The 57671-nt window shown below is 37.6% G+C and carries 52 protein-coding genes and 1 pseudogene (2 of these 53 running past the window's edge); 8 read left to right on the top strand and 45 right to left on the bottom strand.

What is annotated here, in order from left to right; genetic code table 11:
• The 10 genes from EJN90_RS09600 to EJN90_RS09560 form a co-directional block, all read right to left on the bottom strand.
• Positions 1–571 carry the 5' end (the start) of a spr1629 family repressor/antitoxin gene (locus tag EJN90_RS09600; RefSeq protein ID WP_126110699.1) on the bottom strand. 596 nt of this gene lie to the left of the window's left edge, so the window shows 571 of its 1167 coding nt (coding positions 1–571); the start codon lies at positions 569–571; its stop codon lies beyond the left edge, outside the window.
• 25 nt (positions 572–596) lie between these two features.
• On the bottom strand, positions 597–983 hold the full coding sequence (locus EJN90_RS09595; protein ID WP_126110697.1) for a DUF302 domain-containing protein: 387 nt from the start codon (positions 981–983) through the stop codon (positions 597–599).
• 23 nt (positions 984–1006) lie between these two features.
• A complete protein-coding gene (locus tag EJN90_RS09590) occupies positions 1007–1279 on the bottom strand; it encodes an SHOCT domain-containing protein (RefSeq protein WP_227872495.1) in 273 nt (90 codons plus the stop codon).
• Positions 1280–1501 (bottom strand): SHOCT domain-containing protein, encoded by a 222-nt coding sequence (locus EJN90_RS14180; protein ID WP_227872494.1) that lies wholly within the window; start codon positions 1499–1501, stop codon positions 1280–1282. It abuts the gene before it with no gap.
• A gap of 139 nt (positions 1502–1640) precedes the next feature.
• Positions 1641–2099 (bottom strand): DUF305 domain-containing protein, encoded by a 459-nt coding sequence (locus EJN90_RS09580; protein WP_126110693.1) that lies wholly within the window; start codon positions 2097–2099, stop codon positions 1641–1643.
• Positions 2100–2266: 167 nt separating this feature from the next.
• Positions 2267–2728 carry a Dps family protein gene (locus EJN90_RS09575; protein ID WP_076767045.1) on the bottom strand — a complete coding sequence of 154 codons (462 nt, stop codon included), beginning with the start codon at positions 2726–2728 and terminating at the stop codon, positions 2267–2269.
• 220 nt (positions 2729–2948) lie between these two features.
• Entirely contained in the window at positions 2949–3908 is a 960-nt protein-coding gene (locus EJN90_RS14050; RefSeq protein WP_227872493.1) for a hypothetical protein, read from the bottom strand.
• Between the two features lie 39 nt (positions 3909–3947).
• Entirely contained in the window at positions 3948–4457 is a 510-nt protein-coding gene (locus EJN90_RS14045) for an ABC transporter permease subunit (protein WP_227872492.1), read from the bottom strand.
• Positions 4458–5351 (bottom strand): ABC transporter ATP-binding protein, encoded by an 894-nt coding sequence (locus EJN90_RS09565; RefSeq protein ID WP_126110691.1) that lies wholly within the window; start codon positions 5349–5351, stop codon positions 4458–4460.
• Positions 5338–6276, bottom strand: coding sequence for an ABC transporter ATP-binding protein (locus EJN90_RS09560; protein ID WP_126110689.1), 939 nt, complete (start codon positions 6274–6276; stop codon positions 5338–5340). The genes EJN90_RS09565 and EJN90_RS09560 overlap by 14 nt, the downstream gene beginning before the upstream one ends.
• Positions 6277–6463: 187 nt before the next feature.
• Between EJN90_RS09560 and EJN90_RS09555 the strand changes: the two genes are divergently transcribed.
• The 4 genes from EJN90_RS09555 to EJN90_RS09535 all read left to right on the top strand — a co-directional run bounded on the left by EJN90_RS09555 (position 6464) and on the right by EJN90_RS09535 (position 12328).
• Entirely contained in the window at positions 6464–7024 is a 561-nt protein-coding gene (locus EJN90_RS09555; protein WP_126110687.1) for a TetR/AcrR family transcriptional regulator, read from the top strand.
• 547 nt (positions 7025–7571) lie between these two features.
• Positions 7572–8753: an IS110 family RNA-guided transposase gene (locus tag EJN90_RS09550; protein ID WP_126112410.1), complete on the top strand. Its 1182-nt coding sequence runs from the start codon at positions 7572–7574 to the stop codon at positions 8751–8753.
• Between the two features lie 926 nt (positions 8754–9679).
• Positions 9680–10576 carry a fructose bisphosphate aldolase gene (locus tag EJN90_RS09540; RefSeq protein ID WP_126110683.1) on the top strand — a complete coding sequence of 299 codons (897 nt, stop codon included), beginning with the start codon at positions 9680–9682 and terminating at the stop codon, positions 10574–10576.
• A 411-nt stretch (positions 10577–10987) separates the two neighbouring features.
• Positions 10988–12328, top strand: a complete 1341-nt coding sequence (locus EJN90_RS09535) for an APC family permease (RefSeq protein ID WP_126110681.1) — start codon at positions 10988–10990, stop codon at positions 12326–12328.
• Between the two features lie 94 nt (positions 12329–12422).
• Here EJN90_RS09535 and EJN90_RS09530 read toward each other — a convergent pair whose 3' ends face one another.
• The 7 genes from EJN90_RS09530 to EJN90_RS09500 all read right to left on the bottom strand — a co-directional run bounded on the left by EJN90_RS09530 (position 12423) and on the right by EJN90_RS09500 (position 21546).
• Positions 12423–13028 carry an NAD(P)H-dependent oxidoreductase gene (locus tag EJN90_RS09530; RefSeq protein ID WP_126110679.1) on the bottom strand — a complete coding sequence of 202 codons (606 nt, stop codon included), beginning with the start codon at positions 13026–13028 and terminating at the stop codon, positions 12423–12425.
• Positions 13029–13232: 204 nt separating this feature from the next.
• Positions 13233–13829 (bottom strand): hypothetical protein, encoded by a 597-nt coding sequence (locus tag EJN90_RS09525; RefSeq protein WP_126110677.1) that lies wholly within the window; start codon positions 13827–13829, stop codon positions 13233–13235.
• Between the two features lie 72 nt (positions 13830–13901).
• A complete protein-coding gene (locus EJN90_RS09520; protein ID WP_164544053.1) occupies positions 13902–15164 on the bottom strand; it encodes a zinc ribbon domain-containing protein in 1263 nt (420 codons plus the stop codon).
• 280 nt (positions 15165–15444) lie between these two features.
• A complete protein-coding gene (locus EJN90_RS09515; RefSeq protein WP_126110673.1) occupies positions 15445–16923 on the bottom strand; it encodes a sucrose-6-phosphate hydrolase in 1479 nt (492 codons plus the stop codon).
• A gap of 15 nt (positions 16924–16938) precedes the next feature.
• Positions 16939–18342, bottom strand: a complete 1404-nt coding sequence (locus EJN90_RS09510) for a sucrose-specific PTS transporter subunit IIBC (protein ID WP_126110671.1) — start codon at positions 18340–18342, stop codon at positions 16939–16941.
• An 89-nt stretch (positions 18343–18431) separates the two neighbouring features.
• Entirely contained in the window at positions 18432–20651 is a 2220-nt protein-coding gene (locus EJN90_RS09505) for a glycoside hydrolase family 3 N-terminal domain-containing protein (RefSeq protein ID WP_126110669.1), read from the bottom strand.
• Between the two features lie 46 nt (positions 20652–20697).
• Positions 20698–21546 (bottom strand): AraC family transcriptional regulator, encoded by an 849-nt coding sequence (locus EJN90_RS09500; RefSeq protein ID WP_164544052.1) that lies wholly within the window; start codon positions 21544–21546, stop codon positions 20698–20700.
• Positions 21547–21871: 325 nt separating this feature from the next.
• Between EJN90_RS09500 and EJN90_RS09495 the strand changes: the two genes are divergently transcribed.
• From EJN90_RS09495 to EJN90_RS09485, 3 genes and pseudogenes are all read left to right on the top strand, one after another.
• Positions 21872–22897, top strand: coding sequence for a serine hydrolase domain-containing protein (locus tag EJN90_RS09495; RefSeq protein WP_126110665.1), 1026 nt, complete (start codon positions 21872–21874; stop codon positions 22895–22897).
• A 208-nt stretch (positions 22898–23105) separates the two neighbouring features.
• Positions 23106–23518 (top strand): annotated as a pseudogene (gene spx, locus EJN90_RS09490) (transcriptional regulator Spx).
• Between the two features lie 111 nt (positions 23519–23629).
• Entirely contained in the window at positions 23630–24679 is a 1050-nt protein-coding gene (locus EJN90_RS09485) for an MATE family efflux transporter (protein ID WP_126110661.1), read from the top strand.
• A 341-nt stretch (positions 24680–25020) separates the two neighbouring features.
• Here the strand turns inward: EJN90_RS09485 and EJN90_RS09480 are convergent, their stop codons facing one another.
• The 20 genes from EJN90_RS09480 to EJN90_RS09380 all read right to left on the bottom strand — a co-directional run bounded on the left by EJN90_RS09480 (position 25021) and on the right by EJN90_RS09380 (position 48709).
• Positions 25021–26151 (bottom strand): glycerate kinase family protein, encoded by a 1131-nt coding sequence (locus EJN90_RS09480; protein WP_126110659.1) that lies wholly within the window; start codon positions 26149–26151, stop codon positions 25021–25023.
• Between the two features lie 783 nt (positions 26152–26934).
• The gene (locus tag EJN90_RS09475) at positions 26935–27630 is read right to left on the bottom strand and encodes an N-acetylmannosamine-6-phosphate 2-epimerase (RefSeq protein ID WP_126110657.1); all 696 of its coding nucleotides are present in this window, start codon (positions 27628–27630) and stop codon (positions 26935–26937) included.
• A 71-nt stretch (positions 27631–27701) separates the two neighbouring features.
• A complete protein-coding gene (locus EJN90_RS09470) occupies positions 27702–28367 on the bottom strand; it encodes an HAD family hydrolase (protein WP_126110655.1) in 666 nt (221 codons plus the stop codon).
• A gap of 15 nt (positions 28368–28382) precedes the next feature.
• Entirely contained in the window at positions 28383–28931 is a 549-nt protein-coding gene (locus tag EJN90_RS09465) for a MurR/RpiR family transcriptional regulator (RefSeq protein WP_126110653.1), read from the bottom strand.
• Positions 28932–29076: 145 nt separating this feature from the next.
• The gene (locus EJN90_RS09460; RefSeq protein WP_126110651.1) at positions 29077–30258 is read right to left on the bottom strand and encodes an amidohydrolase; all 1182 of its coding nucleotides are present in this window, start codon (positions 30256–30258) and stop codon (positions 29077–29079) included.
• A 441-nt stretch (positions 30259–30699) separates the two neighbouring features.
• Complete coding sequence (locus EJN90_RS09455) at positions 30700–31194, bottom strand: hypothetical protein (protein WP_126110649.1); 495 nt, start codon at positions 31192–31194, stop codon at positions 30700–30702.
• Between the two features lie 21 nt (positions 31195–31215).
• The gene (locus EJN90_RS09450) at positions 31216–32004 is read right to left on the bottom strand and encodes a DeoR/GlpR family DNA-binding transcription regulator (protein ID WP_126110647.1); all 789 of its coding nucleotides are present in this window, start codon (positions 32002–32004) and stop codon (positions 31216–31218) included.
• 69 nt (positions 32005–32073) lie between these two features.
• Entirely contained in the window at positions 32074–33768 is a 1695-nt protein-coding gene (locus EJN90_RS09445; RefSeq protein WP_126110645.1) for a glycoside hydrolase family 3 protein, read from the bottom strand.
• A 4-nt stretch (positions 33769–33772) separates the two neighbouring features.
• A complete protein-coding gene (locus EJN90_RS09440; protein WP_227872491.1) occupies positions 33773–34612 on the bottom strand; it encodes an L-ribulose-5-phosphate 3-epimerase in 840 nt (279 codons plus the stop codon).
• 16 nt (positions 34613–34628) lie between these two features.
• On the bottom strand, positions 34629–35330 hold the full coding sequence (locus tag EJN90_RS09435) for an L-ribulose-5-phosphate 4-epimerase (protein ID WP_126110641.1): 702 nt from the start codon (positions 35328–35330) through the stop codon (positions 34629–34631).
• A gap of 220 nt (positions 35331–35550) precedes the next feature.
• Complete coding sequence (gene ulaG / locus EJN90_RS09430; RefSeq protein WP_126110639.1) at positions 35551–36621, bottom strand: L-ascorbate 6-phosphate lactonase; 1071 nt, start codon at positions 36619–36621, stop codon at positions 35551–35553.
• A gap of 11 nt (positions 36622–36632) precedes the next feature.
• On the bottom strand, positions 36633–37271 hold the full coding sequence (locus EJN90_RS09425) for a 3-keto-L-gulonate-6-phosphate decarboxylase UlaD (RefSeq protein WP_126110637.1): 639 nt from the start codon (positions 37269–37271) through the stop codon (positions 36633–36635).
• A gap of 112 nt (positions 37272–37383) precedes the next feature.
• A complete protein-coding gene (locus tag EJN90_RS09420) occupies positions 37384–38853 on the bottom strand; it encodes an FGGY-family carbohydrate kinase (RefSeq protein ID WP_126110635.1) in 1470 nt (489 codons plus the stop codon).
• A 75-nt stretch (positions 38854–38928) separates the two neighbouring features.
• Entirely contained in the window at positions 38929–40278 is a 1350-nt protein-coding gene (locus tag EJN90_RS09415; RefSeq protein WP_126110633.1) for an ABC transporter substrate-binding protein, read from the bottom strand.
• A 29-nt stretch (positions 40279–40307) separates the two neighbouring features.
• Positions 40308–41168, bottom strand: a complete 861-nt coding sequence (locus EJN90_RS09410; RefSeq protein ID WP_126110631.1) for a carbohydrate ABC transporter permease — start codon at positions 41166–41168, stop codon at positions 40308–40310.
• 21 nt (positions 41169–41189) lie between these two features.
• Entirely contained in the window at positions 41190–42122 is a 933-nt protein-coding gene (locus tag EJN90_RS09405) for a carbohydrate ABC transporter permease (protein WP_126110629.1), read from the bottom strand.
• Positions 42123–42886: 764 nt separating this feature from the next.
• Positions 42887–44908, bottom strand: a complete 2022-nt coding sequence (gene tkt, locus EJN90_RS09395) for a transketolase (RefSeq protein WP_126110625.1) — start codon at positions 44906–44908, stop codon at positions 42887–42889.
• Positions 44909–44920: 12 nt separating this feature from the next.
• Positions 44921–45574 carry a fructose-6-phosphate aldolase gene (gene fsa / locus EJN90_RS09390; protein WP_126110623.1) on the bottom strand — a complete coding sequence of 218 codons (654 nt, stop codon included), beginning with the start codon at positions 45572–45574 and terminating at the stop codon, positions 44921–44923.
• 11 nt (positions 45575–45585) lie between these two features.
• Positions 45586–47187 (bottom strand): PTS transporter subunit EIIC, encoded by a 1602-nt coding sequence (locus tag EJN90_RS09385; RefSeq protein ID WP_126110621.1) that lies wholly within the window; start codon positions 47185–47187, stop codon positions 45586–45588.
• Positions 47188–47323: 136 nt separating this feature from the next.
• Positions 47324–48709 (bottom strand): Sapep family Mn(2+)-dependent dipeptidase, encoded by a 1386-nt coding sequence (locus EJN90_RS09380; RefSeq protein ID WP_126110619.1) that lies wholly within the window; start codon positions 48707–48709, stop codon positions 47324–47326.
• A 70-nt stretch (positions 48710–48779) separates the two neighbouring features.
• Between EJN90_RS09380 and EJN90_RS09375 the strand changes: the two genes are divergently transcribed.
• A complete protein-coding gene (locus EJN90_RS09375) occupies positions 48780–50315 on the top strand; it encodes a BglG family transcription antiterminator (protein ID WP_126110617.1) in 1536 nt (511 codons plus the stop codon).
• A 217-nt stretch (positions 50316–50532) separates the two neighbouring features.
• On the opposite strand, the gene EJN90_RS09370 is transcribed toward EJN90_RS09375, so the two are convergent.
• The 8 genes from EJN90_RS09370 to EJN90_RS09335 form a co-directional block, all read right to left on the bottom strand.
• The gene (locus EJN90_RS09370) at positions 50533–51105 is read right to left on the bottom strand and encodes a YitT family protein (protein ID WP_265415850.1); all 573 of its coding nucleotides are present in this window, start codon (positions 51103–51105) and stop codon (positions 50533–50535) included.
• A gap of 75 nt (positions 51106–51180) precedes the next feature.
• Entirely contained in the window at positions 51181–51897 is a 717-nt protein-coding gene (locus EJN90_RS09365; protein WP_126110613.1) for a ribulose-phosphate 3-epimerase, read from the bottom strand.
• Between the two features lie 33 nt (positions 51898–51930).
• Complete coding sequence (locus EJN90_RS09360) at positions 51931–53058, bottom strand: iron-containing alcohol dehydrogenase (protein ID WP_126110611.1); 1128 nt, start codon at positions 53056–53058, stop codon at positions 51931–51933.
• 54 nt (positions 53059–53112) lie between these two features.
• Positions 53113–53757: a transaldolase family protein gene (locus tag EJN90_RS09355; RefSeq protein WP_126110609.1), complete on the bottom strand. Its 645-nt coding sequence runs from the start codon at positions 53755–53757 to the stop codon at positions 53113–53115.
• A 460-nt stretch (positions 53758–54217) separates the two neighbouring features.
• Positions 54218–54940, bottom strand: a complete 723-nt coding sequence (locus EJN90_RS09350) for a sugar isomerase domain-containing protein (protein WP_126110607.1) — start codon at positions 54938–54940, stop codon at positions 54218–54220.
• Positions 54941–54953: 13 nt separating this feature from the next.
• On the bottom strand, positions 54954–56186 hold the full coding sequence (locus EJN90_RS09345; protein WP_227872490.1) for a neutral/alkaline non-lysosomal ceramidase N-terminal domain-containing protein: 1233 nt from the start codon (positions 56184–56186) through the stop codon (positions 54954–54956).
• 28 nt (positions 56187–56214) lie between these two features.
• Positions 56215–57174: a Gfo/Idh/MocA family protein gene (locus EJN90_RS09340; RefSeq protein WP_126110603.1), complete on the bottom strand. Its 960-nt coding sequence runs from the start codon at positions 57172–57174 to the stop codon at positions 56215–56217.
• A 422-nt stretch (positions 57175–57596) separates the two neighbouring features.
• Positions 57597–57671, bottom strand: the 3' end of a protein-coding gene (locus tag EJN90_RS09335) for an SWIM zinc finger family protein (RefSeq protein ID WP_126110601.1). 1518 nt of this gene lie beyond the right edge of the window; only the last 75 of its 1593 coding nucleotides appear in the window; the start codon falls outside the window, past its right edge; the stop codon is at positions 57597–57599.

The following is a 57671-nucleotide window of genomic DNA, read 5'->3' as shown; positions in this document are numbered from 1 at the left end:
TCACTGGAACCTCTTTGGTGGACCATGCACTATATGCATCTGCTTTCCCACCAACATTTTTTTCTAGAACATGGATACCTGATTTTTCTAATGCTAATAAAAGATTAGTATTGTGTGGCTGAATATCTAAAAAATCTCGAGCAACTGAAGAAATCAACTCTATTTTTTCATTCGTTAATTCCCCAAACAAATACTCTCCAACTCTCTCTCTCAAAGTTATCAAAGTATTTGGCGGAACATTTAAAAAACTTTCTAAATAATCAATTACTTCTGAAACCACATTTAAATAAACTACTTCACTATTAGTCTTTTTTCTAGAAGAAACATCTGCTTTTCGGTATGCTACATTATTTTCAGAGAAAGTCTTTGAGATACGAAACTTTTCAAAGAAAAAAGCTGTTTTTACTTGTAAAATTTCTCCTAATTGTAAAATGTTTTCGAATGATGGTTCCGTCATTTGCTTTTCAAACTGCCATATAGATTGTTCGGATACATTCAATCTTTCTCCGAGTTCCTTACGAGAAAGGCCGTGTAGCATTCGGACTACTTGCAGATTTTTCCCATAAAACATTGCCCTCTTCCTTTCTTTAAGTGATCTAAACCGAAGCTTCAATAGCCTTTTTAAGAGTTACTTCTACTTTTTGAGCCACTTCTTTCAATTCCGGCTCGTCAAATAAGCCGATTAACACATTCGGGCTAGCCATACCGATATAAGTCTGTTCTCCTTCAGTTCGGACAACCATTTTACAAGGGAGAGCATAACCAATATGAATATTTTTATTTAAAACTTCCTGAGCTTGTTCAGGATTGCAAACTTCTAGTACGACAAAATCATCTTGAAATTCTAAATTTTTTTCATTTAGTTTGTCTTTAAAGTTCAACTGCCAGAGAATACCAAAATTGTTTTCTTTCAAATTTTCTTCTAGTGCTTTTAACGCTTCCTCTAAAGTTTTATTGGTACTTTTTTCATAAACGAGATTCATTATTATTGCCTCCTGTAAAATTTTTATTTATTTAATTTTTCCATTTTCTCTCGATATTCTTCTTCATCAATTTCTCCACGAGCGTAACGTTCCTTGAGAATGTCAATAGCTTTATTATGCTTTCCTTGGTCTGTTTTATGAAAACTATTTGTCAATAAACGCACGATTATAATGATAGCAGCAATGATAATCAGGAGTTTTACCAAATCATAAACGATAAACCATCCACCCCACCCGCCCATTGGTGAGTTTGGATCCATAAAATCATAAAAGTCATTCATCCAATAGCGATGCATTTAATCACCCCTCAGTATCTTTTTCCTTTGAGTGTATTCTTCTTCGTCGATTTCGCCTCTGGCATAACGTTCATCGAGTATATCTATTGCGTCATGTATTTTTCTTTGAGAGTTAATATTTGTTTGGTTTCTTTGAAAATAAAGGAATAATACAAGACCGATCACAATGAGTAAGAGTAAAATAAAAAATCCCTCCTTTATCGCTTTTACAGTTAGTAACATCCTTTTGCTTACCATTATAACTTGTTATTAATTTATTGAGTTATGAATTTATATTTTTTAAAAAAAATAGAAAGTAAGTTGATTACGTTAATAGTAGAGACCTCTTTATATCTTCTAAACGGTTACTATATGAAAAAAATTATTCTTCATTGTTTTCTTCTAGTTCTTTAATCAAACGCTCCATTTCAGCAATTTCTTCTTCTTGTGCTTGAATAATTTCTTCGCTTAATTGTTGTACACGAGGATCTGATAGATTAGCATTTTCACTCGTCAAAATAGCAGTTGAATGGTGGGGAATCATTGCTTTCATCCATGCTGTATCATCTACTCCAGCTTGTGTTTGAATAAAACCAAAAGACCCGATTGCAAGAACTACTGAAAGAACTAATATCACTGTATTTAATTTTTTGTTGTCATACATTTTCCACATAAAGCCCATCATAATAATCGCCATAATCGCACCCATCATTACTGCCATGTAAATACGCGTTTGACTTATTTGAACATGGTCATACTCATTAACATTCACAAACATCATAAAATACATAATAACCGTAGAAGTCAAAATCATAAGTCCGAAACGTGCATATTTATTCATCAATATTCCTTCTTTCTTATTCTTTTCGTCTACATGTGTAGTTTCAAATGTGTTCTACATCTCTGCTTCTAAAGTGTCAATTTATAAGCTTCACTTCAAAAAAGCACTAAAAATATTTAAAGACTCTTAGTGCTTTCTTGTTCAACTATTTTATTTTTATATGGTGATTATGCGTCCACTGGTTTGCCTAAGTAACCTTTCAGCATCCAAATATGTTTGTCCACGCCTTCTTTCATGGCAATTAACATGTCATTTGAAGGGGAGTCTCCGTGCTCTTCAGTTAATTCAACACCCTCTTGTAGAGAATTGGTAATGATTTCTAAATCTACTACAACTGCTTCAACCATTTCATCTTGTGAAAGGTTTTTGTCTTCGACTTTTTCCTCAATGACTGAGTGGTCAATGAATTCTTGAAGTGTTGCATATGGTTCGCCACCAATTGCTAGTAATCGTTCTGCAACCTTATCTAGGTTTTCTGTTGTCTCATCATATAACTCTTCAAATTTTTCATGAAGTGTAAAAAAATGAGATCCTTTTACATACCAATGAAACTGATGCAGGCGAATATAGAATTGTCCTTGAGTAGCCACCACTGTATTCAAATAATCCTTGACTTCTTGACTTGCCATATATATCTTCCTCCTTATATTTTGTTCCATTATTATGGTATCGCTTGTTTAGAATATATACAAATAAAACGCCTTAAAATGTGAAAAAATTATTTTATTTGTAATATTCTTCTTGTACTATCTTCTATAATTCTATTCGAATGTCTATTTTATAGCATTCACCTCCTCATTATACGCTTGAGTTCTTATACACAAACTGTCTTGTTAGAATAAATAATGATTAAAGAGGCAAATCCTTTTTCGTAAAGATAATATGAGATAGAGTATATAAAACTAAAGCAATGATCCCTAAAGCAACAAGTCCCCAGCCAAATTCTCCACCGGCAAGAATTGCATCTGTGTCAAAAAGTGTGGTTATTGTTATATATTCAAGACCATCGGCACTATCCATTAATTGTTGAATCATGGTAATTAGGAAGAATGCAAAAGGTATACCGCCTCCGATTGCTAACGCCATTCCTGTACGGTTAAACAATGTTGATGCGAAGAACGCTATTGAACTCATTGCAAGAATTAATAATAGTAGCCCCAGACTTAACCATAGATACGTTTCAACATCAAATTCTAAAGCTTTATCAACCGATCTAGCGGAAGACACCATCGCATGATTGGCCATTGATGTAATTTGTTCTTCATTTAATCCGGTTGTTTGTGTAGATAAGACTAAGGCTTCCGCATCTTTAAGTAATGTTAAGTTTTCACTTACTTGATCACTACTTAAGTTTAAAGCTGTTGCGGATGAGTCGATGACTGTTTGAAGCAGAAGCTCCGCATTGTCTTCAGTTAGCTGTCTTTGAGGTGTTGTCGCTTCTTGTGAAGCAGTTGGTTGTGGTTCTTGCTCTTCTTCTGCTGCTTCTTCTTCGACTTCTTCTGAACTCTCAAGGTCATTCATTTCATCTAGAACAATTTTACGATAATCATTTGTTGAAAGACCGTAAACACGCGCACCAGCAGCTAGGGCATCGTTACTATCTAGAATCATTCCTGGATCTTCCATTAATTCTTCCATCGTAATTTCGATATCTTCATCTTCCATATCATCGTCATCATCATAAATGTCGTAACGCTCGTCTGTAATAATTTCTGCCGCTTCTTCAAAAGAACGCTCACGAATGACATCTTCTAAATAAATCGCATAAGCTTCAGTATCCATATCTCGTGCAATAGCGGCTTCACGCATAACATCTTCATCTTCTTGAATTAGATAAAGTCGCTCGGATCAATAATCTTCATCGTGGTTCAACATTTTAGCTGCTGCTTCAACATCCTCATTTATCGCATAACCCGTCACATTGTTATAATTCAATTGCGAAGCGGTCAACCCTGCTAGTGAAATGACGGTATACATTAATACAACAGAAAGGATTAAGTAAAGTGATTTTGTAAAAATAACACTTGAACGTTTAATAGGTGTTGACAAAGTGTAAGCCATAGATCCTGAATCTACCTCATTAACCACAAGATTATTTGCGGTAAATACTACATAAACAATCCCAAGAATGACAGCAATCAATTTATAAAAGTTTTCTAAACTCCCTAATAGACTCGTTAGAGTGGATAAGATATTAGAAAAAGCTGTCCCTTCAGCAGCTTCCGCAATTGAAGCGTAACCTGCCGCATCATAGCTTATTATGAAACCAGAGATGATCATTGACGCAACAATTGTTATGATCAACCATAGCTTCCAGTTCGATTGTAGACTTTGTTTAAATATTGGTTTTGATATCATTTATTTTTCCTCCTTGAATACTTCAGTAATATAATCTTCAAAATGAACTTTAATTTCTTTGAAATAAACTAAATCAAAATCTTTTAAAGTTTGAATTAATTCATTAATATGTTCATCATGAATTTGAACAAAGATTTGTAAATCCTCTGCTTTTACTTTACTGATTTGATACCCCAAACCAATAAATCGTTTAAAGTCTTCTTCGGTTTTAAATTCCATTCGATATTCTTTATTTTTGTTGTAGCGAATATTTTTCATGTTAACGACTTCTATTATCTTGCCCTCTTGAATGACCGCGACACGATCACAAACTTCTTCAACCTCTTGGAAAATATGGCTCGACATAAAAATAGTCTTTCCTTTTTCTTTTTCTTCTTTTAAAAGGTCAATAAAAACATCACGCATCAAAGGATCTAAACCTGTTGTGGGTTCATCCATAATTAAAATATCCGCATCCGAAGCTAAAGCTGAAACAATTGCCGTTTTTTGTTTCATCCCTTTACTCATTGAGTGCACGTTTGCCGTGACATCTAACTGGAGTTGTTCACTCAATTCTTTGGCACGTCCCCAGCTACCTCTTCCAGATAAATAAATTTGTTCCTTCAAGAACTCTTCACCACTCGTGTTTCCTGGAAAATTAATCTCTCCAGGAATATAAGAGACATAACGCTTCACTTCCGCACTACTTTTTGTCGCATCAAGTCCTTGAATTGTAACACTGCCTTCATCTGGTTTAATAAAGCCCATCATATGGCGTATAGTTGTGGTCTTTCCTGCTCCATTAACCCCAACAAAACCATAGACTTCTCCTTTTTCAATTTCTAAAGAGATATCAAAAACGCCGCGACCTTTTTTATAGTCCTTTGTTAAATGTTTTATATCAATATATACCATATTGTAAGTTCTCCTCCCCGTCAGAAACTGACTTCTTACGATCATAGAAATCCATGAAATAATCTTCGAGTGTAAATTTAATTTCAGAAATAAAGTTTACATTCACTTCACTCAATTCTGTAAATAATTGTTGCATTTTTTCATCCGTCAAATTCATTTTTACTTGGTTTTGGTTTGGTCGTTTAACTGGAATTGCAAATGCTGTCTTTCCTAAAAACTTTTCATAATCTTCAAAGCTTGAAAATTCTATTTTGAAGGCCTTATGCGTATTTCTTTTCAGTTGATCAGCTTCAATCATTGAAACAACCATACCATCTTTAATAATCGCAATCCGATCACACGTGGCATCAACTTCACTAAAAATATGACTGGATAACAGAATAGTCTTTCCATCTGCCTTTTCATTCAATATAAACTCAATAAAACGTTCTTGCATAACTGGATCTAATCCTGAAGTTGGTTCATCCAAAATTAATACGTTTGGATTATGCATAAAAGCCGTAACGACAGCTAGTTTTCTTTTATCTCCTAAACTCATTTCTTTTATCTCTTCTGATGTATCTAATTCAAAAAGCTTTTTTAATTCCTCTGTTCGTGACATATCAGAAATATGGCGTTCTTCTGCCATAAACTCAATGAATTGATCACCAGTCATATAATCTGGGAAGGCAAGTTCCCCTGGTAAATAGCCGACATCATGTTTGATCAGTGCAGTTGATTTCCAAGTATCTTTTCCGTTAATATACAATTCGCCTTCATCTGGTTGAATGAAACCCATTAAATGACGAATAGTTGTTGTCTTTCCTGCCCCATTTGGTCCTAAGAATCCAAAGACTTCACCTTTCTTAATTTCAAAAGAAACATCAAAGATACCTCGACCCTGGCCATAATCTTTTGTAACATGTTTTACTTCGATTACTGACATTCGTTTACCTACTTTCATTTATTATTCATTTGATAGTTATTTAACATTTGTTTCTTTATTTACATTTGCCACATTAACGATTATACTTGAATAGAAATCTAGAACAAGAGACATAATTTTGCATCTGTTAATTAATTAACAGATAGGGTTGAAATGTTAATTAATTATGAAGGAGTAGGTTTTTAAAGTGGAAAATTTAGATTTAAGAATTCAAAAAACATATATATCACTTATCGAAGCTTTTGAGAAATTGTTACATGAAAAGGAATTTGAGAAAATTTCAGTGCAGGAATTATGCGATGAAGCGATGATCCGACGCCCAACTTTTTACAAACATTTTTTAGACAAATATGATTTTCTAACTTTTTTCATTAAGCATAAAATGAATATAATTTTTGATCGTGCGTTTCAAAATTTAGAGAATGAAGAAGATAACTTTTTTATTTTGGTTTTCGAACAACTACTAAACCAATTTGATAATTTGCTATATCTCATTTTCAGTCTTCAAATGAATGCGGACATTATTGTAGAGTTAGAAAGTGTTCAAGAGTATGGGCAGCGTATGTTAAGAAACCATGTAAACACAGGCGAGGATAATAGTGATATAACAATGATGAATGAATACAAAGGACAAATTATTATGGGGATCACGATTCAATCCGTCCATTGGTATAAAAATAATCAAGATAAAATTAGTCGTGAAGAAATTATTGAGCTATATAAACAAACTTTAGAAAAATTGGGGTGAACGTAACGAAGACTAAGTTTACTTTGATTTTCCTTCTATAAATGGACATCCTAACTATTACTTTGAAGACGGATAATTGCTGCTAAACCAGTCGATTCAGTTCATATATATTTTTTTAGATCAATTGTGAGGATAGAAGGGTTACCCTAAGAAGTCGACGCTATTCTTACAAATTTCCATCAAAAAAATCCTAGAAAGCAGCAATCTCACTACTTTCTAGGATTTCAATTTTGTTTATTTAATTTTACTTGTATATTATATTTAGGGTTTTTACCTTCCGGTTTTTCTGTGGGTGACCCTAGAAACCAATAGTTTCTTTTATCTCTTTCATGGGATAATTTGTTTAATGGATTGAGAGGTTGGATCGTATCTTCCTTGGGTCCCATGAACTCGTAATCGAAAGACTGATCTCTCTCTGTTAAGCAATCTACGTATAAGTTAGATGTTGAATATCTTTATGATATTACTCCGTATTTACCACAAGGCAGTGGTGCTTTTCAGATGAGTGGTCCTACCAATCCAAAATTTATATAAGTAGGTGTTTATGATGTTTTATCTTGGTATTGATATTGGAAAACGTACACACGCTGCTTCTATTATGTCTGACACTGGAAAAATCTTGCTGAAAGGCTTTTCCTTTAAAAACACAACAGAAGGCGGTGAACAACTCCTCCAACAGCTTAATCGCTTTTCAATAGATCCTGGTAACTTTTCTATTGTTATGGAAGCCACAGGCCATTATTGGTTAGCCTTGTTTTCATTCCTTGATACGAATCAATATACAGTTCATGTCATTAATCCCATCCAAACCGATGGTTGGCGAAAAGGAACTGAAATTCGAAAACGAAAAAATGATCGAATTGATTCTGTTTTAATTGCTGATTTAATTCGTTATGGTTCCTTTGGTGAATCTGCTTTGAGTGATGAGCCCTTACTTGAATTAAAACAACTGGCACGTTATCGGTCTTATTTAAAAGGAACAGCTAGCGATTTTAAACGTAAAATTATTGCCGTCATTGATCAAATATTTCCTGAATACGAGACAGTATTTTCTAAACAAGGAATTTTTGGAAAAGCTTCCAAACAGGTCCTTTATGAACTATCCTCGCCTGAAGCGATTAATGCTCTTCCAACAGAAAAACTAGCCCAGTTTTTATCTGAAAAGAGCCGGGGCCGCTTACGATTAGAGAAAGCAGAAAAATTGAAACAAGCTGCCGCTAATTCCTTCGGAATAACTCTCGCTCAGGATGCTTATCTTTTTCAGCTTCGTTCTATGCTTGAACAATTAATGTTTTTAGAAACGCAAGTGGAAGAAGTGGACCAACAAATTGAACAACGAATGAAACAGTTAGATTCCGTTATTCTCACCATTCCTGGGATTAGCTATACAAATGGTGCCACAATTCTAGGCGAAATTGGCGATATCAGCCGCTTCAGTACACCTAAAAAACTTGTAGCTTATGCAGAAATTGATGCCTCTGTCACACAGTCTGGAGAGTTCGAAGCCTCCCGTAATGTCATGAGTAAACGAGGTTCGCCTTACTTGCGAAAAGCCTTATTCTCAGCTGCGCTAGTTGCGTCAAACCATGATCCGACTCTAAAAGCTTTTTATCAGAAAAAAATATCGGAAGGAAAACATCACTTTACTGCCGTTGGCGCAGTCGCTCGAAAGCTTTGTTATATCGTCCATGCGATTCTAAAGAACAATGAAGCTTACAAAATTCAATAATCAATTTTAAAAAACAACAACTGTTGGGTTTATTTAGTATGCCCTCTAGTGCATTATTTATCTCTCATACAACAAAAAATTATTTTTAGAGAATATGAATCTTTTCTATTGACTTCTTATAGTTAGTCTTTCTTAATTAAAGTGGCTTTAATCGTAATATTAAATTTAGTTATCATAGAAAAAATAATATGATGCGCAAATAAAACTAAAAATCGGAAAACTTTAAATCTTTATTTGAACAGTCACTACAAATAATTGGAGCATTTTCAAATTCAAACACTTTAACAGGCATCGTCTGCGTTCTTAGATGGCTGGGAGGAAATCCCCACTTTACCCAACATTTTTCTCCTGTTTCGATGACTTTTTCACAGTTATCACAATGGAACTGTTTATCTTTTCCGCTGTACATAGTTTTTCCCTCTTCTTTTAATTAGATATTTTTTGTTACTCAGTCTCAAAATTTATTGTAACATGGTGCTTTCAAAATCATTAAATAAAAAACTTGTGATATGTGTCAAATATTTCTCGATGACCCTTTTGAATCCTATTTACTAGATGTTACCATCTGACATCCTTTTATTGTTTTAACATACTGAAGGATTCTATCCGGTGGAATCTTTTTTTGTATAGGTTTCCTTCTGTGTGGAGTTATTCCTCAGTTGAAAACAGATTTTTGCTTGCAACTGTTGTTTTTGGGGTAAATTCGTCAGTTGAAAATGAAATAAGGCTTGCAACTGTTGAAAGTTGCAATAAATCGGAAGCTGATTCACTGCTAAGTTGTTAGGAGAGGAAATCTCTTTTATAAAATCAAACTGGGTTCATCCGAAAAGTTTTTTCAAGGCTTCTTGCTGTTCATTTTCCTCGATTAACGTTACACTTTAAATATAGTTATAGCTTGTACAAATGAAAGAGGAGGAAAAATCACTATGAATCAAGAACAGTTAAAAGTCATTCAGAATAGAGAAGGGTTTATTGCAGCTTTGGATCAAAGTGGCGGCAGTACGCCCAAAGCTTTGAAACTTTATGGTGTTGAAGAAGACGCGTATTCAACAGAAGAAGAAATGTTTGACCTGGTCCATCAGATGCGTACTAGAATCATCACATCGCCTTCGTTTGACTCCAAGCAAATTCTAGGTGCCATTCTGTTTGAGCAAACGATGGAAAGCAAGATTCAAGACTTGTACAGCTCGGAGTTCTTGTGGGAAAAGAAGGAAATTGTTCCATTTCTTAAAGTCGACAAGGGACTGGCTGAACTTTCTAACGGTGTTCAATTGATGAAGCCTATCCCCGGTTTGGCGGAGCTTCTCGCTAAAGCGAAGGAACGACAAGTTTTCGGTACCAAGATGCGTTCGGTCATCAAGGAGCTGAACCCAGAAGGAATCCGGGCAGTTGTCGAGCAACAATTTGAAGTTGCCAGACAGATTCTGGATGCGGGGCTTGTGCCAATCATCGAACCTGAAGTCGACATCTATAGTGAGAAAAAAGATGAAGTGGAGACTATTCTGAAAGAAGAATTGCTGCGGAATCTGGATACCTTACACGAAGACGATCATGTTATGTTGAAGTTGACAATTCCTACTGTGGCTAATACTTATAAAGAAACCATTGACCATCCAAATGTTCTTCGGGTCGTGGCCCTTTCCGGCGGTTATTCAAGGGATGAGGCAAACGAAAAACTGAAAGAAAATGATGGTTTGATCGCCAGCTTCTCCCGTGCTCTCTCCCAAGACCTGAACGTCAACCAGACCGATGAGGAATTTAACGCCGCATTAAAGGATGCAATTGATAGCATTTTTGATGCTTCCGTAAATAAAAAAGCTTAGAAAGACAGAAGTAGAATGCTGTGACGATCATTTTTAAGAGGATTTACAGATGTAAAATGAATATAAAGAAAAATACCTCCTTCACGAAAGGCTTAGCAGTTGATTACGTGAAGGAGGTATTTTTGACAGCAGGAATCGCTCGGCCTTCCCACTTTTCCATTCCATTTGATCTAAAAGAAACATAAAATACTTTTCTGAAGGTTATCTTTCATATCGGTGTTTCCTTTTTTAATCAGAGACGGCAAATCAAAACCCTTCTCTTGCCTATTCATGGCAGGTAGCACAGGCAATAAAAATGCCTGCGCCATATTTGTTGATTCTGCTATGAAATAGTTCTTGACGAATCGTTTTTTCGTCCCTAGAATGTAGGGATGTATCGCTGACAAAGGAAATTTAGGAGAATTAGAAAACATGGAGAAAACAGAATTGAAAAAAAGTATCAGCGGCTTGACTGCGCTGACAGTATTAGTGGGTACTGTAATTGGAGCGGGGGTCTTCTTTAAGCCTACAGCGGTGTATTCTGCTAGCGGGGCCCCGGGTGTCGGGCTGTTGGCTTGGTTTGTTGCCGGTATCATTACCATCACTGGTGGTCTGACTGTTGCTGAAATTGGCACGATTTACTCGGAATCGGGCGGATTAATGCTGTATATGGAAAAAGTATATGGAAAGATTTGGGGGTTTCTGGCTGGATGGGCACAGATGATTGTTTATTTCCCAGCAAACTTTGCGGCTTTGGCCATTATCTTTGCGACGCAAGTTATCAATCTTTTCGGGTTAAGTGATCAATTGATCATTCCCATTGCGATTGGGACCGCCCTCTTTATAGCCCTCATGAATTTTATGGGAACGAAGCATGGCAGCAGGATTCAAAATGTCGCTACTTTCCTGAAACTTATTCCTCTTTTTATTATCATTATTGCTGGGTTACTTTATCCTGGAGGAGGTCAACAGAGCCTTATGCCTTTTGTTTCAGAAGACCATTCTTTCCTGACTGCTCTTAGCTCGGCACTGGTTGCCACCCTTTTTGCTTATGATGGTTGGATGAACGTTGGTACGTTGGCGGGAGAAATGAAAAATCCCGGGAAGACATTGCCGCGTGTAATTGTCGGTGGACTCTCCATCGTTATGGCCGTCTATCTAGCGATTAATGTTGCCTATCTTTTTGTAGTCGATAGTGCGACTCTGGCAGGAACTGCTACACCTGCAGCTGCCGTTGCTTCAAAGTTATTTCCAGGTATTGGCGGCAAATTAATCACGGTTGGAATTTTAATCTCTGTTTTTGGTGCAATGAATGGCTACTTCATTTCTGCTATACGCATTCCCTATGTACTGGCAAAAAGAGGATTGCTTCCCTTTGCTGACTGGTTCGGTGTTTTGCATCCCAAAACTTATGTCCCAATGAATGGCGGCATAATGATTGTTTCTATCTCTGTCGTGATGATGCTGTCCGGTTCGTTCAATCAGCTGACTGATTTGATTGTATTCGTTATATGGATTTTCTCTACCATGACTTTCCTGGCAGTCATTATCCTGCGGAAAAGAAAACCAGCAATTGAGCGCTCTTACAAAGTGCCGCTCTATCCCTTTATTCCGCTGGTAGCAATTGCAGGAGGCTTGTTTATTTTAATGAGTACTCTGCTGACGCAGCCGTTCAACGCTTTATTGGGAATCGTCTTGACTCTGTTGGGTGTTCCTGTTTTCTTATATACTCAAAAAAATCAAAAAGCTCCCGTTTTAATTGAAGAAGAATAATATTGGCATAGATTATCGAACAAGCAGCCCCATATGGAGGCTGCTTGTTTTGGAATGTTTTTCTTTTTCCACTTATTATGAAGTAAAATTCATCCTAAACGCGTGCGTCAATAATTTCTTCTGTTTCCTCTATATAATCTTCAAGCTCTTCCCTTGAGAGATAAGGCACTCTGCCATAGAAGATATGGTCAATAATTTCTACGTCAATACTATTGAACAACCATTCAGAGGTTAATGTTTTAATGGCTTGGGTAATCTTTGTATCCTCACCTGTCAGACTTTGCGGCTGACCAGTAGGTGTCAAAAATAAAGCCCGTTTTCCTGTGAATCGTCTTTTAGGTTCATCAGAGGTAAAACTATAGGCAAAACCATGTTGGAATACCCGGTCAATGTATCCTTTCATGATGGCTGGCATACCGTTCCACCAGATTGGGAATAGATAAATCAGTAACTCGCTTTCCATAATCAACTGCTGTTCGATTTTGACATCTGCTGGGTATTCATTATTTTCACGAACGAAATCACCTTCATTGGTATAGATCATGTCCGGTCCATCCAGAATAGGATTAAAATTCATTGCGTATAAGTCTCTCACTTCTACTTCATAGTTCTTTTTCTCGAGTACCTTTTTTACTCGATTTAATAGTGCGTATGAAAAACTTTCTTTTCTTGGGTGTGCGTAAACAATGAGTGCCTTCATGTTTATTTTTCTCCTTTTGAGTTGATGAATATCTTCCATTATATATTAAATAATGGGAGATTCGACAAGAAAGATGTAAACACTCCAACTTATTGAAGAGGTGGATTTTGTAGCACTCTTCTTTATAGCATATAAATATAAGCAGGAAGCAACATTCTTTTCAGAATAAAATACTCCCTGCTTTTTAGACATTCTCTCAATTATTTATCGTTTCTGGAATAATTTCCCTTCAAACATGATACCTTCTTCTATTGTTTCTAGTATCGGCTGATTTCCTTCTTGTTGCCCACTCATTGTTTCTTCTGTTGCAGTCAATGTGATATGAATGTAATCTTCGGCAATTTCATACTCTCTGTCATAATAAGGAATATATTCTTCTGAGTAATTTTCGATAGCAGTCATCATTTCATCTTCACTTTGGAAAACTTTTTTTGTTATCAACGTTTCAATCTTGAAATCTGCTGATGAATCAATGAGATAGGAATTAAGATCTCCTTCGTCTTTCATGACATATCCTAGTGATGACTCTGCGAATTCGATACCTTCCTTATCAGCGTCTTCATAATAAGTTCGGCTGTGCACGAACTTCCCGTCACTCGATAGTTCCAATAAAACCTCTTCTTCTGGTGTATCTTCTTGGATCGGACTTATGTACTCATATACGCCCACGAGCGAATCATCAATTATAGCTTCTACAACAACTTCTTCACTAGTGACTTTGGTTTCTTCTAATTCTTCCCCGTTGCAAGCAGTTAGCAATAATAATAAGCTAACACTTAGTAAAACTCGTATTTTCTTCATGTCTTTGCTCCTAGTCATATGGTTTTATAGCCCAAATATTTTCTATACCCATTAAGTATGAATGTAGTCATTTTAATCCACTGCCTCAATCGCCGCCAACTGTAATTTTGTCGGGATCCCCTCTTCATCGGTCTCGATTACTTTTATAGTCGCGACACACGGATGGACAGTGCGTATGCTTTCTTTGCTAGACCGTCTTGGATATTGACGACGTTCAACAATATTCATACTTATCTCGTAGGTATCCATGTCGGTTCGTAACATTTCAGAAGTCGAGTGGTCAAAACGAATATCATATGCCTCTGTGTCAGCTTTATTTTGGCTGACAAGGTTCGCTATTTGATCATAGATTGGATTTTCAGTTCCTCCTACTAACAGCTCAGAAAGTTCGGTGTAGGCTCTATCCTCAATTTCTTCGGAATTGTGGAAGTGATTGATAATATTGAAATACAAATCGAACAGTAGCCTTGAAGTCATCGGAAGATTTAATGGCTCAGCATACTTCGCGATAAAAACTTCATCTATTTCTCTAAGAATTTGTGGTTCGGTAGCGATTGTTCCAGAGGGATACTCTTTCTCTGCGTGTATCTCTACTCTCTTTTCCAACAAAATCGGCCCAAACTCTCCGTCTCCATCTTCATTAAGCGTGCCAGCAGGGTTTCCGTTAACAAATACAGTCCAACCAGATAAATCACCACCTACTTTAAAACGTTCACCCTCTAAAGGCAAATCGATGTAGACAGGAGCATCTTCATAATCCCAAACTAAATTGACAGAGTCTGAATTGACAAATTCAAATCCATTTAATGTTGCCATTGCAGTAATATCAAATTCGCCTGGAGCATACGGTCCCACTGTTGTTGAATAATCTTCACTATCAGAGACTTGAACTTCTTCTCCATCTATCAGAAAGGCAGTCCCCTTATAGTTGGTATGGAGCTCCATATAGACTGGCTCCAAGACAAAGTCGTAGTTGTCAAAAAAGAACATGGTTTTTCCATTTTGTACCATAGTCAGATTGTCTTGCTCTTCATCTCCAGAAAGGTACCTTTCCAAATCAAATAAATAAGTTGAATTCCCTTCAACAAACCGTATATAAGGTTGGATGGAATCTGCAGTAATTTCGAAGTTTGGATCATCGGTTGTGAGAATTTTTGCAGCCTGCACCGAGTCCCCTTTTTCTAAAATTTCCAGTAAATGTGCAATTTGCCCTTCTTTGCTATAAATTGTTTTTCCAATATTAAAAACAATCGTACAGATGAATGCAATAACTGCAATCGCATTCACAGTTATTTTTTGATTGCGTGTAATCTTCTTTATTTTATTTTCTTTCAATTCCATACCCCTTCCGAATTCCTCTTAAATTACAAGTAGTCTTAATATAACAAACTTCGGGTTCTTACGGTGACACCTTCTTGCCTTATTATCGTTCTATCGTTATTTTTTTGTTCAAGAATACGACTACTTTAAATCAGTTGTATAGTACAGATTTTTTTCTCGGACTGTACTATACAAATCGCCGGAAGAAAAGAATACTAACGACCAAGAGTGTTACGTTCGATATAAAAACAGAGATAAGTCTCAAATTATGGGACTCATCTCTGTTTGCAAACTTCTATTCAATTTTAAAAAGGCGCGTACTGACATGACTTTCTTTCATTTCCAAAAAGATAAATGTATCTTCTTTTTCTGGGAAAGCAAGACTCGATAATACTTTCAAGCCATCATTGAAAAAGATTTCTACGGATGAAGTATCAACGAAGATATTCATCTTCAACTCTTTGTTTGGAAGGAGTTTACTTTGACGTGTTGATTTTGTTTCATTCATCTTTCCAATCCCTACATTCGTGCGGTCTACTTCAACAAGACCTCGTTCTGAGTCAAAATCAACTTTTAAGTAGCGAGTCTGCTCTTTATTTGCCAAAAGATAGAGGGTCCCTTGTTGATTTTCAGGAAGAAGAATTTCTAATTCATAAGCATTTTCATCTGGCTGGTGTAAAGTTACCATGCTATTTATTTTCTCTGCTTTTTCTTCAAGCAATCGTTTAGTTTTGTTCATTTCTTCTACAGGATATTGATATAATTGGTTTCCTTTTACTTTCAATTCCTTCACTAAACTTAAACAATTTGTCCAACCATCTTGGTAAACAGGATACTCATTTTCTGGAAGTCCTAACCAGCTGACGCAAAGCGTTCTTCCGTCTGGCGCATCAATTGCTTGCGAAGCATATACATCGAAACCATCATCTAAATTTCGAAGTTCTGTTGTTCCTTCAAAAGTCAGCGACTGAAAATCAACGAAATCTCCTATTATATAGGCATTTGGATTCAAATTATCATAGTCTAGGATGGTCTTATCCAATCCTTGAGGACAGAATATTAAAATGGGTGTCTTTGACAATCCAACCAAATGTGGACATTCAATCATGTATCCCATTGATTCGTTGGTAAATGACAAGGGTCCTAAAAGCGACCAGCACTTCAAATCATCACTTTGATAGACTAGAATTTTTCCTTGTTCTTGATTTGTTTGAGCGCCAATCACGAGATAATAGCTATTTTCATGTTCAAATACCTGCGGATCACGAAAATGTCCTGTATATCCTTCTGGTATGTGATCAATCAATGGCTTTTCAAGTTTTAAAATCTTATCTTTTTTCATGACCGCACCTAACTGATAAGATGAGCGGTTCCATTCTTCATCGCGTACGTTTCCCGTATAGAAAATGCGCAAATCATCTCCAACTGGAAGAGCTGAACCGGAATAGGCACCGTGGCTGTCATAAACTGTATCTGGTAAAATTGCTGAACCCTGGCTTTCCCAATGGATTAAATCTTTAGATTCTACTTTATACCACGACTTTAACCCATGAACGGGTCCATATGGGAAAGCTTGATAAAATAAATGCCATTTCCCATCATGATATGAAAATCCATTTGGGTCGTTCAACAAGCCTGTTTCAGGCTGCACGTGAAACGTTTGTCGCCATTTCGAAGCTTGCACGGACGCTCTCAATTGATTCACATATTCTTCAGACCATTGATCATACGGTAGGTATTTTTCTTCCATCGTCCATTCTTTCTGTGGCAACATTGTCTGACTCCTAACTTATTTTTCTAACATGCCATCATTGTATCCAAACATCCATGTCAACCCGAAAGCGACAAAAAAACTAATGACACTGATCAAAATATACATAAAGAATTGATTATTTAAATACAATAAAAGTCCCGGAATTGCTGTAATAGACATCCCAGTTGCTTGCATGTTAAAGATACTTGCTAAGAATCCACCAACTGCTCCACCGAGTAACCCCATGATAAATGGTTTACCATAACGCAAGTTCACACCAAACATGGCTGGTTCAGTGATTCCTAATAAGGCTGAGAAAGTTGAAGGAAACGCAACTGCCTTGACTTTTGTTTTTTTACTTTTTAGCCCTACTGCAAAGGCTGCACCTGCTTGCGCAACAATTGAGGCAGTGCTTATCATATTTACTGGATTCCAGCCTGTTTCTGCTAATAATTGAATCTCAATTAAATTCAACGCATGGTGCAAGCCGGTTACAACGATAATCTGGTTCAGTCCCCCGTAAATCAACCCGCCCAAGCCAAACGGTAAATTCAAAATCCATTCTACAGCGTGCAGCAATAACATTTCAGCTTCGTGGAACACTGGGCCAACGAGGAATAATGCTAATAACAACATCGCTAATAAGCTAATAAATGGTGTTAAAATTAAATCTAATGCTGGAGGGACAACTTTCCGAACTTTTTTTTCAATATTGGCACCTAAGAATCCCATAATAAATGCTGGTAAGACTGACCCTTGATAGCCAGCAACTTTAATAAATCCGAAAAATAACAATGGATCTCCTGTTCCTTGAGCGACATCCCAAGAGGTTGGAAGTGAAGGACTAACAAGCATTAATCCGAGTAAAATCCCTAATAGCGGGCTTCCGCCAAAGACCCGGAATGCAGACCAACAAACCAAAACTGGTAAGAAAGCAAAGGCTGTATCTGTTAGAATCTGAGTCACCATAATGAAATTAGACGAAATGCTATCTGGCGTCATCCCAAATAAACCTAACATTTGTGGCTGTGTTAATAATCCCCGTAATCCCATGAACAAACCAGTCGCAACTAAAGCAGGAATGATAGGTACAAACACATCACCAAAGACACGTATCAATCGTTTCAAAGAACTGCCTTCTTTATCAGCAGCTTGTTCTTTTAAGCCTTCTTTTGTGGTTGCAGAAACACCGACTTCTTCCATCGCTTCATATACACGGTTAACAATTCCTGTTCCAAAAATAATTTGGTATTGTCCTGAGGTGAAGAAAAAGCCCTTCGCCTTGTCTATATTCTCCACTTTTTCGTCTTGAATTTTGTCACGGTCTTTCACCACTAAGCGCAAACGAGTTGCGCAGTGTGCCATTGAACTAATATTGTCTTGCCCACCTACTGCGTCAATAACATCTCTTGCTATATTTAAATATTCTTTTTCAGCCATGTTCTGTCTCCTTATCTTTTTTAGCTTCTTTTTAAGAACTATTTCTTATCACAAAACTTCTTCAATCGTTTTACTGATTGTTACATCCTTTACCGCTGTACAGTTAATTGGAAACGATCATCGAGCGCATGTTGTCCAATAAACAAGATATATTCTCCTGCTTCTACGATTTCATTGCCTTCGTTATCAATAAAAGAAAATAAGTCATCTGTTAATTCAAAAGCAACCTCACTCGTCTCTCCAGGTTTTAAAGATATTTTTTCAAATGCTCTCAATTCTTTTACTGGCCGTACAACCGAAGCTGCTTTATCTTGTACGTATAATTGCACAACCTCTTTGGTTGGATAGACACCTGTATTCCTTACTTGAATCGTCACATAATGCTTGCCGGCCTCTTCCTTAGCCTTCATTTCCGTATACTCCACTTGACTATAGGATAGACCAAAACCAAATGGAAACAGCGGACTGTTACTTTCATCCAAATAACGAGATGCGAAGCGATGATAGGGCTCAATGCGCTCATGAGGCCGGCCCGTACTAAGCTCACTATAGTAGATCGGAATTTGACCGACCGCTCTTGGGAAAGTCATCGATAGACGAGCTGATGGGTTCACTTTTCCCGATAGGATTTCCGCCAAGACTTTTCCAGACATCGTCCCAGGGAACCAAGCATAGATAATCGCTTCTACTTCATCTACTACTTTGTCTAAAAGTAAGGGACGCCCAGAGAAAACAATTAGAATAATCGGTTTCCCTGTTTTCTTTAATTCCTTCAGTAAAGCGATTTGATGTTCAGGCAGTGATGGGTTTACGCGAGAACCGCCTTCACCGCTTTGATAGGCAGACTCACCTAATGCTAATAACACTATGTCTGAAGCATTTGCTATTTCCAGAGCTTCTGCCAACAATTGTTCTTGGCTTTGAGTCTCTTCCACAAAACGATCCGCATATTTCCCAAACTGATAAAAATCTTTTTCTTGAATCAAAGGGGCACCTGATGCTACTTCAATATCCCAACCCAGATTTTCTTCGTCTGAGAATTCTGTCAGTCCATCATATAATGAATAGGCATCTTCTTCGTCACCGGTGATTGCCCAGAAGCCAAGAACCGACTTCTCTTTGCTATAAGGACCAATCAAAGCAATTTTCTTTTTCTTCAATGGTAGTTGATCGGCATTTTTCAATAAGACAATCGACTCTCTTGCCAATTCCTCCATCGCTTCTATATGTTCTCTTGGGAAAGAAGAAGTTTCTGCTTCTGCTTCTCGTTTCATACCACGATAAGGATCTTCAAATAATCCTAAATCATTTTTCAATGTCAACACACGGTAAGCTGATTCATCGACCAATTGTAGAAGCAGAGGATTCTCTTCTGTTAGCGTCTTCAGCTCATTCGCATAAATAGCCGTTTTCATATCAATGTCTACGGTACTCTGAATTGCTTTTTCAGCTGATTCCTGATTATTTGCTGTGTATCCGTGGTATTTCAATTCTTCTATCGCCGCATAATCTGAAATCAAGACACCTTCAAAATCGTATTCGTCTCTTAAAAGTTCTTTGTTTAACCATTCATTTCCGGTACAAGGAATCCCATTCAAGGTATTAAAGGCTGTCATAACAAGCTTTACACCAGCATCCATTGCTGCTTTATAGCTAGGCAGGTAAGTATTTCTCAAAGATGTCATAGATAAGTCGACACTGTTGTATTCTCTTCCTGCTGTCGGGGCACCGTATGCTGCAAAATGCTTCACGCAAGCCGCAATATGATTTTCCCCAATCATTTCCCTGTTTCCTTGTATACCGCGAACCATATGCTCTGCATATTTCTTTGCCAATAAAACATCTTCTCCAGGAGACTCCATCACTCGTCCCCAACGTGCGTCTCTTGCGACATCCACCATTGGAGAAAAAGTAACATGAATGCCCGCATCATAACATTCCTTTGCTATCACTTGCGCACTTTTTTCAATTAAATCAAAGTTCCAACTACATGTTTGTGCTAGCGGAATGGGGAAAATACTTTTATAGCCATAAATAACATCTGCCATAAATAATAATGGAATGCGATGGGTAGCTCGTTTTAAGTACTCGGTTTGAAGTTCCACCACATTTTTAGAATCCGTTACATTCAGAACTGAACCTACATTAAACGGTTCAAAATTATCGTGTAATCCTAGTTTCTTCATTGGTCCCGTTTCCATTATTCTTTCGTCAATATTAAAGAAATCTCCTGTTAGCTGAATCATTTGACCTACTTTTTCTTCAAAAGAAAGTGTTGAGAATAATCGGTCTAGTTTTTCTTTGTTCATTTTCGCACCCCTTCTTTCTATAAACACTATAAAGTGTTTTCTTTTTCTAAAACAGTTGCTTTTTTATGGTATTTCGGTCATTTTTTATCTTTTTTATATATTCTCTTGGCGTCATAAGCATGGCTTCTTTAAATGCGGTGCGCAAAGATTTTTCATTAGCAAATCCTGATTTTTGTGCAATAATTTCCAGTGTTAATTCAGTATTTTCAATCATATTAATCGCATGTTCCAAACAGAGACTTTTTTTATACTCTGAGAATGTTTGACCGGTACTCTCTTTGATCATTCGAGAAAGATAAGTCGCTGTATATCCCGATAAACGGGCCAATTCTTCTAAAGTGAGTTGGCTTGCATAGTTTTCTTGCATCAAATGAATGATATCTTTGATTTTTTTATTACGATTTTTAGTTCGTTGATCAAGAACTTCATTTGTCGAGAATTCCTTTAGCAGAATATAGATAAATTCATTCAACAGACTTCGTTGATGAAACACGATATATGAATCTTCTTTTTGTGTAGAGGCAAAAATTTGTTGGATTAATTTGATTTCTTGCTGATAAATGTCTTGCTTCTCTTTTTGTTCCCATACATTTATTCGAGCTTCCTTATCTAAAAAAAGTTTCGAATGGAAGTAGAATACGACAAATTCGCCCTGCTCATAACTTTGTGTGGAATGAGGAACCAAGCTGTTAATGACAAAAAACTGTCCGGCTTGTAAGATGATAATCTTCCCTTCCACCCAAATCTTCATTTTTCCGGAAATACAATACAGTACTTCTATCTCTTTGTGAAAGTGCATCGGTATAATTCGATTAATATCCTTGGCTTGAAAACTAAATAAGAAAAACCCCTGATTTTCATCAATGTATATCTTTTCATAATTTTGTGTATCCACAATCTCCATCCTCCGTTTTTTATTGTTATTCTATTCTTATTTATATTTTGACTTAATTTTTAGATTTACTTAGACCATAATATCCTACTCTACCAAAAAATAGTTCATTCAGAAAATCCCCGTAAAAACTCAGCGATGACTTATAGAATTAAATATACACTGATACAACTGTTTCTAAAGAGATATTTTGCGCAGTCTTGTAACGAATGTTATAATTTCAGTACAAGGGGGAGATGAAGATGATTCGTTTTCAAATATGAAAAGGATAACCTAATGTTATTTACAATTCATTTTATTTGTAACTTACATTAGGAGGAATTTTAAAATGCGCAAACAACTTATTATTGAAAAGTTAAATGAAAAACAAAAAGAATTACAATTCTCTGGCAATGTCAGAGTCATCCAAAATAGTGACAGTTTCACTTGCAACTTTGGTTATGCTAATTTGCCAGAAAAACTCGAAAATAAAGCACATACTCGTTTTGGGATTGCTTCTGGAAGCAAAATCTTTACTGCAATCTCCATTTGCCAATTAGTGGAACAAGGAAAACTTGCCTTTGATACCAAGCTCAATGACTGTTTAGCTATTGATTTTCTATATTTTGATAAGAATATTACAATCCATCATTTATTAACCCATACTTCAGGGGTTCCGGACTATTTTGATGAAGATGTTATGGAAGACTTTGAGGAACTTTGGATTGATCGGCCAATGTATCATATAAGAAATGTAAAAGATTTCCTGCCAATGTTTCAATACGAAAAAATGATTGATAAAGTTGACAGCGCTTTTAAATATAACAATACCGGTTATATTCTATTAGGTTTAGTGATTGAAGCAGTTAGTGGAATGATTTTTTCTGAATATATTCAAAAGAACATATTTGAATCTGCAAAAATGGCCGATTCAGGTTATTTTTCACTGGATTTGTTGCCATCTAACGTAGCAACTGGATATGTAGATGAGCCAGAAGGAATTCTGAAATCAAATGTTTTCTCAATACCCGCTAAAGGTAGTCCAGATGGCGGTGCGTATGTGTCTGTAGAAGATATGGAATGTTTTTGGGAAGCGTTACTGAATTATCAATTACTGACAAAGCCTATGACCGAATTGTTGTTAACACCACAAGTTCATGAAGAAGATGATTATTTTTATGGATACGGTGGATTCATGAAAGTTCGTGAGCAGAAAGTAGTCAAATTTGTTCAAATGGGGTATGACCCTGGTGTGAATTATCATTCCGTTCACTATCCTCACGATGATTTAACAATTATCGTATGTTCAAACAAATCATCAGGTGCCTTTGAAATGCAAAATGTTGTCGAACAAGCCTTACTGGAACAAGACTGATAAAAGCTATTTCACAATGAAGGCGCTCTAACACATTAAATAATCCTCCTGACGTCGAAAAAATGACTTCAGGAGGATTATTTTTCTTTCAAGGATTAAGAAAGAACCACTTTTTTCCTGTCAGAGTCAAATAATTGATAAATAACATTTATTGTGAGAAAACCAAGAGATGAAAGGGTTATCATTTTTTTATAAAGGGGAGATTAACATGATTCAATTATATGTAGTGCCGGATGTCTCTCGTGTCGCAAGGCGCGAACTTGGCTAGAAGAGAATGGAATTGAGTATGAGGAATATAATCTTTTTTCTGATCCTCCCAGTGTACTGGCACTTAAAACGATGCTTCAGCTGACAGAAGAAGGAACGACAGAACTTATCTCCATTCGTTCCAAAACTTTTCAAGAGCTGGATATTGATTTAGATGACCTCTCCATTTCACGTTTCTTCGAACTGGTCCAGGTTAATCCCGGTCTGCTTCGTCGACCTATCATTATGGATACAAAGAGATTAGTTGTTGGCTATAATGATGATAATATTCGTGCTTTCCTGCCAAGAGAAGTACGAAAAATTGAATTGCAAAGGATGCAAACGGTCATTAACCATGACGAACAAACGGCTTAATATAATTTTTTTTACTATCATTTGAAAAGTTATTATTTGCTTGTTGTCACAATAAAAGCTATAGTGAGGGTGCAATAGAAATTATCATAATTAATGAAGGAGGACGTAATAATGGAACGTGTGAAGACTTCAAAAGGCTGGAAAAAACACTTGGTGGCGGAAGCAGGATTCAATATCTCTTGGGGTGCCGTTATTGCAGGTGTGGTCACTTTCTTTGCTAGTTTAGCTACTCTGTCTTTAATCGGAAGCGCAATTGGTTTTGGGGTGGTTGAACCTACATCCAATGATCCCTTTTCTGGAGTGGGAACAGGTCTCTTGATTTGGACCGTCGTTATGGTCGTGCTTTCCTTCATGGCAGCTGGTTTCGTAGCCGGTATGGCAGCTCGACGAGTTGGTATGTTACATGGTTTCCTAACATGGGCGACCAGCGTTATCCTGCTAATTGTTATGCTCTCATATGTAGCCACTAGTGCCTTATCCGCGGTAGGCTCTTTGTTTGGAAGTGCCTTTTCACTTGTAGGAGAAGGTGCGTCAGCAGCTGCTTCAGGAGTGGAAACTGTCATTTCCGAGGGAGTAGACAGCATAACTGGCACCATGGAAGATGTAGATACGCAAGAGTTACAGACTCAAGTAGAAGATATTTTAGCAGATACCGACGTGCCGGAGTTGCAACCGGAGTATCTTTCTAACGAATTAGATGAAGCACGTAATGAAGTCACTGAAGCTGGGAAAGACTTGCTAACGGATCCAGAAAATTCGGAAGAGATTCTTTCTTCTTTAGCAGAATCATTACAGAGTCGAGCCGAGGCTATTGGCAATGCAGCAGATCGTGATGCTATAGCGGAAGCTGTTTCGTCTAATACCGATTTGACGGAAGAAGAAGCAAGTGAAGCTACCGATAATATTTATAATGGACTACAAACGGCGAGCGAAAGCGCTCAGGACCTTATTAATCAAGCTGCAGATGGCATTGAAGAAGCACAACAACAAATTGATCAGGCTATTGAAGATGCAAGAGTTGCAGCGGAAGATGCTTCAAATGCCACTTCCAAAGCTTCCATTTGGGCATTCGTTGCTCTCGTATTGGGATTAATCCTGACTACCATTTCAGGTATCTGGGGTTCAGACTTCGTTGGAAGTCGTGCCGAAGAGATTATGTAATTAACTAAAAATGGCTCTATCATTTAAGGTACTGGTGAATCGGTTTGATTCACTAGCACCTTTTTTTATTTTCTTGCACAAAGAGATTTGATTGAACGGCATTTATCAGGGTAAACAGGCCATTTTATCCGCCTCTTTCCTTGATAAATAGTTGTTATCAAGGAAAGAGGGCTGTAAAAAAGAAGACTTTAGCTGATAAATTGCTTTTATCAAGGAAAGTCTCCACTTTAATCAGCACTTCTACCTGATAAAAATCAAATATGACCCATATCAAACAAATACTGCCATTATTTGCTTACCTGTATGGCATGATATCGTCAACTCCCTATCCTAGTAGATAATTACGATAATGTTTTACCATAATCTATTAATTTAAACGTTCTATTCACAGCTGATTCTAACAATATCTGGCTCTTTTTCATCGCTTCATCCAATGACATCGGCTCGTCGACAATCGGTATTGTTGCTTTTATATTTTCTTCGGGTAAATCAACTAGACCTTTTTCAATGATGCCAGCAAAAATAATCACTGGCGTTTGATATTTTTTTGCTAACCGGCTAATTCCAATGGGAACTTTCCCTTGTAAAGACTGGCTGTCAAATTTTCCTTCTCCAGTTATGATGAGATCCGCATTTTTTATTTTGTTTTCTAGATTTCCTTTTTCTGCAAGTAATTGAAAGCCACTTTGAAAACTTGCATTCAGAAATGAATATAAAGCAAAGCCAATTCCTCCAGCAGCACCTGCTCCAGGAGTATAATGCTGCTTAGTTTTTGTAGCTTCGTTAACAACTTTTGCATAGTGCTCCATTTCTTTATCATAATTATCTAAGTCGTGTGCAAATATCCCTTTTTGTGGTCCAAAAACATATACAGCGCCTTTTTTACCAAATAATTCATTATCCACATCCGAGGCTATAGTAATTTTTATATTTCTTAACCTTGCATCCATTTTTTCTTTATTTATTCGATGTATTTTACCTAATTCAATCGGCAGTATGGGTATCAATTTATTATTGAGGTCATAAAATTCTACTCCTAAAGCTTGCAACATTCCCATTCCACCATCAACTGTTGCACTTCCTCCCAATCCAATAATAATCTCCTTTGCTCCTAAATTAAGTGCTGAAACAATTTGTTCTCCAACCCCATAAGAAGTATGATTTCTCGGATGGAGACTGGAAGAAGTTATTTTTGTAATCCCTGCTCCTTCAGCCACTTCAATAATAGCCAATCTTTCTGTTTCAACCCATCCATATTTCCCGTCTATCTTCGCCCCTTCTGGTCCAATTATCTTTTCTTCCACATATCGCCCTTTTAATATTTCGATGAAAGCTTCTACTGTCCCTTCACCGCCGTCTGCCACTGTGAATGTTTCTACTTGATGTTGTGGCAGAGTTTTTTTAATCACTTCATTTGCTTCTTTGCTGGTCATCGAGCCCTTAAAGGAGTCTATAGCAGTAACGATTTTCATTGTATCTCCTCCTGCTTTAAGAAAGGTGAAGCCATTTATGAGCTGTTATCCTTCTTGATGATTTATTGGTTTGTCGTTTATATTTAGAATAACGGATGTTAGAGGATTAGTCGACTGGATGGAACATTATTTATTGAAGAATTAAAAATAAAAGAAACGTGCGATAAGCAAAGCGGATTCTCTCTGTCTAGAGCATAACAGCTCCATCATTTCTGGTGTTGGTTCCTCGAAAGAAATTTCTTTTGGAATGGCCGGTTTTGCTTGTATGATGCCATTGAATTCACTCCATGGCTACAAGCAAAACCTATTCCGTCAGAAATTTCAAAATAGGGCTTGTATAATTCTAACAACCCTAAAAAATAGAGAGCCAGCATAACAAAAGAGACTTTGAATTAAGTTTCTAATTCTAAAGCCTCTTTTTCCTGCATTTTTTAAAAGATGTGTTGCGAAGCAATTGGAGAATGATGATGAAGGGCATTCTTGATAATCTTTTGGCAATTTCATTCAGTGGTCAGGTTTCACTGCTCCCACTGGATGAGAATAATGACTAATTTCATTCAGTGACAGTCCGAGTAGGTCCTTACTAGACAATATTAGCTATTAATTTCATTTAGTGATAACAAAATTACGGGTCACTAGATGAAATAGTACAAATAGCTCCAGAGGCTGATCAAAAGGTCAGCCTCTTTCAGAGTAATTTTCTAAAACATGCTCCAAAAGCTAGATCCGAAGCCCCGCTTGTCATTTCTTCAAAAGATCATTTTTTATTTATTGCAGATTTTCTTAGCTGCCTTTTATTAACTCTATAAATCTTTCAGTGATTTGCTGAGGTCGAGTAATCGCTCCTCCTACAACAACAGCATACGCCCCTACTTCTAAACACCGTTTCGCCATTTCCGGTGTTATGACATTTCCCTCAGCAATGACAGGTATTTTTATTTTTTCCAATATCTCTTTTAACAGAATAAAATCCTCTGAATATAATTTTTGTCCTTCTGTTTCTTCAGTATACCCAACGAGTGTTGTAGAAATACAGTCGAATCCTAACTTTTCAGCTTTTTCAGCTTCATCGATTGTTGAAATATCTGCCATGACAGGCAAATCCTTATACCTTAATTTAATTTCTTTTATAAAGGTTTCTAAGTCTAAACCATCGGGTCGTTTGCGACTCGTAGCATCCACTGCAATCATGTCGGCTCCTGCTGCAACAACTTTCTCTACTTCAGACAAGGTGGGAGTAATGAATACTTTATAGTTTTCATACTCTTTTTTTAAAATACCAATAACTGGAAGAGGTACTTCTTTTTTGATGGCTACGATATCCTCATATCCGTTCGCCCGAATCCCGCTTGCGCCCCCTTGGTAAGCGGCAAGTGCCATTTTACTCATAATATGAGGGCTGTGCAAAGGTTCATCTTCTAGAGCTTGGCATGAAACGATGAGTTTTCCCTTTAAGCTTTTTAATGAAAATTGCTCCATAAAAATTACCTCCAAATTTTTACTTTTAGATATCGAAAGCAGGAAAAACTTATGAAGATTTGTTTTTTCTTCTATTCTCTATTCTCAATATACGCAATAACTTCACTCAAATCGTCTCGTATCACATCACTAATTTCCCTTAGTTCATCAGATACTTGTATACGGTCCGGGATAAAGATGTTATGAATTTGCGCTGCTCTGGCTGCTTTTAAACCGTGTATCGAGTCTTCTAGTACAATGGCATTTTCAGGCGGAACTTTCATACTTTCACAGGCCTTTAAAAAGATATCGGGTGCTGGTTTGCCGTTTTCTACTTCTTCTCCAGAAACAACGCAATCAAAGTAATGGCGTATTCCTTCTAAATCCAAATAATATTCAATCGTTTCAGTTGAACTAGAAGAAGCTACTGCCATTTTTATTTCATTACTTTCTAAATAGTTCAACAATTCAATTAAACCTTTTTTCTTATGCACAGTTTTATTTTTCGTTATATATTCTTTCTGGTTAAAAATGACTTGCTTCTGCCATCCGGTAATATCTGCTTCTTTCCCATATACTTTTTCTAAGAATGTAGGAATATCTTTTTCTCGAATCCCAATCATAGAAGTATGAATTTTTTCATCGATAGGAAACTGATGAAGCGTGGCAGCTTCTAACCATGCTTCGTAATTGATGCGTTCAGTATCAAACATCAAACCATCCATATCGAAAATCACTAACTTAAGTTGATTTTTCACTCTCTTCTTCTCCTCCTATACTCGACGCTTGGCAATACCTTTGCGAATTTCCAACAGTTGATCTTCCACATGTTTCATTTTTTTAAGACTTGCGGCAACGAACAAAATATCGATTAAAAGCATGGTCGTTTGGCGAGATTCCATTGCTTCTGAGACAAATTTTGCTCCTTCTTCATAGGCTGTTAGGTGATAATCCACTTCAGCAGCCAATGGTGACGAAGCACTACCTGTTATTCCTACAGTAATGACTCCTTTTTCTTGCAAATCTGGTATCAGTTCAATCAGATCTTTATTACTCCCTGAACTTGAAAAGAGAAAACACACATCAGCTGGTTTAGATGTAGAAATCAAAATAGACTGCCAATGCAGATCAGCTTCTGAAAAAGAATTTTGGTTAAATCTGACAAATTTATGACGAGCGTCGTCTGCAATTGAATAGGATCCGCCCATTCCAAAGAAGTATAGTGCGTTGGAATCCAGCATTTTCTCGACAATTTGATCGATTACTTCTGTTTTATTGTTTTCAACAGTTGCTTTTGCACTATTTATATAGGACGTCAGCATCTTTTGCGAAACAATATATGTGTCATCTTCTTTATTTATGTCAGAATGAAGTTCTTTTTCAGGACTATCTTAAACAATGCGCGCCACTCTTTGTTCAGCGTTATTTAATTCATGATACTTATTTAATATTATTTCTAAAGCAGTACTATTTCCCATTAGACTTCTCTTCCAACTCCTTTTTGGAAGCTTGCAGTAATTCAGGATTTAAAAATAAATCAATTGCCGTGCTTGCCATTACTTTGCTTCCTAATAATATTGCTTCTTTTGATTTAGGAGAGTTACTAAGTTCTAGAAACTCGTCCGTATGATTTGAAACTTTTTTGGATGGTAAGAGTGTAGGATAAACCATTGCACCCGGGATGACGCGATTAACGTTTCCAAAATCTTCAAAACCGCTATCGTCAACCATTCCATCCATAATCGGCTCATCAAATAAAATCATGTTTTCGCGAAGTAAGTTCCCGATTGTTTCATTGATTACCCGTCCTTGATAACCACGGATATCTCTTATTTCAAACTGATTACCAGTTGTTAATGCTGCGCCTTCCAGTATTTCTTTTACGCGCTGTATCGCTTTTTCCATTGAACTGTCTTCGAAAGCAGTGATGGTAACGAGCAGTGTGGATGTAACTGGTAATAATCCATCATTTTCATTTGCGGTCATGATAAATGGCATAATGGACACATCATTTGGTAAATATCGTAATGCATTAGCTAAATATTGATAGGCGAGCACCGTTGCTTCCGTTGCATTAACACCACGTTCAGGCCGCGATATGGCACTGCTTAATTGACCGGTATAAGTTACCTCAATGCTGTGGGAAGATTTACATCTTCCAGCTACTTTAGACTTTCCAGTTGTTGGATGTAAAAGTAAGGCGGCATCTACACCATCAAACCCTCCATTTTCGAGAATAATGATTTTCCCGCCGCCTGTTTCTTCTGCAGATGTTCCAATTATTTTTAATGTTCCAAAAATATTAAGTTCTTCCATAGCATGTTTTGCGCCTATTCCAGCACCAATGCCTGATGCAGCGATGACGTTGTGTCCACAAGCATGGCCGTTACTTAGCGCATCATATTCTGCTAAAATGGCTATGGTTGGTCCATTTTCTCCATTTTTGAAAGTTGCTTCGAATGACGTCTCCAATGTACCATGTGGTTTTTTTATTTCAAAGCCTTGTTTCTGTAGGTAATTCGACAAATATTCACTTGCATAGTACTCTTCAAAAGCCATTTCTGGATGATGATAAATGTCTGAACTGATTTTGAATAGTTCTTCCTTTTTTTCATTTAAATAAAATTCGATTATTTTCTTTTTTTCCATCTCTCCCACCCTATCAATTGATCAAGTAACGAGAACCCAATTACATTACATAAAATGGTTATTTAACAGTTATTTACTTGTTATTTGGTAACTAAATTACATCTCCATCATAGTATGTATTTTACATATTGCAAGCGGATTTAATTTTATCATTTATAAATCAGTATATTAACTGAATCATTTATTTTTTTGAAATACTAGGAAAGTTGTTATCTATAAAAATAACAAACAGGGCTGGAAAAACTCCCAGCCCTTTGTCTCTACCCGAATAATGCAACGTACATGTGCTCAAAAAGGCAGCCCCGACTTCCACTTCACGAATCATGCTCAGATGGTCTACAGCCATCTTGCGCTTATTCGCTCCAGTGATTCGGGGCTAAACGCCTTTTTCCCACTCTCTGCTTCTATAGTTAAGTTTTGTCATCTTTATTTCTTCTACATTTACTTTTTAAAAGGTGTATTTCGAAGTAATTGGTCGTATTTAGGATCTTTCTTCATCGCTTTGTAGATTTTTTCTCGAACGAATCTTACGTTATATTCTTGATATTTCATCGCAAACCATGCTTGAGATACAAGAAGAATGATAGACAGAACCATGATCGCAATATCAATGTAACCGCCCGCTAAAATGCTGAAAGTATCCGTTCCAAATTCTCCTGTGTAATAAGGTAAATTAAAAAATATGGAAAGAATCAAAAGTGCAAACGAAAGAATCACTTTTATTATTTCAACAGCAAGGATCTGTGTAGCATGATACCGGATATATAAACTCTTCTTTTCAAAATACATAAACAGCATGGCTGGAACCCAGCCAAAATAACTAACTGTTGGTAAAAAGTCAATCAGGATTGCCAAGATAATAATCCCAATGACTGTAACTTTTGCAGATATTGGAATGATGGAAGAACGATGAGGTGTGTATTGTTTTCCGTTCAATCTGCCTCGCCTCCTCTTCCTTTAGTCATCAATAACAATTACCTCGACCCCTTTCTGCCTAATCAGCTGTAAAACTTCCTCATTGGCGGTACGGTCGGTAATCAAATGAGTGACAAGTGCGATATCAGAGGTAACAAAGTTGTTCTCTTTTCCAACTTTATGGCCTTCTGCCAAGACAATTCTTGGGCCGTTTGTCCGTTCCAGAATCGTTCGGTTGACAGCCGTTTCAGCTAGCGCAAAAGTGGATATGTTATTTTCGTTAATCCCGCCTACGCTTAAAATACAAATATTTGCTGCAATTTTAGAGAAGGTATAGATAGCAAAATCTCCAACCAAGGACTTTTTCGGACCGTATACTTCACCGCCAGAAAGCACAACTTCTGCTCTTGACTTTGTTCCGGCATCCAGAACATGGCCATTATTGGTAATAATGGTAATCGGTTTGTGATTAATAAAGTCAAAAAGATGGAAGGCAGTGGAACCGGAATTCAGAAAGACAATGTCTCCATCTTCTACAAATTCAGCCCCTCGCGCTGCCAGTGCTTTTTTAATTGGTAAATTATCTACGACTGATCCCTCTTCTTTGGCTGATTCTCTTTCTTCCATCCGAAGTTGATTATTCAATCGTGCACCGCCATAGAATTTTTCGATGATTCCTTCTTCATCAAATTTTTGCAGATCTCGTCGAATCGTAATTTCAGATACGGTTAATTCTTCTGCTAAATCTTTGACTAAAATCTCATTCGAGCTTTTCAGTATGGCAAGAATTTTTTCTCTTCTTTTATAGATTTCTCCCTGACTAGATTTCATCCTATCCCTCATTTTCAAGTATTTCTTGAAATGTCCCTCTCTAATTTCACAACTAGCCAATTGTCATTTTTATAAGCGAGATTGCCACATTTCACAAAACACATTTTCATTGTAGTTTCCTTTGAATTCGGAAAGCCCCATTATTTTCTCAATCGTGAGTCGAATGGCAGCACGGCTGTTCTTGTAGGCATTGATATAGGTCTTTACCATTGGTACATCGGTTAAATGTGTCGTAAAGTTTAGTGAAACGAATACCGTTGGAACCTCATGGACATACCAAGGTATTTCATTTGAAGTGGAAGCTCCCCATCGAATACGCACGTTGTTCTCTGTTGCATACCCTTGCACATCTGCAAAGACAAAGGCTGCATCATAGTTCTCTGCATATTCAACTGTTTTTCCTTTTGGTCTTTCAATGTTGGTATGAAGGTGAACTTCAAAACCAGCTTTTTCCAACTCTTCAATAATGACTTTTTGTGATTCTTTTGTGAATCCAAATGCGCCCCCTTCTTCACCATACAAGGTATATAACTTGATTCGCTTGTGTGTTTCTGGTGTAATCGGAAGTTCATTTTTGGTATTCTTCACTAATGTAATTGAATTTTCTGCTGCTTGTTCTTGCATGTTCAAGTGCTCTTGACAGCCTACTATGGAAAGTTCTTCTTCCTTAGCAAACAAACTGCCTTCTTCTTGTTTTGTATGTAAGTTTAAAGCTGCTTTTAGTCCTAAAATCCGTTCCAGTGCATCTTGTAGACGCTCTTCTGTAATTACGCCTTCTTTGTATCCATTTAACATAAATTCAAAATCTTCTTCTAAATCATTAAAGAACAAGAACATATCACAGCCAGCGGCAATCGCTCTTGGCACATAGTCGCGACGCTTCATGGATGATGCCATACCGATCATATGCGATGCATCGGTTACAACTAAACCGTTAAAATTCATTTTACCTTTAAGTAGGTCGGTAATCAATTCCGGTGCCAATGTTGCCGGTAACACTTCTTGGTCTGTCATCCCCGGAACTAATTGTTTTTGATAATTCGGTAAAGCGATTTGCCCTGCCATAATGGTTGGAAGTCCTTCATCGATTGCTGTCTGGTATACTTTCCCAAATGTTTCTTCCCAATCTTCTATCGATTGATCGTTAACTCCTAAAAGAAGATGTTGGTCACGTTCTTCTACACCGTCTCCCGGAAAATGCTTCAAGCATGCCAATACATCGCTTTCATTTAACCCTTTAATGAAGGCACGATCGTACTTGATAACATTCTCTGGATTTGATCCATGGGCTCTGGTATTTACAATGGTATTACGCCAGTTAAATAAAATATCCGCATTTGGTCCAAAATTCCAGTTCACTCCGATGGCTTTTGCTTCTCTTCCACTCACTAAGCCGACTTGATACGCCAGCTCTTCACTTCCAGAAGCTTCTACTTGTGCTCCAGAAGCAATATAGGTACCATCTTTCATAGCACCATTACCGCCGGCATCGCAATTTGCGGCAATAAATAATGGTACTTTTGAAGAACTTTGTGCATGGTTGATGAATTTTTGTAACTTCTGAGCTGTCTCGTTATTATAACGGATTCCACCGATTGAATAATTTTCAATAACAGAACTTACATACTCATCTTCTATATTATCAAAGAAATGGAAAAAAAGTTGTCCAATTTTTTCTTTAATCGACATTTTCTCAATGGTTTCCTTTACCCATTGTACCTCTTTTTCGGTTAAATTATAGGGTTTCTCTGTTAAATTTACCATTCATTTATGCTCCTTTTTCAATGTGACTCCGGATGAATTCGTTTGCTTGAACGAGGTCCTTCTCCCACTCTGGATTACCTGTGTACCAAAATTCCGCCACAAAGCGGTTGACTCCGTGTTCAAAAAGTTTCTCAATGCCTTTGCTAAAATCAACATGACCTGTTCCAAAGGGTACTTCACGGAAAACATTCGGTACGGTTTCTTTTAAGTGAGCGGCTACGATATGCCCCTGCCCCTGATCGATGTCCGCATAGACACTTCGGTCACTTGCCAAAGCGGCATTCGTCAAATTTCCTAAATCAGGATAGACTTGCAAGTAAGGAGAACGGATTTGTTTGACATATTTCATTGATTTGCTAACGGTATTCATGAAATTTGTCTCCATTGTTTCAAAACCAAGGATAATCCCTTTTTCCGAAGCCATTTCCACTGCTTTTTTCAAATTTTCTTTAAAATAATGTTCAGTTTCCGCATTTCCTTCTTCATAATACACATCATAGCCTGCTAACTGAATGATTCGGATTCCCAAATCATCCGCTAATTGAATGGCCTTTTCCATGATGTCTAGACTCTGTTGGCGGATTTTTTCATCGGGACTTCCTAGTGGATATTTACGATGACCACTCAGGCACATGCTGCGAATATAAAAATCGTGTTTATGCATAAGATCCAGCAAACTTTCACGCTCTTCTTTCGACCATTCTAGACGAGCCAGTTTTTCATCTGTCTCATCCACGCTCATTTCAAGATAATCAAAGCCTGATTTTTTAGCAATTGTAAGTTTTTCTTCCCACGGCAGTGTGTTCGGCATTGCTTTTTCATATAATCCTAGCGAATAATTCATCTTAATCATCCTTTTTTTAATTCTGGCCGTAATAGGCATCTACTCCATGTTTACGTAAATAGTGTTTATCCAATAATTCTTGTTGCATGGCTAAAATAGAAGGATTCATCATTCGATTCGCCCAAGCCATATGCGCCACTTCCTCAATAACGGTTATATTGTGGACTGCTTCCAGACTATCTTTCCCCCATGCGAATGGGCCATGTGAATAAACGAGAACTCCGGGAACTTCATTGGGTTTTATTTCTTTTTCTTTAAAGGTTTCAACGATTACTTTTCCAGTCTCCAATTCGTATTCAGCTTGAATCTCTTCTTTCTTCATCTTTCGGCTGCAAGGAACATCACCATAGAAATAATCACCATGCGTTGTGCCTAAAGCGGGAATGCTTTCGCCGGATTGTGCCCAAATGGTTGCCCATTTCGAATGAGTATGGACCACACCATTGACATCTTCGAAATGTCGATACAGTTCTAAATGCGTATCGAGGTCTGACGATGGTTTCAAATCGCCTTCCACTTTGTTCCCATCTATGTCAACGATCACAATGTCTTCCGCCTTCATATCAGCATATTCCACACCCGATGGTTTAATGGCCACAACGCCTCGCTCACGATCGTATTCAGAAACATTTCCCCAAGTGAACTTCACTAAGCCATATTCTGGTAATTGCAGATTGGCTGCTAGTACTTTTTCTTTTAAGTCTTGATAATTGCTCATTATTTTCTTTCCTTTCTAACTGTTTAGATTAATAAGAGATTGGGAAGAAACTCCAGCCCCTTGACTATAACCGGATGATGCAGCGTAAACGTGCTCAAAAAGGCAGCCCCGACGTCCACTTCACGAATAATGCTCAGATGGTTTGCAACCATCCTGCGCTTATTCGCTCCAGTGATTCGGGGCTAAACACCTTTTTTCCCACTCTCTTAGAATTTTGTGCTTATAAGAACGAATCAAATGGAAGGTCGTTATCCACTGCAAAGGCATCTTCGAATCCACGGTAGTAATTGAATTCCATGTCATCTTTATTTAGCGGATAGGTAAACTTGCCACCTACTTGCCAAATGTATGGTTTGAATTGGTACTTCAGTCTATCTTTCTTCATCTTCCAAATTTCAGTTATTTCTTTCGGATCTGCTTGGAAGTTTGTCCAGATGTCATAGTGAACTGGAATCACAACGTTTGCACGTAAGGATTCTGCCATTCGTAACATATCTACAGAAGTAACTTTATCAGTGATTCCACGAGGATTTTCTCCGAATGCACCAATTACTACGTCTACATCATGGTCATTCCCATGTTTTGCAAAGTAGTTTGAATAATGAGAATCACCTGCATGGTATAAGCTTCCACCTGAAGTCTTGAATAAATAGTTCACAGCAATTTCGTTCATATCCTGCGGTAGTTTTCCTGAGAAGACTTCATCATCACTGTTGGCAGTAATCAATGCAGTTCTATCAAATGCTTCTAATGCTACTACTTCAATATCTTTTACTTGCACCGAGTCGCCTGGTCTTACTACTACACAGCGATCTTCTGGAATGCCCCAACCTACCCATGTATCAACAACTTTTTGTGGTCCAATGAATTTGGTTGTTTCCGGCGCATTTTGGAAAACAGCTGCTGCTGTGTTAATGTCCAAATGATCAGAGTGAATGTGCGTTACGATTAGTGCATCCACATTTTTGATTTCGTAAGGATCAATTACAAATGGTTGTGCGCGCAAGTTTGGTTGGAGATTTTGAACGCCGCTCATCCGTTGCATTTGATGTCCGTCTTTCATCTTTCCATTGCCATGGGTGCGTTTCCCCGTACCATTCCAAAGGTCACAGACAATGTTTGTTCCTTCATGAGACTTCAGCCAGATTCCTGTACAACCTAACCACCACATGCTGAAGTTTCCTTCTGGAACTTCTTCCGCTTCAATTTCTTCGTTTAACCATGTTCCCCATTCTGGAAACGTTGATAAAATCCATTTTTCTCTATTACATTCATTTACGTGATTTGCCATTTTCTTTCCCCCTACTTCCAAATTCTTTTGATTTCGTCTTTGAATTCGCGTGCTGCTTTCACTGGGTCTGCAGCTTCACGAATACTTCTACCAGCGATAAAGGTATAAACATCGATTCCTTTAAATAATTCCAATGTATCTTTGTCTAGGCCGCCTGTAACTGAAACACGGAAGCCCATCTCTACTAGTTTTTTAATTTTATTGAGGTCTTTCTCTCCCCAAGTTTCTCCTGAAAGAAGTGCATCACGGCTTTGGTGATAGATTGCTTGAGAGATTCCAGCATCCAACCATTGCTGTGCCTGCTCATAGGTCCAGTCACCATACAACTCTACTTGTACTTCTTCTATGTTGTCCTTAGCAGCTTTCATTGTTGGAATCGTTGCTGAACAGATAACAGTCATCCAATCTGCACCAGCTTCTGCACAGTTTTTTGCAACGGTTGATCCTGCATCTGCACATTTTGTATCAGCGATAATCGTCTTTTCTGGAAATAAAGCCCTTAAGCAGCGAACCGCTTCCATTCCTTCTTGCAAACAAAGAATCGTTCCTGCTTCAATAATGTCTACTTCGTTTCCTAAAACGGAAGCGGAACGTAGTGCGTCACTCAACAGATTATTATCTAAAGCTACTTGTAAATTTGGAATCATCATTTTCCCTCCGAAATTCTCATATAAGATTCATAACATGTATTAAATATACATCAAAACATCAAAACTAATCAACACTAGACAAAGAACAATCTTATAATGTTTTTTATGATTATTAAAGGTTTATTTTATTGTAAAAATCGTTCCATTTTTCCTTTTTTTCTTCGTAATAAGTTTTTTTTGATTGATTGGGGAAATAGAGGACTTCCCTTTCAGTTGAAGGATTGTTTTTTAAGAGCTCTTCTTGATTAATTGTTGGATCAAGAGCTTTCATTCCTACCAAAAAAGCTCCTAAAGCCGTTGATTCTGCATCCATTCCTTTATGAATCTCTATCTCTAGCACATCACTGATTAATTGATTCATTGCTGGATTATTGGTCAGCCCTCCCGCAACCACTACTTTTTTTATTGATTTTTTTGTGTAAGATTCAATTTGTGTAATATTATTCTTCAATTCAATCGCAATTGATTCCAACAGTGATAGTAGTAATTGTTCTTTGGTTACAGAAAAATCAATCTGAAGAAATGCTGCTCGAGCCTCATTATTCCAATCCGGCGTTCCTCTTCCTTGAAAGTGAGGAAGATGGATTACCTCTGTTTTCAAATTTGAATGGAGGACCTTTTTAATAGAAGAATAAAACTCTTCCGTTTCTAGATTTTCAAAAAAGTTGCTTCTCATCCAGTCAACCGCAGAGGAGCAAGTGGGTAAAATGGATTCTAGAATATAGTGTGATTCGATCGGATAAGTATTGAGAATGACAGCTGAATCAGCTTTAATTTTTTTTACAGGGCTTAAAATGTAGCCGCCTGTTCCTAATGACACGGCTACGTCTCCTTCATTCAATACGCCCATTCCAACTGCGCTGCATTGTTGATCTCCGCCAGCAGAAACAAATGCTACGTCATTTTCTATCCCAAACTTCCCAAGAAATTCTCTTCTTGTTTTTCTCCCGCTTTTAGCTGGTGGAATTATATTGCACAGCTCTTCTTTTTCTACATTAAATAAAGCCAGTAACTCTTCATCCCACTTTTCTTCATGAATATTGTATAAAGATGTCCGACTTGCATAGGTATAATCTGTCAGGTATTCGCCTGTGATTTGATATCCTATATAATCTGCAATCGATAGATAGGTAGTGGTTTTTGCGGCAATTTCCGGAAGGTATCTCTTTACCCAGCTAATTTTAGGCGCCAAGTAAACTGGATTGAGGGGCGCACCTGTTTTTTCAATAATCATCTGATTATAGGCAGCTAATTCACTTGTAATTTCGTTACTTCTTTTGTCTTGCCACATGATGGCTGGCATCAATGGTTCTCCATCACTATCCAGGCAAATTAAAGAAGAGCGTTGAGCAGTAAGGAAAATAGCTTGTAAAGTAGCTTGGTTATTTTTTATAAAACGACTCATTTGAGTCATAATTTCATTTAGACAATCTTCCCAATCCGCAACAGCTTGTTCTACGCGACCAGGCAAAAAGGAAGGCTTGTTTGATAGTTGTACATGAAATAATTTTTCTCCCGTTTGCTTATAAAGGATTCCTCTCATACTGCTTGTTCCAATGTCTATTACTAAGTAAACGTTCATGCTTACCTCCTTCTTCACTAATAAAAAGGGATGGGAAGTTCTCCCAATCCCTTTTTATTGCATTAGTTTTTACGATTATTGATTTTCATCAATGATTTGTTGTCCACGAGTCATCATATTTTGAATAACAGTGTCTACATCATCATTTCCTAGGAAGTATTTCTCTACTTCTTCAACCATCATATCTGTCAATTGACGTTGGTATGCAGGAGCAGTCGTGTTTGGATTATCTTCCCATTGTGGGTTATTTAATACTGTTTCTAACGCTTCCATATCGACAAGTGTATCATCTTCTACCATTAGATTTACGTATTCCATCTTATCTTCATCTGCTTTAGTCGGTAGATTTACCCCTTTAATCTTCGCCCCTTCTGTTGTGTAGAAGCGTAAGAAATCATATGCTTCTTGTGGTGCATCAGAGCTTGATGCAATCGCATAATACAATGCTTCTGTGTAAGTTCTACCTTCTGGAGCGTCCACGTCGCGCGGCATCATCGCAAAAGTTGTCTCAAAATCATGTGGGAATGAAGAGGTATCTTCCAATTCCGGAATCAAGAATGTACCTAGTGGCAGCATAGCAATTTCACCATTAAAGAAGCGATCACGATATGATGCATTGGTTGCTTTGATTGTTTGGTATGGCATTTGAACGCCATCTTCTTCCATTTTCTTTCTGAACTCCAAGAATTCCTTGAATTTTGGAGCATCAAACGCCAATGTTCCGTCCTCGTTCATGATGGCATTCCCAAGACGTAATGACCAAATATTCAAGTAATTGTAATGATCCCACGTATGGAAATAAGAACCGTATGTTCCATCTTCTGTCAAAGCCTCTGCGTATTCTGCATAATCTTCCCATGTCCAGTCTACTGGTGGAACTTCTAAGCCAGCTTCATCTAATTTTTCTTTATTCATATAGACGATCCAAGATTTTGCATCACCTGGGATACCGTAAAGCGTATCATTTACTGGAGCAATTAAACTATCAATGTATTCTTCTTTTGGATCAACGCCTTCATTGTCAAAGTATTCTTGGAGTGCCAGATAACTTCCGGAAGCTGCTCTTTGAGCGTGGTCAGGATAGGAACCGGTCATGACGATGTCAATCTCGTCTCCGCCCATTAACATCAAGTCTACCTGTTGATAGTAGTTTGCTGTTTGATTATCCCCTACGTAAACAAATTCAATATCTGCTTCAGGGTTTTCTTCCAAATAAGCATCCAATACCGCTTGGTCGAGATCTTTTTGTTCCGTTAACCAACTGACGAAAGTTACTTTATTACCAGATGCTTCTGTACTTCCCTCATCTGTACCAGAGCCTGCGTTCCCAGAATCACCGTTCCCTCCACATGCTGCCAGTAACAAAGCTGTCGTCAAACCTAATCCAAATTTGCCAATTTTTTTGTAGTTCCATTCCTTCATCATACTTTCCTCCTAAAATGCTTTTTTATTTTTTATCCTTTTACTGCCCCTGCGCTAATGCCACCAATAATATACTTTTGACCAATGATAAAAATTAATAACAGCGGTAATATCGAAGAAACAGCTGCTGCCATGGTCAATGAATAGTAAACGCCCGACTGTGATGCAAACATCTGCATCCCTTGCTGCACCGTGTATAATTTAGGATTTGTTATAAATACCAAAGGATGTTGGTAATCATTCCAAGTCCAAGTAAATTTCAAAATTGCCAATGTTGCGATGGTTGGCTGAGTAATCGGTAAAATGATGCGACTGAATATTTGCCAATGATTTGCTCCGTCCATGCGGGCAGATTCGGATAACGATTCAGGAATTGCCATCATGGTTTGTCTTAATAGGAATACACCATACACACTAAAGGAAAGCATAAGGATTAATCCCAAATGTGTATTGTATAGACCAATCCCTCTTGTTATCAAGAAACGTGATACAATCGTTACTTGCTCTGGTATCATCATCGTCGCCAGATATAAGGTAAACAGTGTATCTCTTCCTTTCCAGCTTACTTTACTGAATCCATAAGCCCCTAATGCCGAAAAGAATACTTGTAGGAAGGTTGCTCCTACCGCTACTTTGATTGAGTTCCAATAATATTTCCCAAAGTTATATTCTCCGCCCCATACTGTTCGATAGTTTTCAACGGCACTCCATCTTCGTGGGATCCACTCAATCGGAAAGTTGAAAACATCTGCTTCTGGCTTCATCGAAGCACTGATCATCCAGATCAATGGAATCAACATCGATAAACCAATTATGACGAACAGAATGGTTAACAAGATGGTCGAGATCTTTATTTTTCGTTTCGGTGATTGTTTCGCTGTAATTGCTGCCATTGTGACTTTCACTCCTCCCTATTAATCTAAACTTGCATATTTTTTCTGAGCTCTCTGACCAACGATCGTGATAAGGAAGATCACCCCGAACAATGCCCAAGCCAATGTATTTGAATAGCCTGTTTCAAAATTCTGGAACGCGGCACGATAAATGTAGTAAGCCATTACCGAACTCGAACTTCCTGGGCCACCTTGTGTCATAACACTGACTTGATCAAATACTTTAAAAGTTCCGATAATTCCCATTGTTCCTAAAAAGAATGTTGTAGGCGAGATCATTGGAACCGTTACGGTAAAGAATTTTCTTATTGGTCCCGCACCATCCATATCCGCCGCTTCATAAACTTCTTCCGGTATGCTTTTTAATCCCGAAGTAAAGACAATAATGAAGTAACCCAGTTGCTGCCAAATGTATACAATCATGATGGATGGTAATGACCACTCAAAGCTCGTCAACCAACCAGGTACATTTTCAATTCCAATGCTTAATAAGAACTGATTGATTGGTCCTTGCGATGGCTCAAAGAGCATCATCCATACGGTTGCTACAGCTACCACGCTTGCAATATAAGGTATAAACACCAGCACTTTGATAAGCCCGCCGAATTTAATATAACGGTCGATTATTACTGCCATGATCAATCCAATTGCTAACAAAGTAGGCACGGACACTACGGTAAAGATAATGTTGTTCCAAAATGAGTTAATAAACCACTCGTCATTAAACAACTTTATGTAGTTTGTAATACCGTTAAATTCTATTGCGCCGACTCCTTGCAAGAAATTCCAATTTGTAAAACTTAAGAAAAATGACATGATAAACGGAATTAAAACAAAAATGATAAATCCTAACAATCCCGGGAGCACGAATAACAAACCTGTCATCCATTCATTGTCTGTTTTTTTCCTCGGTTTTGATTTCGCTTTCACTTGAGCGTTAACCGAATTACTCATAAAAATTCATCCTTTCCTCTCACACTCATTATTTCAAGCACTTTTATAAAACGATTACATTATTCGAAAAGCTGCTTGAATATTTCCAATCCTCTATGCAATAAATTGTACTTTATATGAACTTGTTCTACAATAGGAAACACAAAACATTCATATAAGTTAATATTTGAATGTTTTAAGCGTTTTACATCTGTTTAACAAGGATGTAAAACGTCATTTCATAAATCAATCACAAAAAGAACAATAACTTTTTCGTGGAGAAAAACTTTTAAGGAATATCTTTTTAGTCATTTGAGATAGTACAAAGGAATTCTTTGGGTTCTGCGTTTTCCAACCTTCGCTATAAGAAAAGCGGACAAGTCCGCCTTGGCCTATGAAAAAATAGGAAATTTGACCCTGAATGAGCAGCGAAGCGCGCAATGGGCCAAATTTATCTTTTTTTCACTAGGTCAGGACTTGGGAGCTAGACATTGATGGCTGAACTTATAATCCCCTAGTCTATAAGAAAAGCGGACAAGTCCGCCTTGACCTATGAAAAAATAGGAAATTTGACCCTGAATTGTCAGGAGACTTCACGCTTCAGCGGGTTAGTCGAATGATATGCGTTAGCGAGCAGCGAAGCGCGCAATGGGGCAAATTTATCTTTTTTTCACTAGGTCAGGACTTGGGAGCTAGACATTGATGGCTGAACTTATAATCCCCTAGTCTACGAAAAAAAAGCTTTCATAATAGAAAGCTTTTTTCGTTTCACAGAAAAATCCTCTTTAAACAAACGCTCTGCTCGTCGCAGCGAATTTTGCCGCATAAGCAGCTGCAATCTTCTCAACAGTAAATCCAAATTCTGTCATTACTGTTTTTCCTTCTCCACTGGCACCATATCGATCAATTCCATATGCAAGACCTTCTAGTCCAACATATCTCTCCCATCCAAAAGTCGCTCCCATTTCAATGGACATACGATTTCGAACATTAGAAGGAAGAACAGCTTCTTTATAAGCTTCTTCTTGTTTTTCAAATAGATAGGTACTTGGCATAGAGACTACGGAAAGATCAATTTCTTTTTCTTTTAATCGTTTCTGCACTTCTATTGCCAGACTCACTTCCGAACCAGTTGCAATCAAAATACCGTCTGCCTGTTTTCCTGCTTGAGGGGAGATGACGTACGCTCCTCTCCTCACACCTTCTCGAGCGGACTCTTTTGTTCCTGCTAAAACGGGAACTCCTTGGCGAGTCAGAACCAATAAAGTAGGTGTACTTTCTGATTCGAGCGCAACTTCCCATGCTGCTACTACTTCGTTTCCATCAGCTGGACGAATGAGATTCAAATTCGGCATACTACGGTAACTGGATAAATGTTCCACCGGTTCATGGGTTGGCCCGTCCTCGCCTACTGCTACCGAGTCATGGGTCATCACATAAATGGCATTCAGTTTAGACAGTGCGGCTAAGCGAATGGCTGGGCGAAGATAATCACTAAATACAAAGAATGTTCCTGCATAGGTTTTTGTTCCTCCATGAAGAAGGATTCCATTCATGATGGCCCCCATTGCAAATTCACGTACGCCATACCAAATATTACGTCCAGCATAATTTTCTGGACTGAAATCTAAGGCAGATTGATTCATCGTATTGTTTGAAGAAGATAGATCTGCAGAGCCTCCCCAAAATGATGGTACAGCCTTTCCAAGTTCTTGTATAACTTCACTACTGCTCACCCTTGTTGCTTTGTCTGCATCAGCTTCTTCATAGGCCGGTAAATTCTTGTTCCAGTTGTCCTTCAAAACACCGGCATACGCTTCTTCATACTGCTCTGCTAGCTCCGGGTAGGCTTTATAATATCTATTGAAAAGTTGACGCCATTCTTCTTCATCGGCTTCTCCTTTTTCTTGCATCGTTTTATAAAAACGTTCTTCAACTTCTTTGGGAACATGGAAGTCGATGTAATCCCAGTTATATGCTGATTTTGCAAAAAGTATTTTCTCTTTTCCTAATGGCGCGCCATGGACTTGATGAGTACCTGCGTTCGGCGCACCATAACCGATTACTGTTTTTACTTCAATGAGGGTCGGTCTCTCCTTTTCTTGTTTTGCTTTTTCAATTGCTTCTGCAATAGCAGTCAAATCATTGCCATCCTTCACAAGAATATGCTGCCATCCGTATGCCTCGAATCTTTCTCCTACATTTTCCGTAAAGGCTTTAGAAGTTGGCCCATCTAATGAAATATCATTTGAATCATATAATCCGATTAATTTTCCAAGCTTCAAATGTCCTGCAAGACTGGCAGCCTCATGAGAAACGCCCTCCATCAAGTCTCCATCACCACATAAAAAATAAGTGTGGTGATCTACTACAGGAAAATCCTCTTTGTTATAGCTAGCAGCTAAATGAGCTTCCGACATCGCCATTCCAACGGCATTTGCAATCCCTTGCCCCAAGGGTCCAGTAGTAGCTTCTACTCCATCTGTTTCATAAGCCTCCGGATGTCCTGGGGTATTGCTTCCATATTGACGGAAGTTCTTTAAGTCTTCCATTGATACTTGGAAACCAGAAAGGTGCAATAAACTATAAAGCATTGCAGAGCCATGTCCTGCTGATAAAACAAAACGATCTCTGTTGGTCCATTTGCTGTTAGCAGGATTTACCTTTAGAAACTTTGTCCATAGTGTATAAGCCATGGGAGCTGCCCCCATTGGCAAGCCCGGGTGTCCTGAATTTGCTTTTTCTACTGCATCCATACTCAATGTTCGAATGGTATTTACAGCCAACTTATCTATATGATCAAACATATGTATCCTCCTTTATTTTTCACTGTTTTGGAAAGCTTCCCAATCACTCAGAAAGCCTTCAATTCCTGAATCAGTAAGTGGATGGGACCATAACTTGGAAAATAAGCCACTTGGAATCGTAGCGATGTCTGCGCCTGCGATCGCCACTTCTTCTACATGCTTTGTATTGCGAATACTTGCTGCAATAATTTTGGTATCCATTCCATAATTAGCCAGTACTTTCCGTAAATTTTCAATTAATAAAAGACTCTCCGTCCCAATATCGTCTAGTCTTCCTAAGAATGGGCTAATGTAAGTTGCTCCTGCTTTTGCTGCAAGTAACCCTTGTGCAACAGTAAAAACTAATGTCACATTCGTTTTTATTCCTAATTGTTTTAATTGATGGACTGCTTTTAGTCCCTCTTCTGTCATGGGTATTTTTACGACAATATTATCGGCCCATTGGGAGATTTCCTTCGCTTCTTCGATCATCCCCTCTGAGTCCAAACGAATTACTTCGGCACTAACGGGACCTTCTACGAGATTGCAAATCTCTTTAATAACCGTTTCGAAATCTTTTCCTTCTTTAGCGATGATCGTTGGATTCGTAGTGATTCCATCAACCAACCCCAGTTCACTAATTTTCTTTATTTCATCAACATTGGCTGTATCTAAAAAAATCTCCATTTGTTCTCCCCCTAGTCAATTCCTAATAGGTCTTTCACTCTCGTTGTAATTGACTGTACTCTCACACCGTAAATTAGTTGAATCGAATTACTTCCTCGCACAACACCCATTGCTTCCATTTCTTCCTGGAACTCTTGATCGCTAACAGTCAAAGCATCGTCCACTACTGTTACACGCAACCTTGTCGCACAATTCGTTACACTTTCAATATTTTCTGCACCACCAAGACCTTGAATCACTTTTTCTTCCAATGTGTAATTGCTACCTTCAATGGCAACTTCAGTGGCTCTATCTCTTTCACGGTACTCTTTTTTACTGAATAGTTTGATTGTGGACTCGCCTCTACCAGGTGTCTTCAGATCAAATTTTTCAATGGTAAATTTAAATGCGAAGTAGAATACAAAGAATATCAGCGGCAACAACCATAATGCATGAATGGCATGCACTTTTTGTGGTTGGAATATATTTGGTATCATAAAGAATAATGCAGTTCCATTAATCGAAATTTGGAATACTTCCGCAAGAACATAACATAGTCCACAAAGCGGTGCATATACAAGCCAGTACAATAATGGCGCTACGAACAAGAAAGTATATTCGAACGGTTCTGAAATTCCTACCATAGCTAAAGTAAACACTGCCGGAATAAAGATGGATGCTAGTTTTTTCTTGTTTTCTGGCTTAGCAACTTTCCACATAGCAAAAGCTGCACCTGGAATCCCTGCTAGTTGGAACAATAAACGACCGTTTGTAAAGTTTCGAGTGATGTATTCTGTAGCAGTTGCACTTGCTGCCTGGCCATTGATAATATTTCTGACTCCTTCATAAACGACACCATCAATTGTCATTGTGCCGCCTACCGAAGAATATTCAATCGGAAAGGCAATCAAGTGGTGAATCCCAAATGGAAGCAACGCCTTATCAACCGTTCCGAATACAAATGTTCCGAATAAACCGCTTGATGTAATGAAGGTCGTTAAATTTTGAAGCATCGTTCCAATTGGCGGCCATACATAATAAGTAGCAATGGAAAGTACGATAGAGAATAGAGTTACCATAATGACTACAAATTTTGTTCCAGAGAAAAATCCAAATATATCTCGAAATTCCGTATCAACAAAACGATTATGAATAAATGCGGTTGAAATCCCTGAGACAATTCCTGAGAAAATTCCCATGTTATACCCAAACATTCCTATGTTTGTTCCCCACAATGCATTGAAGTTCAATGCTTGTTGTTCAGTGTATCCATTAGCAAGCAATGATTCTACTGCTACTGTTTCTGGTGTGAATCCTTGCATGGCAGCCCAGCCTTCAATCCCTCTCATATAACAGAAGAACATGATCAAACCGGCAAACGCTGCCCAACCTTTTTCTTTTTTCGCTAGCGTAAAAGCAATACCAACTGCAAACCATAATTGAAGATTATTCATGAATAAAAAGCCAAGATTGGTCACCATACTGAATAAATTATGCAGCAATGATCCATCGGGTAAAATATAATTCGTAAAAGCGCTGCCAATTCCGACAAAAAAACCAACGAGAACGAGTAAGATAATCGGTACCATCATAGAACCAGCAAATGTCTGTAGTTGTGCTTGAATTTTTTTCATATTCATCACCTATTTATACCTTTCCTTTTTGTAAAATAGTCATTTCTTTTCTTTATTATAAAAGCATCTATTTTTTATATCCACGTCGCAATCAGTATCTATTTTGCCACATTGATTTGGCAATTTGTAACAGTGATCAATTTCCAGCCAGCTCTATAAAGGCATGTACATAGATTTCACAGGCTTTCAGTAATGATTCCACTGGCATTTGTTCGTTTGGCATATGAGGTTTAGGATTTTCTCCTTCAAAAGTCGCTCCGAATGCCACGCCATTTTTCAGCGTTCGCGCGTATGATGCGCCTCCTTTTGTTAGTACTTCAGCTTCTTCCCCTATTACACTCTGGTAAGCTTTCTTTAATGCGACGATCAGCGGTGAGTCTTCTTGAACAAATAAGAGATTTTTTTCATTAAAAGGTATGACTTCTCCTTGGTATTGTGATGCTTGTTTTTTTAAATGAGAGATGACTTGGTTCTTATCCACTCCTTTTGGATAACGATAATCAACATTTAAGTTAAAATGACTTTCATCCAAGGTAATCGACATCGGGCAAATAGAAGTGCTTCCCATTTCCTCATCTTCAAAGTGGATTCCTAATTTTATTCCATAAAAATCGTTTATAAAATACTTATCTATATAATGAAGTAACTGATTCATCCCAACTTGTGAAAATGGAAAATCTTGTAAATCTTTTGCTAACTTCCACAGCGCGTTCTTCCCTCTTTGAGGATTCCTCGATAAGGATCGCTCTCCCCTATAGATTATTCGTGCAGAATTATTTTTTATTTGCACTTCATCTGCCGACAATAAATAAGGCCTTAGTACTGCTTCTTCTACATGATCCATTTGAATTTCGACAAAATCACAAACAAAATTACGTTCTTCTGTACAATGAACTTTTGAAATTACATGATGCTTCTTCGTTTTTTGATTCGAAAAATTGACATGAAACTGCAAAATCCCTTTTTCACCATTCACAATCGGAAAGTTTCCATCAGGAGAAAATCCCATTATTGGTTGTTCATTGTGTTTAAAATAATGGTCCATACATTCCCACGTTGTCTCTTCCGCTCCCCCTGCAATGATTCGAATGCTGTATCCTAAAGGGATTTCCATATCTTTTATAATTTTCAGTGCATAAAAAGCAGCTAACAAGGGACCTTTATCATCATTCACACCCCGACCAAACAGCAGACCGTTTCGTTGTGTTAAAGTGAATGGATCGCTGTCCCATAATGCATGATCGCCTGCTGACACAACATCCAAATGTCCCAAAGCACCAACGTATTCCCGCTGTTCACCATATTCTATGTGGCATGCATAGCCATCAAACTCTTGTACTTTTAAGCCAGAACGTTCACCGATTTTTATGAATTCGTCAAAAGCCTCTCGAATATCTTGACCAAATGGTGCGTCTCTCGAACTTGAGGAAGAGTTTCTGATAGATGGGATAGAAACCAGCTTCTCTAGATCCTCAATCATTTCTTCTTTGTAATGTTTAATTCTATTCTTTATTTCTTCCAAAGCAATTCCTCTTTCCTTTTTTGACATACAACGCTTACATGTTTATAATAAATCGCGAAGGAGGAGCGAGATGATTAACAAACGATTACTTCATATCATAAGAATTTTATTGAAACAGAATACCTACGTCACGATTGCTGAATTATCAAATGAGCTTAATGTTTCCTATAAGACAATTGCAAATGATTTGAAAATGGTTGAAGCTTGGCTCACTGAACACGGTCTAGAACTTATCAAAAAAACAGGTGTGGGAGTGAATATTGAAGGCAGTAACGAAATCAAGTTAAGCGTCTACCAATTCATTTCGAGAAAAAGTAAAGAGAATATTGATTATTCACCCAAAGCGCGAATGATTTATATCGGAATGAAACTCTTACTAGAATCAACATGCCGCGTTCATGAATTAGCCGATGATTTGTTTGTCAGCCGCGCCACTGTTCATAAAGACATCCACTCCCTCACTGCTATCTTTGAATCATATAAAATTGAACTATTACGAAAAAACAATAATGGGATTACCATTTCTGGCAGCGAAAAGAATTTTCGCAATTGTTTAATCGAATTAATGAAGATTGATAACGGATATCACGTCTTTTATGAGATGGTGAAAAATACAAATTACCCATGCGACGGATCCTTCCCTTTTCTAGGCCTGGACGTAAATGACGATGAATTTGTCGAATTTTTAAAAGTACTTGAAAACATAAACAGCAAGTATTTGCATACCTTATTATTTGATTCGCTCGTACAAGTTCTGCATCACCTTTTTGTTTCCTTCGTGCGAATTAAAGAAAACCATTTGATTCATTTATCTGAATCGTTCTTGCAAGAGTTAAAATTTCAACCTTATTACGAAGAAGTCCATGAAATTTGTAAAGCAATTGAAAGTTTCTATCCTATCCAATACTCTGAAATGGAAATTCGCTATCTACAAGTATTTTTCTTATCATTGAAGAATACCAACGAGATTCGTACTGATGATCGAGTGGATGCTCAAGAAATTACAATTTCTCTTATAAATGAATGGGAGAAAATGTTGCCTTATCATTTATCCAAAGATGCAGAACTAACAAACTCCCTATACACTCATTTCTGTTCTGCTATCACCCGATATCGTCATGGAATCGTGATCGAAAACCAACTCATTGACGAAATAAAATTAAAGTATCAACACACTTTTTCCATTGTAAAAGAATCTATGTATTTGATCGAGAATAAGTTCCATTGCAAAATAAGTGAAGAAGAAATGGGTCTACTAACACTCCATCTCGCCGTGGCCTTAGATAAAATGAAGCAGCCACTGACGACTTTACTAATCTGCCACGAAGGGAGCGGAGCCAACCATTTATTATTAAGAAAACTCCAGTCACAATTTTCGAATGAACTATTTATAAAAGACAGTCAAAATTATCCGACTATCGATATGGATCAGTTACAGCATATTGATTTGATTCTTTCTACCATTAATTTAGAAATTCATACGGATATTCCGATCATTGAAATCAATCCGCTCTTATCAAAATATGATATTGCTCGGCTCAGAGACAGTTTGACACCTTATTATGAACACAAAAATGATCATATGCTCGCATTTGAAAAGCAGTAAGTTTTGCTGCTTTTCTTTCGTGTTGATACTAATGGAAAGACATGTCGTGATTTCTCAAAAGTGTAAGCTTCCGGTAGCTGAAAAAGCTTGGGCCAGTAAAAAGCTCCTGAACCTCCCAGATTTCTCAAAAGTGTTACCTTCACCGATAAAAAAGCTCCTGAACCTCCCACTTTCCTAAATTTCTTTCGAGGAAAATCAAATTTATCAGCTTTTCTTGTTAAGCTTGTTCTAATTTTGGTGCGAATAGTTTATTCTGAGTAAAGAACGCGATTGTTTTGATAATAATCAGCAACGAAATAAAGCTGAATACAGCAATCAACAGATTGTTATTGATAACGCCAGAAGCGACTACTACGAATCCATCCAATACTAGCAAGATATGCGAGAGTTTTAAAAAGCTTAGGAAGTATTTCAGCAGCAGCGCAATTAAATCTGTTCCACCGGTTGCGCATGAACGATTTAAGGCAATACCGATGCTGCTTCCAACTAACACCCCTCCGAGTAATGCTGCCACAATTAATTCTAAAATTGGATGCCATTTATTTAGTGCTGCAGTAATATGAAGTGCGGGTATTATTCTCATAAAAAGAGGAGTCATGAGCGTAATATACAACGTCTTGATGCCGAAGTTTTTACCAAGAATAATCATTCCCAAAGCAAGCAACGGTAATGAAATAGAGACAGACATGATATCGATGGGCACGCCTAATATTGTTGAAAAAACAATTGATAATCCCGTAATTCCGCCGGGCGCTAACCCGGTGAATCGGAAGAAAAAGTTTACAGCGATTGCGGTTAATATTGACGATACAGTTATCCAACCGTAGTCAAGCCATAATTCTTTTTTTATGATTGGACACCTCGCTTATTGTAGTTTATATTTTTTAGCCGCAGTATCGATTGCTTCACGGCACTTTTGTACACCAGCAGTATAGCCATCTGGATCTTTGAAAATTGCTGACGAAAGTACGACTACATCCGGGTTGCATTCAATTAATTTGTCCATATTGTCTGCACGTAATCCACCATCAATTGCGAGCTCACAAGTTGGATTTTTTTCATCAATCATCTTTCTTGCTCGTTTAATCAAATCCGGAACACTTCGTCTCCATCCCCAATTGTCCTTCCCGTCCGTTTCATCTACACCGTGCGTCACAATATGAAGACGATCAATATCATAAATCGATTCTTCCACAAAACTCAATGGTGCATAACAGCCAATCGTCAAGCCTACTTTGAGTCCTCTTTCTCTACACCAGTTGATGATGTACGCTAATTGTGCTCCAATAAAATGTTCTGCAGGAATAATCAGCATGTTTGCTCCAGCTTCTTTAATTTGCTCAATAAACATTTCATCCATGCTAATTGTATAGATGTGGCATTCAATTGGTTTGTCCGTTTCAGGACGAATGGCATCAATAATTTGATGCCCCCCCATTAACTTCATATTTTGCAAATCATGCATATCTGCTGCGTCCGAGTGAATATAGTCTACACCCGCTTCGCTTGCTTCTTTTACTACATCAGCAATTCTTCCGTAGTTTACATGCGCTAGTCCAGCTGCGATTTTTATATGTTTCATTTTTTCTGCCCCATTCTCTTCTGTTTATTTTATTTATTTCTTTTCATATGATTCATGCAATATTTTTTCAAGAAAGTCACGGTTTCCAAAAGGAAGGTGATCTAACATTGGAGATGCAATCATCTCATTGAAATCAGTTTTGTCTACATGATATTCTTGAAGTGATCGATCTAGGCCGATGATGGATAAAAATTCTGTTAGCTCTCTATAGAGATTTTGGCTAGCTGGATTAAAAATCGAAGCTACCTTATCCATTTTCTTTTGATATTTGTCATAGCCATATTTAATAAAGGATGGATATACTACTGATAAGGCATTGCCATGTGGAATTGGCACGATTCCTCCAATTAATTCTGACAGTGGATGAGGTGCGTCTGCCCCAGAATTTGCTAATGCTCGCCCTGCCAATGTATCTGCCATTGACATTTTTATCCGAAAGTCTAAATTTTTAGGATCTTTTAAAACTTTAGGTAAATATTGTACAATTAACTTCATTGCAGTAATCGAATCCATCTCGCTATAATAAGAGGCTCTTGGGTTAATATAACTTTCGAAAGCGTGGGTGAAAGCATCAAATCCTGTAGCAGCAGTTATACTGTTCGGCAAAGTGAGTGTCAGCTCACTGTCAACAATGCATTCTTTTGAAAACAAATCCGGATGATAGAATGATACTTTCTCTTTTCCACTTGTAATAACCGAAGCCTGCGTTACGTGTGAACCTGTTCCGGATGTTGTCGGAATCGAAATAATCGGCAGCATTTTTTCATTATAAGTATGATAATCCTCAAACGGTGAATCATAGAAAAATACTTCTTTCCAATCTATTTCTATCTTTCCATTAACAAAGGCTAGAGCTTTAGCTACATCGATCGAACTGCCTCCTCCTACTGCTAATACAAAATCACATGGATTTTCATTTAAAAAGCGAAGCCCCTCTTCAATAATCTCTGTAGTCGGGTTCGGCGATACTTGGTCAAAATGAAAGACCTTAATTTCTTCTGCTGATAATAAATCCTTTACTCGTTCATAGAGCGGGATTAAAGGTTCGTCCGCTGTTGATACGAGCAAGCAACGATTCCCATGCTTTTTCGTGATTTTCCCGATTTCCCGTAATCTGCCAGGACCAAAATGAATTTTTGTTGGTTGATAGTAATTAAACATCTTATCCTCCTTCTCCACTCCCTTATCGCCTTTTTACAAGGGATAAAGTCATCTTTATTTGCTAATCAAAGCATTCCAATCTTCTTCGAATGCTATTTTTCCGCTCTCCGTCAGCGGGTGATAAAGCGATTTCATATATAAGTCATAAGGAACTGCTGCATAGTCTATTCCAGCTTTTGCAATCTGTTCAAGTTGATATATATTTTTAATTGAGGCAGCAATCACTTTCGTTGAATATCCTTTTTGTCTGATTAAATTCTGTAAGGAAATAATAAATGATAATCCATCATTTCCGTGCTCTTCATTTCTGCCAATAAATGGAAACAAATAATCCGCTCCAGCTTGAATGGCTGCAATTGCTTGAGGGATAGTAAACACCAGTGTCAACGCAGTCTTAATTCCTTGTTCTGAAAGTTGTGAACATAGTTTTAACCCAACTTCTGAAAAATTTATTTTGATAACAATATTTTTGTTGATTCTGATGAGCCGATCAACTTCATCTAGTAACTCTTCCAAAGTATTTCCCATCACTTCCCCACTCAAAAACGTTAATTCTTTCTCTGAGTAGTCTTCAATGAACTTATAAAAGGATTCATTATTATTTTTGTACATACTCGGATTTGCTGTTATACCATTTATTCCCATCGTCAACACTTGCTCAATATGAGCACGATTTCCAGAATCAATAATGTACTTCACTAGTTCTCGCCACCTTTTCTCAATTAAATGATGTACGCTATCTCATATTTTTATTATAGGTATCAATTGAAGTTGTGTATATACAGCGTAAATCACTCTTATTGCCACATTGATATGGAAGAAAATGACAGGTAAATTTCTGGGACTATTGTTACAAGTTTTTTTCTGAAATTATTTTGACGTTTTTTGATAATTACATTCAGTGATAAGGTATCTCCGCTCCCACTGGATGAGAATAATGACTAATTTCATTCAGTGACAGCCCGAGCAAGTCCTCACTAGACAATATTAGCTATTAATTTCATCTAGTGGCGACAAAATTAATGTTCAGTGAATGAAATAGTATAAATATGAATAGTGAGAGGAACTCGAGTTGCTAGGTATCAGCATTATAGGCAGAAAAAAGCATCCAATAAGTCACTCGCTGCTGACTTATCGGATGCTTTACTATATCGACATCTTACCGTTTATAAATGTATTTGTTGAAAAGCTGCTTATTATATTCATCTGCATGATCTGCGTTACTGCTTTTAAAGACTGGCGCATCAACGCCATCCGATACTAGATTTGTTACCATTTCACCTACTAAATTTTGAATAATAAATGTGCCAGTGATCGTCGAAACGGGTCCCATCACCTTGTCTTCCGTGATTTCGATGGAAGCATCATTATAAGGCGCCGTATTATCAAGAACAAAATCTCCCAGCTCAAATAATTTTAAACCACTCTCGTGCCTCGAATCAACTTGGCTGGTATGAGTCATGGACGTGATGACAACGATTTTCACTCCTTTGGATCGCATTCTCTGAACATATTCAATAATGAAAGGATTTCTCCCGGAATTGCTAACGGCAATCAGAACATCATTTTCCTTCACAGGATATAAACTCTCAATCACATTCGCATAACTGCTCTCTCTTTCAATATAAGTACTCTTCATTGGATCGGTAATGAGTGTCATTTCAACTTCGATGATTGGATATATTTTAGCAAATCCACCTGCCCGGGCATATACTTCTTCCGCAATCATATGGGAATGTCCTGTCCCGATGGCATAAAGAGTATGGCCATTTTTTTGAGCATCACTCATCAAATTCGCGGCTTGCTTAATGGTTTCTTTTTGAGAATCTATTTTTTCTAGACAGCTCAATACACTTTGATAGTATTTTTCTGTAAAATCCATTTTTTTCCCCTCTCTATTCTAATTCCTTTAGCCATTTACTTACTTTACTAATCAATCTTTCTCCCTCGCCCATAGCAAATGGCGACATATATGCCTCATATTCTCCTCTTTCATAGGCTTTTGAATCCGGCAAATAGGTATAATAACCATTGGCAAACCCTGAAAAGAAAATATTCTCTGTTAAATGGGCTAAAATAAGTGAGGAATAGATTTCAACAGGAAGGAAATTAAATTTCATGCCTTGAATTTCAACTGCTCCTGCTTCCATTAAGAATGGTCGTTGTTTTTGTCGTTTGGCATACTCCAACTCAGCCCGAACAGAAATTTTTTCGATTCCTTCCTCCATCTTCTGATATTTTCTTTTTAATTCAGCTATGTTTCCCGGCTTTTTCGTCTCAATAGTAAACCATTTAGAATGCATCTCAAATGAATCAAATATTCCTTCATAAAATGGCGCTAGTAGTGATTCAGTAATGACTTCTTCTAGTACTCGTCCCATTCGTTCAATCTCATTAAAATCGGAAGATTTTCTTGTATGCCGGGTTGAAATGTCTCCGCAGGCACCGTTTATGAAGAAGGTATGCTTATATTTATCCGCATATCTTTGATACAAAGAAGCTGGGAAATCCGCACTAATCAATGTATTCGAGGAATCAAATACAGTAGGATGACAAGAAAAACGTAAAAATAAGTTCTTCTCGTTACTTTCAGAACTGAATTCAAATGCCAAAACAACATTATCGTACTCATCATTTTTTCTGGAACGATTGCTTGATATTCCGGAAACGGTTGATTTTCCAATCTTTATCGTCTGAGCCTGCAGATTTCTTACAGCTGATTTAATCGCCTGGACGATTTTCTCGGAAACATAGTTGATATAATGGCTATCCTTATTTCCTAAAAAGTAACTAGACCCTTCCATGATTCCAGTTTCGGTATCATTGATACCGACTGGTCCTGAATGAGTGTGCGTAGCCATAATTTGAACATTGCATCCCTTCATCATACCTAGGCTTTCAATCTTTGAACGAACAGATGAAAGCAATTCGATATCAATACTAAGAAGATCCAAAACAGACATGACAAATAGCTCTTCATTCTTTTTTATTACCATTACGTTTGCGTACAAAGGGTCATGTACTCCCGTCGCGATCCGGATTCCATCAAATCCTGACATAGGGACAGGAATTTTAGGTGTAATATCCTCTCTTGCAAATCCGGCAAGTATCATTGGGTTCATTTCCATCATTCAAAACTCCTTGCTTAGCTTGTCTTTATTCAAATGGATAAACAAGTCCCCACTCTTTGCGGACAACATCCATAATTTCAAGAACTTGTTGGGTCTTCGCTATTGTTTTGTTCTCCTCTTTTGAAAGCACCATATCGGTAAAATGGTTAATTTCGTGCGTGAATGCATGCGTTTGATTATCCACCTCAATGATTGTTTCTTCACCATCAAGGGAAGTAAAAACTGCTTTACTGGCACGTGGATAATTTTGAATCTGTAAATAGCCCTTTTCAAAAGCCACTACGCCAACATGAGGTAAATTCGTGCCAAAAGAAAGCTCAACAGTAGCCAGCTCTTGTTCTTTATTTCGCAATAAAATCACTGATGATTCATCGACGCCACTTTCATGTAAATTTCCCATGGTTAAGATATCTGTTGGTTGACTGCTCATGAATTCAAGCACGAAAGTCAAAGCGTAGGTGCCGATATCGAATAATGCACCACCAGCCAAATCCATTTTATAAAAATACATTGGAGAATCCGTTGGCTTATAGGCACCAAATGGAGCATGAATCATTTTTACTTTGCCGGGATTGTTTTCTTTGATCCATTTTTTTAGTTTCGGATAGAGGGGTACGTGAAAAATAGTCATGGCTTCGGCAAGATAGAGCCCTTTTGAGTCAGCTAGCGCAATCACTTCATCCAATTGTGCTTTGCTGGTCACCATCACTTTTTCACAAAAGACATGTTTTCCTGCCTCTAAACACATTTTGATTTGCTCATAATGGTGGCTGTGCGGCGTCGCGATATAGACAGCAGTAACTGCTTTGTCCGCAAGCATCTCCTCATAAGAACCGTAGCTCACCGGTATTTCGTGTTTTTCAGCAAAGCTTTTTGCTTTTTCGATCGACCGCGATGCTACAGCATAAAGCTCCGATTTTTCTGACCTGAATGAGCGCGCAAACTCATTCGCGATATTACCTGCTCCTAGAATTGCCCATTTCATAGTTGTGTTCCTCCTAATATTGTTTTTGAAACGCTTTCATTACATATGTCCATGATAATGCTTATGGGAGAATTTATCCATTATAAGGTAAAAAATTATTAGGCTGTATTATACAGTTTCGAAGATTTTTGTATAGTAGAGAAGTATTTTCTGAGCTGTATTTTTCTGTAATACTAGCTAAACTTCGGAAAATACAAAAAATCCAGAGTTCACCCTACTTTCCTAGGATGAACTCCAGATTCAGTTTTTCCCGCTTATCCAATTACTCTATTTTCAGCTTAGTAAAATCGTTCGTTTTTCATTTCCTTGAATAATTTTGATTCGCTTCTCACCTATCTCAATTTTTGGCCTTATGAATTCGTCTTTGGGAAGCCGCCCTGTAATCAACGAAACCAACAGATGGCTTTTTCTAATTTTAGTTCTTATACCTTGCTCAACTCGTCCAAAAAAGCGGGTTTTCTATTATAGAGAGCTTTAAGTTCTGTGATAAGCTGTTG

It is taken from the genome of Jeotgalibaca ciconiae, from assembly GCF_003955755.1.
In the GTDB taxonomy this organism is placed as follows: Bacteria; Bacillota; Bacilli; order Lactobacillales; family Aerococcaceae; genus Jeotgalibaca; species Jeotgalibaca ciconiae.
The sequence above is the reverse complement of the archived record's forward strand: the minus strand, read 5'-3'. Positions and strand labels throughout refer to the sequence as shown.

What these genes read in the sequence shown, in the direction of transcription:
- ulaG (WP_126110639.1), bottom strand. Translation starts at nt 36,621, where the DNA reads ATGGCAAATCACGTAAATGAATGTAATAGAGAAAAATGGATTTTATCA.
- EJN90_RS09480 (WP_126110659.1), bottom strand. Translation starts at nt 26,151, where the DNA reads ATGAAAATCGTTACTGCTATAGACTCCTTTAAGGGCTCGATGACCAGC.
- EJN90_RS09595 (WP_126110697.1), bottom strand. Translation starts at nt 983, where the DNA reads ATGAATCTCGTTTATGAAAAAAGTACCAATAAAACTTTAGAGGAAGCG.
- EJN90_RS09510 (WP_126110671.1), bottom strand. Translation starts at nt 18,342, where the DNA reads ATGGCTGAAAAAGAATATTTAAATATAGCAAGAGATGTTATTGACGCA.
- EJN90_RS09435 (WP_126110641.1), bottom strand. Translation starts at nt 35,330, where the DNA reads ATGAGCAATTATCAAGACTTAAAAGAAAAAGTACTAGCAGCCAATCTG.
- fsa (WP_126110623.1), bottom strand. Translation starts at nt 45,574, where the DNA reads ATGGAGATTTTTTTAGATACAGCCAATGTTGATGAAATAAAGAAAATT.
- EJN90_RS09460 (WP_126110651.1), bottom strand. Translation starts at nt 30,258, where the DNA reads ATGGAAAAAAAGAAAATAATCGAATTTTATTTAAATGAAAAAAAGGAA.
- EJN90_RS09465 (WP_126110653.1), bottom strand. Translation starts at nt 28,931, where the DNA reads ATGCTGACGTCCTATATAAATAGTGCAAAAGCAACTGTTGAAAACAAT.
- EJN90_RS09365 (WP_126110613.1), bottom strand. Translation starts at nt 51,897, where the DNA reads ATGAAACATATAAAAATCGCAGCTGGACTAGCGCATGTAAACTACGGA.
- EJN90_RS09575 (WP_076767045.1), bottom strand. Translation starts at nt 2,728, where the DNA reads ATGGCAAGTCAAGAAGTCAAGGATTATTTGAATACAGTGGTGGCTACT.
- EJN90_RS09565 (WP_126110691.1), bottom strand. Translation starts at nt 5,351, where the DNA reads ATGGTATATATTGATATAAAACATTTAACAAAGGACTATAAAAAAGGT.
- tkt (WP_126110625.1), bottom strand. Translation starts at nt 44,908, where the DNA reads ATGTTTGATCATATAGATAAGTTGGCTGTAAATACCATTCGAACATTG.
- EJN90_RS09495 (WP_126110665.1), top strand. Translation starts at nt 21,872, where the DNA reads ATGCGCAAACAACTTATTATTGAAAAGTTAAATGAAAAACAAAAAGAA.
- EJN90_RS09530 (WP_126110679.1), bottom strand. Translation starts at nt 13,028, where the DNA reads ATGAAGGCACTCATTGTTTACGCACACCCAAGAAAAGAAAGTTTTTCA.
- EJN90_RS09505 (WP_126110669.1), bottom strand. Translation starts at nt 20,651, where the DNA reads ATGAACAAAGAAAAACTAGACCGATTATTCTCAACACTTTCTTTTGAA.
- EJN90_RS09475 (WP_126110657.1), bottom strand. Translation starts at nt 27,630, where the DNA reads ATGGAGCAATTTTCATTAAAAAGCTTAAAGGGAAAACTCATCGTTTCA.
- EJN90_RS14045 (WP_227872492.1), bottom strand. Translation starts at nt 4,457, where the DNA reads ATGATATCAAAACCAATATTTAAACAAAGTCTACAATCGAACTGGAAG.
- EJN90_RS09540 (WP_126110683.1), top strand. Translation starts at nt 9,680, where the DNA reads ATGAATCAAGAACAGTTAAAAGTCATTCAGAATAGAGAAGGGTTTATT.
- EJN90_RS09340 (WP_126110603.1), bottom strand. Translation starts at nt 57,174, where the DNA reads ATGAAATGGGCAATTCTAGGAGCAGGTAATATCGCGAATGAGTTTGCG.
- EJN90_RS09360 (WP_126110611.1), bottom strand. Translation starts at nt 53,058, where the DNA reads ATGTTTAATTACTATCAACCAACAAAAATTCATTTTGGTCCTGGCAGA.
- EJN90_RS09350 (WP_126110607.1), bottom strand. Translation starts at nt 54,940, where the DNA reads ATGGATTTTACAGAAAAATACTATCAAAGTGTATTGAGCTGTCTAGAA.
- EJN90_RS09535 (WP_126110681.1), top strand. Translation starts at nt 10,988, where the DNA reads ATGGAGAAAACAGAATTGAAAAAAAGTATCAGCGGCTTGACTGCGCTG.
- EJN90_RS09420 (WP_126110635.1), bottom strand. Translation starts at nt 38,853, where the DNA reads ATGAACGTTTACTTAGTAATAGACATTGGAACAAGCAGTATGAGAGGA.
- EJN90_RS09425 (WP_126110637.1), bottom strand. Translation starts at nt 37,271, where the DNA reads ATGATGATTCCAAATTTACAAGTAGCTTTAGATAATAATCTGTTGAGT.
- EJN90_RS09440 (WP_227872491.1), bottom strand. Translation starts at nt 34,612, where the DNA reads ATGAATTATTCGCTAGGATTATATGAAAAAGCAATGCCGAACACACTG.
- EJN90_RS09450 (WP_126110647.1), bottom strand. Translation starts at nt 32,004, where the DNA reads ATGAAATCTAGTCAGGGAGAAATCTATAAAAGAAGAGAAAAAATTCTT.
- EJN90_RS09385 (WP_126110621.1), bottom strand. Translation starts at nt 47,187, where the DNA reads ATGAAAAAAATTCAAGCACAACTACAGACATTTGCTGGTTCTATGATG.
- EJN90_RS14050 (WP_227872493.1), bottom strand. Translation starts at nt 3,908, where the DNA reads ATGCGTGAAGCCGCTATTGCACGAGATATGGATACTGAAGCTTATGCG.
- EJN90_RS09485 (WP_126110661.1), top strand. Translation starts at nt 23,630, where the DNA reads ATGGAACGTGTGAAGACTTCAAAAGGCTGGAAAAAACACTTGGTGGCG.
- EJN90_RS09550 (WP_126112410.1), top strand. Translation starts at nt 7,572, where the DNA reads ATGTTTTATCTTGGTATTGATATTGGAAAACGTACACACGCTGCTTCT.
- EJN90_RS09415 (WP_126110633.1), bottom strand. Translation starts at nt 40,278, where the DNA reads ATGATGAAGGAATGGAACTACAAAAAAATTGGCAAATTTGGATTAGGT.
- EJN90_RS09405 (WP_126110629.1), bottom strand. Translation starts at nt 42,122, where the DNA reads ATGAGTAATTCGGTTAACGCTCAAGTGAAAGCGAAATCAAAACCGAGG.
- EJN90_RS09345 (WP_227872490.1), bottom strand. Translation starts at nt 56,186, where the DNA reads ATGGAAATGAACCCAATGATACTTGCCGGATTTGCAAGAGAGGATATT.
- EJN90_RS09580 (WP_126110693.1), bottom strand. Translation starts at nt 2,099, where the DNA reads ATGAATAAATATGCACGTTTCGGACTTATGATTTTGACTTCTACGGTT.
- EJN90_RS14180 (WP_227872494.1), bottom strand. Translation starts at nt 1,501, where the DNA reads ATGTTACTAACTGTAAAAGCGATAAAGGAGGGATTTTTTATTTTACTC.
- EJN90_RS09525 (WP_126110677.1), bottom strand. Translation starts at nt 13,829, where the DNA reads ATGAAGAAAATACGAGTTTTACTAAGTGTTAGCTTATTATTATTGCTA.
- EJN90_RS09515 (WP_126110673.1), bottom strand. Translation starts at nt 16,923, where the DNA reads ATGTTGCCACAGAAAGAATGGACGATGGAAGAAAAATACCTACCGTAT.
- EJN90_RS09560 (WP_126110689.1), bottom strand. Translation starts at nt 6,276, where the DNA reads ATGTCAGTAATCGAAGTAAAACATGTTACAAAAGATTATGGCCAGGGT.
- EJN90_RS09410 (WP_126110631.1), bottom strand. Translation starts at nt 41,168, where the DNA reads ATGGCAGCAATTACAGCGAAACAATCACCGAAACGAAAAATAAAGATC.
- EJN90_RS09590 (WP_227872495.1), bottom strand. Translation starts at nt 1,279, where the DNA reads ATGCATCGCTATTGGATGAATGACTTTTATGATTTTATGGATCCAAAC.
- EJN90_RS09445 (WP_126110645.1), bottom strand. Translation starts at nt 33,768, where the DNA reads ATGGTAAATTTAACAGAGAAACCCTATAATTTAACCGAAAAAGAGGTA.
- EJN90_RS09375 (WP_126110617.1), top strand. Translation starts at nt 48,780, where the DNA reads ATGATTAACAAACGATTACTTCATATCATAAGAATTTTATTGAAACAG.